Annotated in this window: 45 protein-coding genes, 1 tRNA gene and 1 pseudogene; 22 read left to right on the top strand and 25 right to left on the bottom strand. The window is 72.7% G+C overall.

Translation table 11 applies throughout. From position 1 onward, the window contains the following. Positions 1–40 precede the first annotated feature (40 nt). The 3 genes from OTB20_RS33700 to OTB20_RS33710 form a co-directional block, all read right to left on the bottom strand. Positions 41–826, bottom strand: a complete 786-nt coding sequence (locus OTB20_RS33700; protein ID WP_267823424.1) for a 2-keto-4-pentenoate hydratase — start codon at positions 824–826, stop codon at positions 41–43. A gap of 158 nt (positions 827–984) precedes the next feature. Then, positions 985–1893 (bottom strand): SDR family oxidoreductase, encoded by a 909-nt coding sequence (locus OTB20_RS33705; RefSeq protein WP_267823426.1) that lies wholly within the window; start codon positions 1891–1893, stop codon positions 985–987. Position 1894: 1 nt separating this feature from the next. Then, positions 1895–2722, bottom strand: coding sequence for an SDR family oxidoreductase (locus OTB20_RS33710; protein ID WP_267823427.1), 828 nt, complete (start codon positions 2720–2722; stop codon positions 1895–1897). A gap of 56 nt (positions 2723–2778) precedes the next feature. Here OTB20_RS33710 and OTB20_RS33715 point away from each other — a divergent pair, with 56 nt between their 5' ends. From OTB20_RS33715 to OTB20_RS33735, 5 genes are read left to right on the top strand one after another with little or no spacing between them, the layout of a single operon-like run. Continuing rightward, a complete protein-coding gene (locus tag OTB20_RS33715) occupies positions 2779–3549 on the top strand; it encodes an enoyl-CoA hydratase family protein (RefSeq protein WP_267823428.1) in 771 nt (256 codons plus the stop codon). Then, positions 3546–4397 carry a CoA transferase subunit A gene (locus tag OTB20_RS33720; protein ID WP_267823430.1) on the top strand — a complete coding sequence of 284 codons (852 nt, stop codon included), beginning with the start codon at positions 3546–3548 and terminating at the stop codon, positions 4395–4397. Before OTB20_RS33715 ends, OTB20_RS33720 begins: the two co-directional genes overlap by 4 nt. Further along, entirely contained in the window at positions 4394–5152 is a 759-nt protein-coding gene (locus OTB20_RS33725; RefSeq protein WP_267823431.1) for a CoA-transferase subunit beta, read from the top strand. The genes OTB20_RS33720 and OTB20_RS33725 overlap by 4 nt, the downstream gene beginning before the upstream one ends. Before the next feature lie 4 nt (positions 5153–5156). Next, positions 5157–6257 (top strand): NAD(P)H-dependent flavin oxidoreductase, encoded by a 1101-nt coding sequence (locus OTB20_RS33730; RefSeq protein ID WP_267823433.1) that lies wholly within the window; start codon positions 5157–5159, stop codon positions 6255–6257. Positions 6258–6288: 31 nt separating this feature from the next. Next, positions 6289–7221: a tyrosine-protein phosphatase gene (locus tag OTB20_RS33735; RefSeq protein WP_267823435.1), complete on the top strand. Its 933-nt coding sequence runs from the start codon at positions 6289–6291 to the stop codon at positions 7219–7221. Between the two features lie 119 nt (positions 7222–7340). Here the strand turns inward: OTB20_RS33735 and OTB20_RS33740 are convergent, their stop codons facing one another. From OTB20_RS33740 to OTB20_RS33755, 4 genes are all read right to left on the bottom strand, one after another. Then, entirely contained in the window at positions 7341–9044 is a 1704-nt protein-coding gene (locus OTB20_RS33740; protein WP_267823437.1) for a DEAD/DEAH box helicase, read from the bottom strand. 116 nt (positions 9045–9160) lie between these two features. After that, positions 9161–9364 carry a cold-shock protein gene (locus OTB20_RS33745; RefSeq protein ID WP_112447913.1) on the bottom strand — a complete coding sequence of 68 codons (204 nt, stop codon included), beginning with the start codon at positions 9362–9364 and terminating at the stop codon, positions 9161–9163. A gap of 127 nt (positions 9365–9491) precedes the next feature. Next, positions 9492–10739, bottom strand: coding sequence for a sensor histidine kinase (locus tag OTB20_RS33750; RefSeq protein ID WP_267823439.1), 1248 nt, complete (start codon positions 10737–10739; stop codon positions 9492–9494). Between the two features lie 80 nt (positions 10740–10819). Beyond that, positions 10820–11926, bottom strand: a complete 1107-nt coding sequence (locus OTB20_RS33755; protein ID WP_324290449.1) for a peptidoglycan DD-metalloendopeptidase family protein — start codon at positions 11924–11926, stop codon at positions 10820–10822. A gap of 269 nt (positions 11927–12195) precedes the next feature. Here OTB20_RS33755 and OTB20_RS33765 point away from each other — a divergent pair, with 269 nt between their 5' ends. Together OTB20_RS33765 and OTB20_RS33770 are read left to right on the top strand one after the other, a co-directional pair. After that, complete coding sequence (locus OTB20_RS33765; RefSeq protein ID WP_267823441.1) at positions 12196–12849, top strand: response regulator; 654 nt, start codon at positions 12196–12198, stop codon at positions 12847–12849. Between the two features lie 723 nt (positions 12850–13572). Next, positions 13573–13953 carry a YrdB family protein gene (locus OTB20_RS33770; RefSeq protein WP_267823443.1) on the top strand — a complete coding sequence of 127 codons (381 nt, stop codon included), beginning with the start codon at positions 13573–13575 and terminating at the stop codon, positions 13951–13953. Here OTB20_RS33770 and OTB20_RS33775 read toward each other — a convergent pair. Genes OTB20_RS33775 through OTB20_RS33785 form a run of 3 tightly spaced genes read right to left on the bottom strand, consistent with a single transcriptional unit; the run spans position 13935 to position 16941 of the window. After that, entirely contained in the window at positions 13935–14918 is a 984-nt protein-coding gene (locus OTB20_RS33775) for an acyl-CoA dehydrogenase family protein (RefSeq protein WP_267823444.1), read from the bottom strand. The two genes, OTB20_RS33770 and OTB20_RS33775, sit on opposite strands and share 19 nt — an antisense overlap. Then, positions 14918–16063, bottom strand: a complete 1146-nt coding sequence (locus OTB20_RS33780) for an acyl-CoA dehydrogenase family protein (RefSeq protein WP_267755092.1) — start codon at positions 16061–16063, stop codon at positions 14918–14920. The genes OTB20_RS33775 and OTB20_RS33780 overlap by 1 nt, the downstream gene beginning before the upstream one ends. After that, the gene (locus OTB20_RS33785) at positions 16063–16941 is read right to left on the bottom strand and encodes an enoyl-CoA hydratase (protein WP_267823446.1); all 879 of its coding nucleotides are present in this window, start codon (positions 16939–16941) and stop codon (positions 16063–16065) included. The genes OTB20_RS33780 and OTB20_RS33785 overlap by 1 nt, the downstream gene beginning before the upstream one ends. Before the next feature lie 76 nt (positions 16942–17017). Here OTB20_RS33785 and OTB20_RS33790 point away from each other — a divergent pair, with 76 nt between their 5' ends. The 4 genes from OTB20_RS33790 to OTB20_RS33805 are packed head-to-tail and all read left to right on the top strand — an operon-like array spanning position 17018 to position 20792. After that, on the top strand, positions 17018–18166 hold the full coding sequence (locus tag OTB20_RS33790) for an acyl-CoA dehydrogenase family protein (protein ID WP_267823448.1): 1149 nt from the start codon (positions 17018–17020) through the stop codon (positions 18164–18166). Beyond that, a complete protein-coding gene (locus OTB20_RS33795; RefSeq protein ID WP_267823450.1) occupies positions 18163–18957 on the top strand; it encodes an SDR family oxidoreductase in 795 nt (264 codons plus the stop codon). The genes OTB20_RS33790 and OTB20_RS33795 overlap by 4 nt, the downstream gene beginning before the upstream one ends. A gap of 25 nt (positions 18958–18982) precedes the next feature. Next, positions 18983–19609 carry a TetR/AcrR family transcriptional regulator gene (locus OTB20_RS33800; protein ID WP_267755099.1) on the top strand — a complete coding sequence of 209 codons (627 nt, stop codon included), beginning with the start codon at positions 18983–18985 and terminating at the stop codon, positions 19607–19609. Between the two features lie 25 nt (positions 19610–19634). Next, positions 19635–20792: an acetyl-CoA C-acetyltransferase gene (locus OTB20_RS33805; RefSeq protein WP_267755100.1), complete on the top strand. Its 1158-nt coding sequence runs from the start codon at positions 19635–19637 to the stop codon at positions 20790–20792. A gap of 274 nt (positions 20793–21066) precedes the next feature. Here OTB20_RS33805 and OTB20_RS33810 read toward each other — a convergent pair whose 3' ends face one another. Next, positions 21067–21576: a hypothetical protein gene (locus tag OTB20_RS33810; protein ID WP_267823452.1), complete on the bottom strand. Its 510-nt coding sequence runs from the start codon at positions 21574–21576 to the stop codon at positions 21067–21069. Positions 21577–21641: 65 nt separating this feature from the next. On the opposite strand from OTB20_RS33810, the gene OTB20_RS33815 reads away from it, so the two are divergent. Next, positions 21642–21718, top strand: a tRNA-Ala gene (locus OTB20_RS33815). 5 nt (positions 21719–21723) lie between these two features. Here OTB20_RS33815 and OTB20_RS33820 read toward each other — a convergent pair. The 3 genes from OTB20_RS33820 to OTB20_RS33830 are packed head-to-tail and all read right to left on the bottom strand — an operon-like array spanning position 21724 to position 24500. Next, entirely contained in the window at positions 21724–22620 is an 897-nt protein-coding gene (locus tag OTB20_RS33820; protein ID WP_267823454.1) for an alpha/beta hydrolase, read from the bottom strand. Continuing rightward, positions 22617–23366 (bottom strand): SDR family NAD(P)-dependent oxidoreductase, encoded by a 750-nt coding sequence (locus OTB20_RS33825; protein WP_267823455.1) that lies wholly within the window; start codon positions 23364–23366, stop codon positions 22617–22619. The genes OTB20_RS33820 and OTB20_RS33825 overlap by 4 nt, the downstream gene beginning before the upstream one ends. Before the next feature lie 3 nt (positions 23367–23369). Then, a complete protein-coding gene (locus tag OTB20_RS33830) occupies positions 23370–24500 on the bottom strand; it encodes an LLM class flavin-dependent oxidoreductase (RefSeq protein ID WP_267823456.1) in 1131 nt (376 codons plus the stop codon). Between the two features lie 116 nt (positions 24501–24616). On the opposite strand from OTB20_RS33830, the gene OTB20_RS33835 reads away from it, so the two are divergent. Beyond that, a complete protein-coding gene (locus OTB20_RS33835; RefSeq protein WP_267823492.1) occupies positions 24617–25264 on the top strand; it encodes a PadR family transcriptional regulator in 648 nt (215 codons plus the stop codon). 47 nt (positions 25265–25311) lie between these two features. Here the strand turns inward: OTB20_RS33835 and OTB20_RS33840 are convergent. After that, positions 25312–25710: pseudogene (locus tag OTB20_RS33840) on the bottom strand (flavin reductase family protein); the annotation flags it as partial. A gap of 95 nt (positions 25711–25805) precedes the next feature. On the opposite strand from OTB20_RS33840, the gene OTB20_RS33845 reads away from it, so the two are divergent. From OTB20_RS33845 to OTB20_RS33855, 3 genes are read left to right on the top strand one after another with little or no spacing between them, the layout of a single operon-like run. Continuing rightward, positions 25806–27461, top strand: a complete 1656-nt coding sequence (locus tag OTB20_RS33845) for a FadD3 family acyl-CoA ligase (protein ID WP_267823458.1) — start codon at positions 25806–25808, stop codon at positions 27459–27461. Beyond that, positions 27458–28561, top strand: a complete 1104-nt coding sequence (locus OTB20_RS33850; RefSeq protein ID WP_324290450.1) for an acyl-CoA dehydrogenase family protein — start codon at positions 27458–27460, stop codon at positions 28559–28561. The genes OTB20_RS33845 and OTB20_RS33850 overlap by 4 nt, the downstream gene beginning before the upstream one ends. A 52-nt stretch (positions 28562–28613) precedes the next feature. Continuing rightward, on the top strand, positions 28614–29342 hold the full coding sequence (locus OTB20_RS33855) for a VWA domain-containing protein (protein WP_267823461.1): 729 nt from the start codon (positions 28614–28616) through the stop codon (positions 29340–29342). A gap of 64 nt (positions 29343–29406) precedes the next feature. Here OTB20_RS33855 and OTB20_RS33860 read toward each other — a convergent pair whose 3' ends face one another. Further along, on the bottom strand, positions 29407–30621 hold the full coding sequence (locus OTB20_RS33860) for an RNA-guided endonuclease InsQ/TnpB family protein (protein ID WP_267823463.1): 1215 nt from the start codon (positions 30619–30621) through the stop codon (positions 29407–29409). A 153-nt stretch (positions 30622–30774) separates the two neighbouring features. On the opposite strand from OTB20_RS33860, the gene OTB20_RS33865 reads away from it, so the two are divergent. Further along, positions 30775–31287, top strand: coding sequence for a pyridoxamine 5'-phosphate oxidase family protein (locus OTB20_RS33865; protein WP_267823465.1), 513 nt, complete (start codon positions 30775–30777; stop codon positions 31285–31287). On the opposite strand, the gene OTB20_RS33870 is transcribed toward OTB20_RS33865, so the two are convergent. Further along, a complete protein-coding gene (locus OTB20_RS33870) occupies positions 31284–32699 on the bottom strand; it encodes a DUF1906 domain-containing protein (RefSeq protein WP_267823467.1) in 1416 nt (471 codons plus the stop codon). The two genes, OTB20_RS33865 and OTB20_RS33870, sit on opposite strands and share 4 nt — an antisense overlap. Positions 32700–32900: 201 nt before the next feature. Then, positions 32901–33392, bottom strand: a complete 492-nt coding sequence (locus tag OTB20_RS33875; protein ID WP_267823469.1) for a MarR family winged helix-turn-helix transcriptional regulator — start codon at positions 33390–33392, stop codon at positions 32901–32903. Between the two features lie 95 nt (positions 33393–33487). Here OTB20_RS33875 and OTB20_RS33880 point away from each other — a divergent pair, with 95 nt between their 5' ends. The 3 genes from OTB20_RS33880 to OTB20_RS33890 are packed head-to-tail and all read left to right on the top strand — an operon-like array spanning position 33488 to position 35485. Continuing rightward, positions 33488–33958, top strand: a complete 471-nt coding sequence (locus OTB20_RS33880) for an SgcJ/EcaC family oxidoreductase (RefSeq protein ID WP_267823471.1) — start codon at positions 33488–33490, stop codon at positions 33956–33958. A 58-nt stretch (positions 33959–34016) separates the two neighbouring features. Beyond that, a complete protein-coding gene (locus OTB20_RS33885) occupies positions 34017–34724 on the top strand; it encodes an SgcJ/EcaC family oxidoreductase (protein ID WP_267823474.1) in 708 nt (235 codons plus the stop codon). Further along, entirely contained in the window at positions 34721–35485 is a 765-nt protein-coding gene (locus OTB20_RS33890) for an SDR family NAD(P)-dependent oxidoreductase (RefSeq protein ID WP_267823476.1), read from the top strand. The genes OTB20_RS33885 and OTB20_RS33890 overlap by 4 nt, the downstream gene beginning before the upstream one ends. A gap of 15 nt (positions 35486–35500) precedes the next feature. On the opposite strand, the gene OTB20_RS33895 is transcribed toward OTB20_RS33890, so the two are convergent. The 7 genes from OTB20_RS33895 to OTB20_RS33925 form a co-directional block, all read right to left on the bottom strand. Then, complete coding sequence (locus OTB20_RS33895; RefSeq protein ID WP_267823478.1) at positions 35501–36589, bottom strand: hypothetical protein; 1089 nt, start codon at positions 36587–36589, stop codon at positions 35501–35503. Beyond that, positions 36586–36810, bottom strand: a complete 225-nt coding sequence (locus OTB20_RS33900; RefSeq protein ID WP_267823479.1) for a hypothetical protein — start codon at positions 36808–36810, stop codon at positions 36586–36588. The genes OTB20_RS33895 and OTB20_RS33900 overlap by 4 nt, the downstream gene beginning before the upstream one ends. 121 nt (positions 36811–36931) lie before the next feature. After that, a complete protein-coding gene (locus OTB20_RS33905; RefSeq protein ID WP_267823481.1) occupies positions 36932–37879 on the bottom strand; it encodes an FAD binding domain-containing protein in 948 nt (315 codons plus the stop codon). Beyond that, complete coding sequence (locus tag OTB20_RS33910; protein ID WP_267823483.1) at positions 37876–40446, bottom strand: molybdopterin-dependent oxidoreductase; 2571 nt, start codon at positions 40444–40446, stop codon at positions 37876–37878. Before OTB20_RS33910 ends, OTB20_RS33905 begins: the two co-directional genes overlap by 4 nt. Positions 40447–40793: 347 nt before the next feature. Then, the gene (locus tag OTB20_RS33915; RefSeq protein ID WP_267823485.1) at positions 40794–42254 is read right to left on the bottom strand and encodes a glutamate synthase subunit beta; all 1461 of its coding nucleotides are present in this window, start codon (positions 42252–42254) and stop codon (positions 40794–40796) included. Further along, the gene (gene gltB / locus OTB20_RS33920; RefSeq protein WP_267823487.1) at positions 42247–46881 is read right to left on the bottom strand and encodes a glutamate synthase large subunit; all 4635 of its coding nucleotides are present in this window, start codon (positions 46879–46881) and stop codon (positions 42247–42249) included. The genes OTB20_RS33915 and gltB overlap by 8 nt, the downstream gene beginning before the upstream one ends. Before the next feature lie 317 nt (positions 46882–47198). Continuing rightward, the gene (locus tag OTB20_RS33925; protein WP_267823489.1) at positions 47199–47930 is read right to left on the bottom strand and encodes a VIT1/CCC1 transporter family protein; all 732 of its coding nucleotides are present in this window, start codon (positions 47928–47930) and stop codon (positions 47199–47201) included. Between the two features lie 268 nt (positions 47931–48198). On the opposite strand from OTB20_RS33925, the gene OTB20_RS33930 reads away from it, so the two are divergent. Together OTB20_RS33930 and OTB20_RS33935 are read left to right on the top strand one after the other, a co-directional pair. Beyond that, positions 48199–49185, top strand: a complete 987-nt coding sequence (locus tag OTB20_RS33930; RefSeq protein WP_267758215.1) for an ADP-ribosylglycohydrolase family protein — start codon at positions 48199–48201, stop codon at positions 49183–49185. Positions 49186–50120: 935 nt separating this feature from the next. Next, positions 50121–51288, top strand: a 1168-nt coding sequence (locus OTB20_RS33935; protein WP_267823496.1) for an ADP-ribosylglycohydrolase family protein, incomplete at its 3' end; no start/stop codon positions are given.

Consider the following 51288-nt stretch of genomic DNA (forward strand, 5'->3'; position numbering starts at 1 on the left):
GGTACGGTCACGGGCACCTCAAGGGCTCAGGATTCAGCAGTCAGGAGAAGGAGAGGGACACCGAGCCGAGCCCGGTGAACTCGGCGGTGTAGGTCCGCCCGGCGGTCACGTCCACGGCGCGGGTGCAGGACCCGGGCAGGACCAGGTGGCCCTTGCGCAGCGGCACTCCGAAGCGGGCGACGGTCCGCGCCAGCCAGGCCACGGACTCGGCGGGATCCCCGAGCACGGCGTCGCTGCGTCCGCTCGCGAGGAGTTCGCCGCCGCTGGTCAGCGTGGCTTCGACGGCCTTCAGGTCCACCTCGCGCGGGTCGACGCCCGCTCCGATGACGTACCCGGCGGAGGAGGCGTTGTCGGCGATGGTGTCGGCGATGGTGATCCGCCAGTCGGCGATCCGGCTGTCGATGAGTTCCAGGGCCGGAACGACCCGCTCGGTGGCGGCCAGTACGTCGGCCACGGTGCAGCCCTCGCCCGGCAGGTCGGCGCCGAGCACGAAGCCGACCTCGACCTCGACGCGGGGCGCGCAGTAGGCGGCCGCGGGGACCGGGACGTCCTCGTGTAGCTCCATCGCGTCGAGCAGGTGCCCGTAGTCGGGTTCGTCGACGCCCATCATGGCCTGCATGACGGGGGACGAGAGCCCGACTTTGTGCCCGGTGACGCGGGCGCCGGCGCTGTGGACGCGGTGGCGGATGTTGAGGAGCTGGATCTCGTACGCGTCCTGCGCGCCGATCCCCTCGAACAGCTCGACCAGCGGCCGCACCGGCCTGCGTCGCGCCTCCGCCCCTCGCAGCACCTCGGCTGCCTCGCGCCGGAGCTGGTCGTTCAGCATGGGGTCCTCCCGGCTGCGGTGGTGTGGTGCGGCAGACGGTAGGCGGGGGCCGGGCGGCAGCGGGAGGGCGTGTTCCCGCTGAGCGGGAACGGGTGCGGGCCGGGACCCTTTGAGGTCCCGGCCCGCGTGTACGGCTGGGTGTCCGGCTGTGTCCAGGCCTACCGCGCCCCGTACACCGGCTGCGGGCGCTGCGACTCCGCGAGGAGTTTCGCCGCGGCCTCTCCCGCCTCCGACGGAGTCCACCGCGCGCCCCGGTCCGTCGTCGGGCCCGGCCGCCAGCCCTCCATCACCGTGATGCGGCCGCCCTCCGTCTCGAAGACGCGGCCGGTGACCCCGGCCGAGGCGTCGGAGCCGAGCCACACCACCAGGGGGGACACGTTTTCGGGGGCCATCGCGTCGAAGTCCCCCTCCCCCGGGGCGGCCATGGTGTCCGCGAAGGCCTGTTCCGTCATCCGGGTCCGCGCGGCCGGGGCGATCGCGTTGACCTGGACCCCGTAGCGGCCCATCTCCGCCGCCGACACCAGGGTCAAGCCGAGGATCCCGGCCTTGGCGGCGCTGTAGTTGCCCTGGCCGACCGAGCCGAGCAGGCCGGCGCCCGAGGAGGTGTTGATCACCCGGGCCGCCACCTGGCGGCCCTCCTTCGCCTGTGCCCGCCAGTACGCGGCCGCGTGCTTCAGCGGCAGGAAGTGCCCCTTCAGGTGCACCCGCATGACCGCGTCCCAGTCGTCCTCGTCCAGGTTGACGAGCATCCGGTCGCGCAGGAACCCGGCGTTGTTGACGAGGGTGTCCAGCCGTCCGAACGTCGAGACGGCCGTCTCGACCAGCGAAGCGGCCCCTTCCGAGGTGGCGATGTCACCGCCGTGCGCGACCGCTTCCCCGCCCATCGCCCGGATCTCGGCGACCACCTGCGCGGCCGGACCGTCCGGTCCCGGCAGCCCGTCCAGCCCGACGCCCAGGTCGTTGACCACGATCCGCGCCCCTTCCGCGGCGAAGGCCAGCGCGTGGGCCCGGCCCAGCCCGCGCCCGGCGCCCGTCACGATGACCACACGGCCTTCGGCAAGTCCCATGTCAGCTCTCCTTCTCGAGGTTGTTCGCATCGTTCGCATCGTTCGGACCGCCGGCCTTGTCCGGACCGTCCGCCTTGTTCGCGGTCGCCGCGTCCAGGAACGCCGGCCGCTCACCGCCCCCGTGGACGAGCAGGCTCGCCCCGCTCACGTATCCCGCCCGGTCGGAGGCCAGGAACACGGCCGCCTCGCCCACGTCCGAGGGCTCCGCCAGCCGCCCCAGCGGTACGGTCGCGCCGACCGCGGCGATCCCGCTCTCGTCGCCGTAGTGCAGGTGTGAGAGCTCGGTCCGCACCATGCCCAGGACCAGCGAGTTGACCCGTACCTCGGGCGCCCATTCCACGGCCATGGAGCGGGCCAGGTTCTCCAGCCCCGCCTTCGCCGCCCCGTAGGCAGCCGTGCCCGGCGAGGGGCGGGTTCCGCTGACGCTGCCGATCATCACGATCGAGCCCCGCGTCTCCCGGAGCCAGGGGTAGGCGGCGACCGAGGCGGTCATCGGGGCGATCAGGTTGAGCTCGACGACCCGCGCGTGGCGCTGCGCCTCGCCCTCCCCCAGGAGCCGGTACGGGGTTCCGCCGGCGTTGTTGACCAGGCAGTCGAGCCGCCCGTGGCAGCCGGCGACCGCGCCGATGAACTCCTGTACGGCCGCCGGATCGCGCAGGTCCACCGAGGCGAAGGAGGCCTTGCGGCCGGCCTCCTCCACCGGTTGTTCCGGCGGCCGGCGTGCGCAGACGACGACTTCGGCCCCCGCCGCAAGGAACGACCGCGCGATCCCGGCGCCGACGCCCCGGGTTCCGCCGGTGACGACGACAACCCTCCCGTTGAGCTCCATCGGCTGCTACCTTCCTCACCTAACAAATGTTTGGTGGAAAGGTAGCTGATCCGCTCATGGGTGTCTCCACCTCAAGCCCCGACAAGGGCATCGCACTCGTCACAGTCGACTTCCCGCCCGTCAACGCACTGCCCGTGCAGGGCTGGTACGACCTGGCCGACGCCCTGCGCGCGGCCGGCCGCGACCCGGAGGTCCGGTGCGTGGTCCTCGCCGCCGAGGGCCGCGGCTTCAACGCCGGCGTCGACATCAAGGAGATGCAGCGCGATACCGGCCACGCCTCGCTCATCGGCGCCAACCGCGGCTGCTACGAGGCCTTCGCCGCCGTCTACGAGTGCGAGGTACCGGTCGTGGCGGCCGTGAACGGCTTCTGCCTCGGCGGCGGGATCGGCCTGGTCGGCAACGCCGACGCCGTCGTCGCCTCCGAGGACGCCACCTTCGGGCTGCCGGAGCTGGACCGGGGCGCCCTCGGGGCCGCCACCCATCTGGCCCGGCTCGTCCCGCAGCACCTGATGCGGACCCTGTACTACACCTCGCGCACCGCGACCGCCGCCGAACTGCACGCGCACGGCTCCGTGTGGAAGGTGGTCCCGCCGGGCGAACTGCGGGCGGCCGCCCTGGAGCTGGCCGCCGAGATCGCGAAGAAGGACGGGTACCTCATCCGGCTCGCCAAGGCGGCCATCAACGGCATCGACCCCGTGGACGTGCGCCGCAGCTACCGCTTCGAGCAGGGCTTCACCTTCGAGGCCAACCTCAGCGGCGTGGCCGACCGGGTCCGCGACACCTTCAAAAGCAGCGGGGCGAGCGAAGCAGAGGCGGAATCGGCATGACCGACAAGAGCATGACCCCCGACGAGGTGGTCGGCCGGCTGCGCAGCGGGATGACCGTCGGCATCGGCGGCTGGGGTTCGCGGCGCAAGCCCATGGCCCTGGTGCGCGCACTGCTCCGCTCCGAGATCACCGATCTCACCGTGATCTCCTACGGCGGCCCCGACGTCGGCCTGCTCGCCGCGGCCGGCCGGATCCGCAGGCTGGTCACCCCCTTCGTCACCCTCGACTCCATTCCCTTGGAGCCGCACTACCGGGCCGCCCGCGAGCGCGGCGCCTTCGCCCTCACCGAGCTCGACGAGGCCATGTTCATGTGGGGCCTGCACGCGGCCGTCAACCGGATGCCCTTCCTCCCCGTCCGCGCCGGCCTCGGCTCGGACGTCATGCGGGTCAACCCCGAGCTGCGCACCGTCACCTCCCCGTACGCCGACGGAGAGGAGTTCGTGGCGGTCCCCGCCCTGCGCATGGACGCCGCCCTGGTCCACCTCAACCGCGCCGACCGGCTCGGCAACGCCCAGTACCTGGGCCCCGACCCGTACTTCGACGACCTCTTCTGCGAGGCCGCCGACGCCGCCTACGTCTCCTGCGAGCAGCTCGTCGAGACCGCCGAACTCTCCAAGTCCGGCCCCCCGCAGTCCCTGCTCGTCAGCCGGCACTCGGTCACCGGGGTCGTGGAGACCCCGAACGGCGCGCACTTCACCTCCTGCGCCCCCGACTACGGCCGCGACGAGGCCTTCCAGAAGCTGTACGCGACCACCCCCTGGACCGAGTTCGCCGAGCGTTTCCTCTCCGGCGGCAGCGAGCACGCCTACCAGTCCGCCGTCCAGGCCTGGCACGAGGAGCAGAAGTGAGCAGCCCGACCACCACCCCCTCCGCCACCGCCGCCGTCACCCGCGCCGAGTACTGCGTGATCGCCTGCGCCGAGGCCTGGCGGGACAACGGCGAGGTACTGGCCAGCCCGATGGGCCTGGTTCCCTCCTTCGGGGCCCGGCTGGCGAAGCGGACCTTCTCCCCCGACCTGCTGCTGACCGACGGCGAGGCGATGCTGGTCGGGCTCGACGGCTCGGCCGAGGGCTGGCTCCCGTACCGCCGCCACCTGACGATGGTCACCGGTGGCCGTCGGCACGTGATGATGGGCGCCAGCCAGATCGACCGGTTCGGCAACCAGAACATCTCCTGCATCGGGGACTGGGCGCAGCCGGCCCGCCAGCTCCTCGGGGTGCGCGGCGCTCCGGTGAACACCTTGAACAATCCGGTGAGCTACTGGATCCCCAAGCACTCCACCCGGGTGTTCGTCGAGCGCGTCGACATGGTGAGCGGCGTGGGCTACGACCGTGCCGAGGCGGCCGGGGTGACCCGCTTCCACCGGCTGCCCCGGGTGGTCAGCGATCTCGGCGTATTCGATTTCAGCGGCCCGGACCACGCCATGCACCTGGTCTCCCTGCACCCCGGGGTCACGGTGGAACAGCTCCGGGCGGCCACCGGATTCGAGCTCGACATCCCCCAGGAGGTCCCGTACACCCGGGAGCCGACGCCGCAGGAGCTGCGGCTGATCCGTGAGGTCATCGACCCCAAGGGCCTGCGCGACCGGGAAGTGCGGGTCTGAGCTGATGGAGACGGCATTCACCAAGCTGGTCGGGGTCGAGCATCCGATCGTGCAGACGGGCATGGGCTGGGTGGCGGGTCCGCGCCTGGTGTCGGGGGCGGCGGGCGCGGGCGCGCTCGGCATCCTGGCCTCGGCGACCATGACGATGGAGCAGCTGCGGGCGGCGGTCCACGAGGTCAAGTCCCGTACGGACGCCCCCTTCGGGGTCAATCTGCGCGCGGACGCCGGGGACGCGGCCGAACGGGCGCAGCTGATCATCGACGAGGGCGTCCGGGTGGCCTCCTTCGCGCTGGCCCCGTCCAAGGAGCTGATCGCCCGGCTCAAGGACGCGGGCGTGGTCGTGATCCCCTCGATCGGGGCCCGCCGGCACGCCGAGAAGGTCGCGGCGTGGGGCGCCGACGCGGTGATCGTGCAGGGCGGCGAGGGCGGCGGGCACACCGGGGACGTGGCCACGACCGTGCTGCTGCCACAGGTGGTCGACGCGGTGGACATCCCGGTGATCGCGGCGGGCGGGTTCAGCGACGGCCGCGGCCTGGTCGCGGCGCTCTCCTACGGGGCCGCGGGCATCGCCATGGGCACCCGGTTCCTGCTGACCTCGGATTCGACCGTGCCGGACGCGGTGAAGGCCGAGTACCTGAAGGCGGGCGTCAAGGACGTCACCGTCACCACGGCCGTGGACGGGCTCCCGCACCGGATGCTGCGCAGCGAGCTGGTTGCCTCCCTGGAACGGTCCGGGCGGACCAAGGCCCTGGCCAAGGCGGTGCGGCACGCGGCCGGTTTCAAGAAGCTGTCGGGTCTGACCTGGGCGGAGATGATCCGCGACGGCCTCGCGATGAAACACGGCAAGGACCTGTCCTGGAGCCAGGTGCTGCTCGCCGCGAACACCCCCATGCTCCTCAAGGCGTCCATGGTCGAGGGCCGTACGGACCTCGGCGTCATGGCATCGGGCCAGGTCGCGGGCGTGATCGAGGATCTGCCGTCCTGTGCGGAGCTCGTCACCCGCGTCATGGCCGAGGCGCACGCCGTCCTGGAACGGCTGCACGGCCTCACTCCCCCACACCACATCCCCCCTCACCTGCTCGGCACCCTGCCACCACCAGGGTGATCCCCCTTCTCCGCTACAGGAGTTGCCCCAGATGAGCCGTCCCAGAATCCGCCTGGCGACCGCGGTGCTCGCTTCCGCCCTCGCCATCGGGACCCTGCCCGCCGCCGCGTACGCCGCGCCCTCGGACAGTGCCTTCTCCTCGCGTCACCACGCGCACACGCAGTCGGCGGACACGATCCGCCAGATCCCCCTCCAGGGCGCCGTCAACGTCCGCGACCTCGGCGGCTACCGCACCTGGACCGGAGGCCGGGTCCGTCAGGGACTCGTCTACCGCTCCGACGCACTGGGCAAGCTGACCGCCGCCGACACCACCGCCGTCGCCGGTCTGGGCCTGGGGAAGGTCGTCGATTTCCGCATCCCGCTGGAGGTCCAGTACGACGGGGCCGACAAGCTGCCCGCCGGTCTGGCCTCCACCGCCCGCCCGGTCAGCGACCTCGGCCTGTTCGGGACGCTGATGACCGCGATAGGCAGCGGTGATCCCGTGAAGCAGGAGCAGATGCTCGGCGGCGGCCGCGCCGAGGCGTACATGCGCGACATCTACCGCGCCTTCGTGACCAACCCCGAGAACAGGGCGCAGTTCGCGACCACCCTCCGCGAGATCGCCGACGGCAACCAGGGCCCGCTGCTCTACCACTGCACCTCGGGCAAGGACCGGACGGGCTGGATGAGCTACCTGCTGCTGAGCGCCCTGGCGGTTCCGCAGGACACGGCCGAGGGCGACTACCTGGCCTCGAACACCTTCCGCGCGACGTACGACGCCCAGGTGCGGGCGGGCCTGAAGGCATCCGGCCGGATGCAGAACCCCGATCTGCTGATCCCGCTCCAGGAGGTCCGCCAGGACTACCTGGACGCGGCGACCACGCAGATGGAGGCCGACTACGGCAGCCTCTACGGCTACCTCACCGACGGCCTCGGCCTGGACCTGCGGACCCTGGCGAAGCTCCAGGCGAAGATGGTCCGCTAGGCACCTGGAAACGGCACCGCACCTGAACACAGCACCGCACCTGAAAACGGCACTGCGCCGGGCGGCAAAGGCCGCCCGGCGCAGTGTTCGATCTTAGATTTTCGGTACGTCGTCGCAGGTCAGGCGGACCGGCGACGGCCCTGGCCGGCGCCACCCACCCGGCTGCGCGCCGAGGCGGCGGCCGCACCACCGGAGGCGGCGCCCCCGGTACGACGGCTGCGCTCGCCGGAACCGCCCGCGGAGCCGCCCTGTCCACCCTGGCCGCCCTGGCCACGGCGGGCCTGACCGGACCCGGAGGCCGGAGCCTGCCCGCCGCCGGCGCCACCGCCGCTGCGACGGCCGCGGCCGCCACCGGCGGCCGGAGCCGCGCCCGTGCCGGAGCCGGTACGCGGTGCGCCCGAGCGACGGCGTGCGCCGGAGCCCGAGCCGCCGCCGGCCTGGCCGGTGGGACGCTGGCGCGGCGGGGTCGCCTGCGGCACATCCAGCACGACCGGGATGCCCGAGGGCTCCTTGGCGCCGGTGAGGCGTGCGAGCTCCGCGTCGGAGGACTTGATCTGCGCGGTGCGCGGGGAGATCCCGGCGTCCGACATCAGGCGGGTCATGTCGCGCTTCTGGTCCGGCAGGACCAGGGTGACGACGCTGCCGGACTCACCGGCGCGGGCGGTACGGCCGCCGCGGTGCAGGTAGTCCTTGTGGTCGACCGGCGGGTCCACGTTCACGACGAGGTCGAGGTCGTCGATGTGGATGCCGCGCGCGGCCACGTTGGTGGCGACCAGCGCGGTGACCTCGCCCGTCTTGAACCAGTCGAGGGTCCGGTTGCGCTGCGGCTGCGAGCGGCCGCCGTGCAGGCCGGAAGCACGGACGCCGTCGGCGAGGAGCTTCTTGACCATGCGGTCGACCCCGCGCTTGGTGTCGACGAACATGATCACCCGACCGTCACGAGCAGCTATACGCGTGGCCACGGCCTTCTTGTCGGTCTCGTCCATGACGTACAGGACGTGGTGCTCCATCGTGCTGACCGCACCGGCGGACGGGTCGACGGAGAAGGCGACCGGGTCGTGCAGGAACATCTTGACGAGCTTGTCGATGTTCTTGTCGAGGGTCGCCGAGAACAGCATGGTCTGGCCCTCGGGCTCGACCTGCTTGAGCAGGGCGGTGACCTGCGGCATGAAGCCCATGTCGGTCATCTGGTCGGCCTCGTCGAGGACCGTGATGGAGACCTGCGAGAGGTCGGCGTCACCGCGGTCGATGAGGTCCTTCAGACGGCCGGGGGTGGCGACGAGCACCTCGCAGCCGCGACGCAGGAGGCCGACCTGCCGGTTGATCGACATGCCGCCGACGACGGTCGCGATGCGCAGGTTGACGGCCGTGGCGTACGGGGCCAGGGCGTCGGTGACCTGCTGCGCGAGCTCACGGGTCGGTACGAGGACCAGCGCGAGCGGCTGCTTCGGCTGCGCGCGGCGGCCGGCGGTACGGGCGAGCATCGCCAGGCCGAAGGCCAGCGTCTTGCCGGAGCCGGTGCGGCCGCGGCCGAGCAGGTCACGGCCGACGAGGCTGTTCGGGATGGTCGCGGACTGGATCGGGAACGGCGAGGTGACGCCCTGGGCGGCGAGGGTCTTCAGCAGCGCCTCGGGCATGTCCATGTCCTCGAACGCGTCCACCGGCGGCAGGGCCGGGGTCAGCGGGTCGGGCATGGTGAATTCTTGGGGCCTGGCTACGGGGGCGAACTTCTGCCGTCCCGCGCCAGCCTTCGGACGTCCCTGGGCCGCACCTCGACCCCGGGTGGGGCGGCGGCTGGGTCGTGCGGAGCTGGAGCTGGTCATGCGAGAAAGCCCTCCTGAAACCGGCAGGTACTACTGAGAAATCTACAAACGGGTCGAAACAGCAGACAAGCCGGGGCCCGCACCGACTCGGTGCGGACCCCGGCGTGCTGACTGCCTTAGGCGGGGAGGATGTTCTCCGCCTGGGGGCCCTTCTGGCCCTGGGTGACGTCGAAGGACACGCGCTGGCCCTCGTTGAGCTCACGGAAGCCCTGGGTGGCGATGTTCGAGTAGTGGGCGAAGACGTCCGGGCCGCCACCGTCCTGCTCGATGAAGCCGAAGCCCTTTTCCGAGTTGAACCACTTCACGGTGCCAAGTGCCATTTTTGAATCTCCTGAATAGGCGGCAAAGGGCCCCATCCGGAGATTCCGGCAAAACAATAAAAGCGCCTGTCGGAGCATTCCCGTCAGGCGCACATAAAGTTCATGGGTACCACAACTGCAACGAGCTCTAAGCTAGCACACGTCGGTCGGGGAGTGTCGCGGAGAGCATGTGACCTCCGTCCCGCACGCTCCCGGCGCGGAGATTCCCGCCCACCTCGGCGAGGGCCCGGCGGAGCCCCGGGATGCCCATCCCGCCCGAGTCGAGGACGATCCTCTCCTCCTGCGGGGCGGTGTTGAGCACGTCGAGGCGGACCGCCCCGTCCTCGGTGTACAGATCCATCCGGACCGCGGAGCCGGGGGCGTACTTGGCGGCGTTGGTGAGCCCTTCGCGGGCGATCCTCAGCAGCAGCCGACCGTCGGCCGCCGGGAAGGAGCCCAGGCCCGGCTGGGTGTGATGGGTGATCTCCATACCGGTGGCCCGCATGTTCCTGGCCAGGGAGCCGAGGAAGCGGCCCACGTCCACGGGGGAGGTGTACGCACGGCTGCCGGCGGGGTCGGTCAGCATGTCCAGACCCTCCCTGACCTCGGCCATCGCGGCCCGGGCCGATTCCTCCACGGCGCCGGCGGCCTCCTGGACGCGGGGGTCCGCCCCGGCGTCCAGGCGCAGCGCGGCGGCCTGCAGCGTGAGGGCGGTGAGGCGGTGGCCCAGGCCGTCGTGGGTGCGCTGGGCCAAACGGGTGCGCTCCTGGACCACGGCCAGGTCCGCCGCCTGGTCCACGGCGGCGTGGGCCTGGCGGGCCCGCTCCCGCAGCGCGGCCATGACGTGCCGGTTGCGGCGCACGGTCTCCCCGTACAGCGCGGGCACGAGGACGGAGCCGAGCACGAAGGAGGCGGGATCGCGCCCCGCGTACCCCGCCGGCAGGAAGAGGTCGCGGGTGGCCACGTAGAAGACGGCCATCAGCAGGACCCCGCCCCAGCGGTGGGCCCGGCCGTACGCGGCCAGGGCGTAGGCGGCGAAGACGAGGGGGCCCCGGTCGTCGGAGACCACGGTCGCGGCGGTGGCCACGAGGGCGGGGATCCAGGGGTGGGACCGGCGCCAGAGCAGGGCGGCCGCCGCGGCCCAGCCGGCGGCGAGGCTGGTGGGGTAATCGGAGGAGAGGCCGAAGCGGTGGACGTCGTGGAGGTTGAGGGAGGTGAGCAGTCCGCAGGCGAGGGCGAGCCCGATGTCGGTGCGGCGGGCACGCACCGGGTCGGGCTCCCCGCCCCTCTCCCCGGTCAGGGTGCGCAGGCCCCGTTCCAGTAGCTGTCCGACGCGACCGGGCACGGCCTGCATGACTCCACCACCCCCGTCGGCGCACATAAGTGCGCAGAACATGCCAAAACGTCCCCTCAGGTTGCCCTCCTTCCGCCGAAGGGGCATCCCGGGGGGACGCGTTGCTCGCGCCGGCTCTCCGTTTACAGGGAGACGCCGCGGCCGTTCAGCCAGGTGACCGGGTTGATGTCGGCGCCGTAGCTGTTGCTGGAGCGGACCTCGAAGTGCAGGTGCGGTCCGGTGGAGTTGCCGGTGTCGCCGGAGCGGCCGATCCGCTCGCCCGCCGAGACGCGCTCGCCTTCGGAGGCGGTCGCCGAGGAGAGGTGGGCGTAGAGGGTGTAGCGGCCGTCGCCGTGCTTGATGACCACGGCGTTGCCGTAGGCGCCCTGCCGGCCGGAGGAGACGACGGTGCCCGCGGCGGCGGCACGGACCTGGGTGCCGGTGGACACCGCGAAGTCGATACCGGTGTGGTAGCCCGCTGCCCAGCCGCCGGCCTGGTGGTAGCGCGCGGAGACGGCGCCGCCGGAGACGGGCAGGGCGCCGTCGGCGTTGCCGCTGGAGCTGCTGGAGCTGCTCTTCGAAGAACTGGAGGAGCTTGAGGAGCTGGACGACTTCGGCGCGGCCGGGGAGCTGTCGGCGGAGCCGCCGGAGCCGGAGCCGTACGCGAGGCGCCGGCCCGGGAGGATCATGTTCGGGTCGGACCCGATGACCGAGCGGTTGTCGGAGTAGAGGGTCTGCCAGCTGACGCCGAGTTCGGAACCGATGGTGCCGAGGGTGTCGCCGCTGACGACCGTGTAGCCGTTCGCGCCCTTGGCCTTCTTCGGGGCGGCCGGGGCCCCGGCGCTCTTCGCCGCGGCGGAGGTGCCGGCGCCCTTGGCGGGGGCCTCGGGGGCCGGACCGCCGCGCTGCAGGCCGGCGAGCTTTCCACAGGAGGGCCAGGCGCCGGGGCCCTGGGTCGCCAGGACCTTCTCGGCGATGGCGATCTGCTGCGCCTTGGTGGCCCGGTTGGCCTGGGGGGCGTACTGCCGGCCGCCGAACTCCGCCCACGTGCCGGAGGAGAACTGGAGGCCGCCGTAGTAGCCGTTGCCGGTGTCGATGCTCCAGTCGTCGGTCGACTCGCACCGGGCGACCTTGTCCCACGTGCCGACCGACGCGGCGGACGCGGGCTGTGCCACCAGACCCACGGCGGCGGGTGCGGCGATACCGGCGACAACGAGACCGGCGAGGCTACGGGCAGACGGGAAAGACATGCGGAGTTCCTGACTTCGGGGACATTGCCAAGGCCGTGCGGTGCGGCGGATAAAGCGGGTGAAGCGAATGAAGTGAATGAAGCGGGTGAAACGAACGCGGCGTTCGGCCTCGGTAACCACCGTCCGGGAAGACAGGGGTTCTCCGAAGTCCCCGAAAGAGGACAAGCGGGAGAGCAAAAGGGGACTGCGGAGGGAGGGTTACCAGGACTTAAGTCCATCTATGCCGGTAATGTCCGCAATAAGACGGGGATTCAGGGGAGGTGGGTCACATGACGATCCGCGTGATGGTGGTCGACGACCAGAGCCTCATACGGTCGGGACTGGTGACCCTGCTCGCGAGCGCGCCCGACATCGAGGTGGTCGCGGAAGCAGCCGACGGGGCCGAGGCCGTGCCGCTGGCCCGCACGTACCGGCCGGACGTGGTGCTGATGGACCTGGTCATGCCGAAGGTCGACGGCACGGATGCCACCTTGCGGTTGCTGCGGCTCCCGGAGCCGCCCCGCGTGCTCGTCCTCACCGGCTACACGGCGGACGACCTGGTCCTGGACGCGCTGCGGGCCGGAGCGGCCGGGTTCCTGCTGAAGGACCTGCGCCCCGAGGAGCTCTTCGCCGGCATCCGCACGGTCGCGGCGGGCGGCAGCGCGCTGGCTCCCGGGGTGATGCGGGTCCTGCTGGAACGGGCGGACTCCCGCACGCGGGCCCCCGACCACACGGAGCAGCTCTCCACCCTGTCCCCCGGCGAGCGGGACGTCCTCGCGCTGGTCGGCGAGGGCCGGACGAACCTGCAGATAGCGCAGGCGCTGCACCTGTCACCGGCGAGCGTGAAGACGTACGTCTCGCGGATCCTGACGCGGCTGGACCTCTCGAACCGGACCCAGGCCGCGATCCTCGCCTACGAAGCGGGGCTGGTCCGGGCCGCCTGACCGCCTGCCAGGGGCAGGGGCTCGCCCTGCGGCAGGGGCTGGCCCGGACGCGTGGAAGCGAAAACAATGACGTCATGACGACGACTCCCCGCTCCCGGGCCCGGTCCTTCGACGGCGCCGCCGCGCTCTACGGGCAGCACCGGCCCGGCTATCCCGAAGCGCTGTACGACACCGTCGAGGAGCTGGCCGGGCGCCGGTTCGCGGGGGCCCGGTGGCCGACGTGGGCGCGGGGACCGGGATCGGGACGGCGCCGATGCGCGCCCGCGGAGCCCGAGTGGTGGCCGTGGAGCCCGGGGACGGAGTTCCGGCGGACCCGGCTGGGTCGCGGAGCAGGGCGAGCGGATCCGTGCCTTCTTCGAGGCCGACGGCCCGGGCGGCAGGGTCGCCGGCGGCGCCGGTGCGGTCGGCGGGACCGCCGCGGCCCTGGGCTTCCGTACCCTCCCGCAGGACCTCGACTCCGGATTCGCCACCGGCCGCGTCCCCTGGTCCCGGCGGATCCCGCTGGCGGCGCACCTGGCGAACCTCGCCAGTCACTCCGCCTTCCTGCTGCTGGGCGAGGCCGGAACAGGTGAGTTCCTCGACGCCGAGCGGGAGCGGCTGAAGCCTGTCTTTCCGGACGGAGTGGTGGAAGAGCCCTACGTGGTGAGCGTCAGCGTGGCCACGATGTGAGACGGCGCGGTGTGGAGTGGCTGCGTCCGCCCCGGTCGCGTGAGGCTGCCGGGCATGTCGTCTTCTCCGCTGTCTCCTGGCGCCCGCGCCTTCTTCCTGGTCAACGAGGGCATCGCGTTCCTCGTGGAGCTCCTGGTCCTGGTCCTGCTGGCCTGGTGGGGTTTCACCCGTGACATCGGATGGGTGGGGTCCATTGCCCTGGCGGTGGCCGCGCCGGCCGCCGCCGCCGTGCTCTGGGGGTTCTTCGCGGCGCCCAAGGCCCGCTTCGCGGTCCCGTACGCCGCCCAGATCGGAGTGAAGGCCGTGGTGTTCGGCGCCGCCGCCCTCGCGCTGTTCGCGCTCGGGCACCGGGTGCCGTCCCTGTGGTTCACGGGGGTCGTCGTCGTGAACACCGCCCTGGCCTCCTACTACCGCCACTACCGCACCCGCCCCTGAAGCACCGCCGCCCGGCACTGTGCGGGGCTCCCCCAGGCGCCCCGCAGCGGGCGGGCCTTGCGCAGCCACAGGGAGAGGTCCAGCTCCTCGGTGTAGCCGACGGCCCCGTGCAGCTGGAGCGCGGTCATGGCGGCCGCGTACGCCGCTTCGCCTGCGGTCAGCTTCGCCGCCGCGATCTCCTCGGGGGCCAGGGAGAGCGCCGCCGCCCAGAGCAGCGGCCGGGCGAACTCCAGGCCCAGCAGGGTGTCGGCGAGCCGGTGCTTCACCGCCTGGAATCCGCCGATGGGGGCGCCGAACTGGGTGCGCTGCTTGGCGTACTCCACCGTGCGCGCGAGGAGGGCCTCTCCGACTCCGATGCACTGGGCGGCGGTCAGCAGCCGGGCCCAGTCGGCGGCGTCCCGGGCCGCCGCGGTGACCGCCGGGCCGGTGGAGAGGAGTTCGCCGCCGCCGTCCGGGAGGGCCAGGCGCCGGGCGGGGTCGGTGGAGGTGCGCAGGGCTCCGGCGCCGGCGGCCAGGCGGAGTTCCCCGGCCGGGGAGACCGTGAAGAGGTGGGTCGCCGCGTCCGCGTCCAGGGCGTACGGGCCCGCGCCGGGCAGGGTGAGGGTGGCCGAGGTCTCCCCCGCCACCAGCCCGGGGAGGAAGCGCTTGGCCAGTGCCTCGTCGCCGAGCCGCGTGAGGAGTACGGCGGCGGCGGCCGTCTCCACCACCGGGCCGGGGACTCCGGCGCGGCCCAGCTCCACGAAGCCGACGGCCAGCTCCAGCGGCATGAGGCCCATGCCCTCGTGGGCCTCGTCGGCCGCGAGGGCGAACAGACCGGTCCCGGCGAGCCGCGCCCACAGGGCCCGGCCGGGCGTGTGGTCGCCCGCGCCCCAGGCCCGTACCGCCGCCGGGACGTCCGAGGCGGCGAGCAGGCCGTGCAGGGTGCGGGCGAAGTCCGACTGCTCTTCGGTCGGCAGGAAGCGCATCAGCGGCGGCCCTTCGGAAGGCCGAGCAGCCGCTCGGCGATGATGTCGCGCTGGATCTCGTTGGTCCCGGCGTAGATGGGCCCGGCGAGGGAGAAGATCCACGGCTCGGCCCATTCCCCGTCGGCGAGTTCCGCGTCGGGGCCCAGCAGGTCGAGGGCGCTCTCGTGCAGGGCGATGTCGTACTGCGACCAGAACACCTTGTTCAGGCTGGACTCGGCGCCGATCGTCTCGCCTGCGGCGAAGCGGGAGGCGTTGGCCCAGGTGAACAGCTGGTAGGCGCGGGCTCCGACCACCGCGTCGGCGACCCGGTCGCGCAGCGCCGTATCGGCCGGGTCCCCCTGGGTCCGCCACAACTCCACGAGGCGGTCGGCGGCGGCGAGGAAGCGGCCCGGGGCGCGCAGGGTGAGTCCGCGCTCGTTGCCGGTGGTCGACATGGCGATCCGCCAGCCCTGTCCGGGTTCCCCGATGACGTCCGCGTCGGGTACGAAGACCTCGTCGAGGAAGAGTTCCGCGAAGGCGGGCTTGCCGTCGAGGCGGCGAAGAGGCCGCACGGTGACCCCGGGGGCGTGCAGGTCGAACATCAGGTAGGTGAGCCCCTGGTGGGGTTTGGGGGCGCCGGGGTCGGTGCGGAAGATACCGAAGGCGCGGTCGGCGAAGGCGGCCCGCGATGACCAGGTCTTCTGGCCGGACAGCAGCCAGCCGCCTTCGGTGCGCACCGCCCGGGACTTGAGGGAGGCGAGGTCGGAGCCGGATTCGGGCTCGGACCAGGCCTGGGCCCAGATGGTCTCCCCACTGGCCATGGAGGGCAGGACGCGGGCGCGCTGTTCGTCCGTGGCGTGGTCGAAGAGGGTGGGGGCGAGCAGGTTGATGCCGTTCTGCGAGACCCGGCCGGGTGCGCCGGCGGCCCAGTACTCCTCCTCGAAGACCAGCCAGTGTTCGATGTCGACGCCGCGGCCGCCGTACTCCTCGGGCCAGGACACCACCGCCCAGCGCGCGGAGTGCAGGAGCTCCTCCCAGGCCCGGTGGGCGGCGAAGCCCTCGCGGGTCTCCAGGGAGGGGAGGGGGGTGGCGGGCACGTGGGCGGCCAGCCAGTCGCGCGCCTCGGCCCGGAAGGCCTCCACGTCCGCCGAATGGTTCAGGTCCATCAGCTGTTCGCCTCCTTCATCGCGGAGCCCTTCATAGTGGATACGTCCATTCCGCCGAGCGAGTCCGCCGCCGTCTCGGCGTTGTGGGCGTGCGCGAGGTGGTGCAGGCCGAAGACGGAGTCCATGCCGGTGTGCAGGCCCTGGAGGTCCTCGGCCTGGTTGACGGCCCGCTTGGTGAGGGCGAGTCCGAATCCGGGCATCTCGGCGATCCGCAGGGCGAGCCGCTCGGTGGCGTCGGCCAGTTCGGCCCGCTCGACGACCCGGTTGACCATGCCGACCTCGTAGGCGCGGCGGGCGGTCATGCGGTCGCCGGTGTAGAGGAATTCCTTGGCGATGCGCGGGGGCATCGCCCAGGGGTGGGCGAAGTACTCGACGCCCGGGATGCCCATGCGGACGACGGGGTCCGCGAAGAAGGCGTCCTCGCTGGCCACGATCAGGTCGCAGACCCAGGCGAGCATCAGCCCGCCGGCCACGCACGCGCCGTGGACGGAGGCGATGACGGGCTTGGGCAGTTCGCGCCAGCGCCGGCACATGCCGAGGTAGACCTCGGATTCGCGGGCGAAGCGGGATTCTGCGCCGGAGCGCTGGGAGTGGTCCCACCAGAGGCCGGCCCGGCGTTCGAAGGGCAGGTGCGCGTCGCGGTCCGGGGTGCCGATGTCGTGGCCCGCCGAGAAGTGCTCGCCCGCCCCGGCCAGGACGACGGCCTTGACCCCGGGATCATCGGCGGCGCGGTAGAAGGCGTCGTCGAGGGCGTAGGTCATCGCGCTGTTCTGGGCGTTGCGGTACCGGGGACGGTTCATGGTCACGTACGCGACCGGGCCGCGGCGCTCGTAGAGCACCGGCGCCTCGGCGGCGGTGCCGTCGGGGGCGTCGGGCATCCGGCTTCCATCCTTCACGGGGCTTCCCACCTTCACGAGCTTCCCTAACAAGTGTTTGGTAGGTTAACGTACGGCCATGAGCAGCGTCGAGGAGTTCCGCACCGAGGTTCGGAGTTGGCTGAGGGACCACCTCACCGGCGAGTTCGCCGCCCTCAAGGGCCGCGGCGGACCGGGCCGGGAACACGAGGCCTTCGCCGAACGCCTCGCCTGGGAACGGCACATGGCCGACCACGGCTGGACCTGCGTGGGCTGGCCCGTCGAGTACGGCGGCCGCGGCGCGAGCACCGGGCAGCAGATCGCCTTCCACGAGGAGTACGCCCTCGCCGACGCCCCCGCGCGCGTGAACCACATCGGCGAGCAGCTGCTCGGCCCGACCCTCATCGCACACGGCACCGAGGAGCAGCGGCGCCGCTTCCTGCCGCCCATCCGGGCCGTGGAGGAACTGTGGTGCCAGGGCTACAGCGAGCCCGACGCCGGCTCGGACCTGGCGAACATCCGCACCCGGGCCGCCCTGGTGGACGGCGCGTGGGTGGTGGACGGCCAGAAGATCTGGACCTCCCTGGCCCACGAATCGCAGTGGTGCTTCGTCGTCGCCCGCACCGAGCCGGGCTCCCGCCGGCACGCGGGACTGTCCTACCTCCTGGTCCCGATGGACCAGCCCGGGGTCGAGGTCCGGCCCATCGTCCAGCTGACCGGCACCTCCGAGTTCAACGAGGTCTTCTTCGACGGGGCCCGCGCCGACGCCGCCCACGTCGTCGGCGCGCCCGGCGAGGGCTGGGCCGTCGCCATGGCCACCCTCGGCTTCGAGCGCGGCGTCTCCACCCTCGGCCAGCAGGTCGGCTTCCGCCGCGAGCTCGAAGACCTGGCCGCCCTGGCCCGGCGGAGCGGCCGGGCGGCCGATCCGCTGATCCGCGACCGGCTGGTCCGGGCCTGGATCGGCCTGGAGACCATGCGCGCCTCCGCGCTGCGGCCCGGCGTCGCCCCGTCCACGGCCAAGCTGTACTGGTCCCGCTGGCACCGGGAGCTCGGCGAACTCGCCATGGAGGTGTGCGGAGCCTCCTCGCTCCTCGCGGCCGGGACGCACGGGGACCCGTACGACCTCGACGACTGGCAGCGGCTCTTCCTCTTCTCCCGCTCCGACACCATCTACGCGGGCTCCGACGAGATCCAGCGCACCATCGTCGCCGAGCGGATCCTCGGCCTTCCCAAGGAGGTACGGGCGTGAACGCTCCCCGCAACGCACCCGAGTACGTGGCCGGGCACGGGCTGCTGGCGGGCCGGACCGCCGTCATCACCGCCGCCGCCGGGGCCGGCATCGGCGGGGCCACCGCCCGCCGCTTCCTGGAGGAGGGAGCCCGCATCCTCATCGGGGACGCGCACGCGCGGCGCCTGAAGGAGAGCGAGGAGGCGCTGGCCGCGGAGTTCGGCGCGGACCGCGTCGCCTCCCTGCCCTGCGACGTCACCGACGAGGAGCAGGTCAACGCCCTCTTCGCGCTCGCCGAACACATCCACGGCCGCCTCGACGTGGTCGTCAACAACGCCGGGCTCGGCGGCACCGCGAACCTCGTCGACATGACCGACGACCAGTGGTCCCGCGTCCTCGACGTGACACTGAACGGCACCTTCCGCTGCACCCGCGCCGCGATGCGCTCGATGCGGGACTCCACCGTCGGCGGGGTGATCGTCAACAACGCCTCCGTCATCGGCTGGCGCGCCCAGACCGGGCAGGCCCACTACGCCGCCGCCAAGGCCGGGGTGATGGCACTGACCCGCTGCGCGGCGCTGGAGGCGGCGGAGTTCGGCGTACGGATCAACGCGGTCGCGCCGAGCCTGGCCATGCATCCGCACCTGGTGAAGGTCACCAGTGCGGAGCTGCTCGCCGAACTCACCGCCCGCGAGGCCTTCGGCCGCTACGCCGAGCCCTGGGAGGTCGCCAACGTCATCGTGTTCCTGGCCAGCGGCTACTCGTCGTACATGACGGGCGAGACCGTGTCGGTCAGCAGTCAGCACGCGTAGGCCGGCGTATGACCAGAATGGGCGCGTGCCAACGAACAAGCCGACAGCCCAGAAGAAGTCCCCGGTGACGGCGTCTCCCGAACGCCGCCGCGAACTCCTCGACACCGCCGCCGAGGTCTTCGCCGCCCAGGGATACAACGCCACCACGGTCCGCAAGATCGCCGACGCCGCCGGAATGCTCGCCGGCAGCCTCTACTACCACTTCGATTCCAAGGAATCGATGCTCGACGAGATCCTCTCCGCCTTCCTGACCGAGCTGTGGGAGGGGTACGACACCGTCCTCGCCGCCGGTCTCGGACCCAGGGAGACCATCGAGGCCCTCGTCACCGAATCGTTCCGGGAGATCGACCGGCACCGCGCCGCGGTCGCCATCTACCAGAAGGAATCCCGGCACCTGTCGGTCCAGCCCCGCTTCCACTACCTCTCCGACTCGCAGGTCAAGTTCGAGAAGGCGTGGCTGGGGACGCTGGAGCGCGGGGTCGCGGCCGAGGTCTTCCGCGCCGACCTGGACATCCGCCTCACCTACCGCTTCGTGCGCGACACGGTGTGGGTGGCGGCGTCCTGGTACCGGCCGGGCGGCCAGCACAGCCCCGAGGAGATCGCCCGCCAGTACCTGTCGATGGTCCTGGACGGCATCGCCACACGTACGTAACCCCACACATCCCTGAGGAGTCCCGATGCCCGAGGCCTACATAGTCGAAGCGGTACGCACCCCCGTGGGCCGGCGCAAGGGGGGCCTGTCCGAGGTCCACCCCGCCGACCTGGGGGCGCACGTCCTCAAGGCCCTCGTCGAACGGTCCGGGATCGACCCGTCGGCCGTGGAGGACGTGGTGTTCGGCTGCCTCGACACGGTGGGGCCGCAGGCCGGCGACATCGCCCGGACCGCCTGGCTGGCGGCAGGACTCCCCGAGGAGGTCCCGGGCGTCACCATCGACCGGCAGTGCGGATCCTCGCAGCAGGCCGTCCACTTCGCGGCGCAGGGCGTCATGTCCGGCACCCAGGACCTGGTGGTCGCGGGCGGCACCCAGAACATGTCGATGATCCCGATCGCCTTCGCCTCCCGGCAGGCGGCGGAGCCGCTGGGCTTCACCGAGGGCCCCTACCTGGGGTCGGCGGGGTGGCGGGCCCGGTACGGGGACTCGCCCGTCAACCAGTTCTACGGCGCCCAGCTGATCGCGGAGAAATGGGGCATCTCCCGGCGGGACATGGAGGAGTTCGCCCTGCGCTCCCACGAGCGGGCGCTGCGCGCCATCGACGAGGGCCGCTTCGAGCGGGAGATCGTGCCGTACGGCTCGGTGGCGGTGGACGAGGGCCCGCGGCGGGACACGAGCCTGGAGAAGATGGCGGGACTCAAGCCCGTCATGGAGGGCGGCACGATCACGGCAGCGGTCTCCTCCCAGGTCTCGGACGGCGCGGCGGCGATGCTGCTGGCCTCCGAACGGGCCGTACGGGAACACGGGCTGCGCCCGCGGGCCCGCATCCACCACCTGTCGGTCCGCGGCGAGGACCCGATCCGCATGCTGTCGGCGCCGATCCCGGCGACGGCGTACGCACTGAAGAAGACCGGCATGTCCCTCTCGGACATCGACCTGGTCGAGATCAACGAGGCCTTCGCCCCGGTGGCCCTGGCCTGGCTGAAGGAAACGGGCGCGGACCCCGCGCGGGTCAACGTCAACGGCGGCGCGATCGCGCTGGGCCATCCGCTGGGCGCGACGGGCGTCAAGCTGATGACGACCCTCCTGCACGAACTGGAGCGCACGGGCGGCCGCTTCGGCCTCCAGACCATGTGCGAGGGCGGCGGCCAGGCCAACGTGACAATCATCGAGCGGCTCTAGCCCGCGCGCCAGCCCGCCGGGGGCTCGCCGGCACCGGGCCTGCCCGGAGTACGCGAGCCCGGAGCCCGCGAGTCGGCGAGCCGCAGTTGGCTGATGCTCGCCCTGGGCACCGGCGGCCAGACCGCCAGCACGACGGTGCTCTACGGGCTGCCCTACCAGCACGGCGGTCGCCGAGTACGCCGGCGGCGACTGGGCGGGCCGCGCCGACGGCGGACCGGGTCAAGACCTGAGGTCCGGCCCGGCGGGCCGCCGGCCCACCCCTGGAACGCACGCTTCAGGTGGTGGGGCGGCGGCGCGACAGCCGGGTCAGGGAGACCGTCTGGATCAGGACCGGGACGCCGGTCGCGGCCTCCCAGAACACCGGTTCCGCCGGAGGTGTGCGGCTCCACTGCCAGGCCGGGCCGCGCGGGTCCACGAGGACCGGCAGGCCGTCGTTGCCGCCCGCGCCGCCGCCCGCCGGGAGGGGGCCCAGGTCCCGGCCCGATTCCGTACGCAGGTGTCCGCCGGCCTCCACCACCCGTTCCACCCGGCCGTTCGCGCGCAGCGCGTGGTCGTCCCAGGCGTAGCTTCCGCACAGGGCGATCAGCACCGCGCCCGTCGCGAGCAGCGTCCGGTGGACGAAGCCGGTTTCGGTGCCGTTCGGTACCCCTGACACGAACGCGAACAGTGCCAGCAGTACCGGCAGCCAGTGCGGTTCGGGTCCGCGCATCATCATGACGGCGGTGAACTCCGCCGCGAGTGCGAGGGAGTTGCGTACCACAGCGCCGCGGACCGATATCGACATGCGCACATCATGCCGGGGACATCCGGGTGCGTACCGGCCGGGGCGGGGCCAACGATCCTCTCAAGGGCTGGGCCCCAGCACAGAGGTAGTGCGCCTACACGGCATGGAGGAGGACGCCGGTTCGAACCCGGCCGCCCAGCCCCCTTCTTACGTCGCGGCCGTCGCCGCCAGCCACGCCCCGGCCGCCCCGATCGCCGCCGCCGAGGCCGGGAGCGGCAGGCCCAGGAACCCGTGGAAGACCCCGGGGACCAGGTGGACGGCGCAGTCCACGCCCGCACCGCCCAGCCGGCGCCCGTAGGCGAGGCCCTCGTCGCGCAGGATGTCGCAGTCCGCCAGGACGAGCAGCGTGCGGGGCAGTCCCGACAGGTCGGGGGCCCGCAGCGGGGAGACGTGGGGGTGGTCCGGGTCGCCGCCGTACTGGTCCCAGTACCAGGCCATGTGGGCCGCGGTGTGGAAGTGGCCCTCCGCGAACTCGGACACCGAGGGGGAGCCCGTCGACGAGGCGGAGGCGTCCAGGGGCGGGTAGAACAGCAGCTGGCCGGCGACGAGTCCGGGGGCCCTCAGGGCCGTCACGGCCGCGAGGTTGCCTCCGCTGGAGTCCCCGGCGACGACCAGCCGTGCGGGGTCGCAGCCCAGTTCGGCGGCCCGTGCCCGGGCCCACAGCAGCACCGTCAGCGCGTCGTCGGGCGCCGCCGGCCACGGGTGTTCGGGGGCGAGGCGGTAGTCCGCGGAGACCACCACCGTGCCCGAGGCCGCGGCCAGCGACCGGCACAGCGCGTCGTGGCTGTCCAGCCCGCACATCACCCAGCCCCCGCCGTGGAAGAACACCGTCAGCGGGCGGCCCTCGGCGCCCGGCGCCGGATCGTAGACGCGGACCGGGACTCCGTCCGCGACCGCGTCCCGTACGGAGGCCACCGCCGCGCCCCCCGGGGAACCGGCCGCGGCGGCCCTGAGGGCCGCCGCGTCGCCCGGTCCGGGGAAGGCCGCCGCCATCGCGTCGCACAGCCGGCGCGCCGCCGGGGACAGGGAATCGGCGCCGCTCATCGCGCGGTCATCCCCCCGTCGACCGTGAACTCCGAGCCCGTGATGTAGGAGGAGGCGTCCGAGCAGAGGAAGAGGACCAGCTCCCCGACCTCCTCGGGCCGTCCGATCCGCCCCAGCGGCACGTGCGACCAGTCCCGCCCCGCGACCGCCTCGCTGACCATCGGGGTGTCGATCGCCCCCGGATGCACGGAGTTGATCCTGATCCGGTCCCCCGCCAGGTCCAGCGCCGCCGACTTCGTCAGCCCGCGCAGCCCGAACTTGGTCGATCCGTACGCCGCGTGGCCCGGGATGCCGACCAGTCCGGCGGTGGAGGAGACGTTGACGATCGAGCCGCCTCCCTGGTCGCGCAGGACGGGGGCCACCGCCTGGATGCCGAGGAACGGGCCGAGCAGGTTGACCCGTAGCAGTGCTTCGAACTCCTCGAGGCCCTGGCGTTCGACGTGGGCCGTGCGCCACAGTGCGGCGTTGTTGACCAGGGCCGAGACCGTGCCGAAGGCGCGTAGGGCCTCGCGGACCACCTCCGCCCAGCTGTCGGCGTCGGCCACGTCGTGGCGTACGTAGATCCCCTGGTCGCCGAGCGAGGCGGCGACCTCGCGGCCCTCCTCCTCCCGGACGTCGGTGACCACGACCCGCGCTCCGGCCTCGGCGCACAGCCGGGCCTCGGCCGCGCCCTGGCCGCGGCCGGCGCCGGTGATGACGACGACCTTGCCGTCGAGACGGACGGATCCGCCGGAACCCTCGCCCACGGGTCAGCCCTCCACTGCGCGGAAGTGCGGGATGACGCTCTCGCCCCACTGGCGGATGGTCTCCATACACGCCTCCTGCGGGACGGTACCCATCTGGATCAGGCACATGACCTCGTCCACGCCGATCTCGCGCAGCTGCTCCACGTAGGCGATGGCGGTCTGGGCGTTGCCGTAGGCGTGCTCGGCGTTGTAGGTGCCCGTGTCGACGGGGCGGGCCGGGATGTTCGCCTCGTGGAGCTTGGCGACGAGCTCCTCGCGGCCCTTGTCCAGCGCGGCCATGTGCTCCTCGGCGGTCTCGTCCTCGGAGTAGCCCGTCGGCTCGGGGGCGTTCCCGTACCAGTGCGCGATGGACTCGGCGAAGAAGCGCTGGCCGCGGGTGCCCAGGCGCAGTGCGCGCTCGGCGTCGTCGAGGACGATGGTGGGGCAGAGCGCGGAGAGGTGGTCGTTGACCTCGGTGGAGACGAAGCGGTCCCCGCTGCGGGTGGCGATCGCCTCGTCGTAGACCTTGCGCATCACGCGGACGTCGTCGGCGCCGGCGAAGCCCATCACGAGTGCTCCGATGCCCAGTTCGGCGGCGAGTTTGAGGGTGTCGTGCTTGGAGCAGGCCATGAAGAGCGGCGGGTGCGGGTCCTGGACCGGGCGGGGCAGGATCGCGCCGGGGCCGATGTCGATGGAGCCGTGCCACTCGAACTTCTCCTCGCGCCACGCGGAGGAGAAGATCCGCAGCGCTTCTTCCATCTGCGGGTAGGTGTCCTCGGGGTGCACCCCGTACATGGACATCTCCTGGCGGGTGGCGCCGCGTCCGGCGCCGATGTCCACGCGGCCGCCGGAGAGCACGTCGAGCATGGCGGCGCGTTCGGCGACGCGGACGGGGTGCTGGTAGCCGAAGGGCATGGTGACGACGCCGTGGCCGATGCGGATCTTCTCGGTCCGGGCGGCGACCCAGGTCAGGAAGATCTCGGAGGCGCTCATGTGGGCGTACTGGGTCAGGGAGTGGTGCTCGACGGCCCAGATCCGGTCGAAGCCCATCTCCTCGGCGAACACGGCCTGTTCGACGCAGTCGTGGATGACCTGGCGTTCACGTTCGGGGGTCGGGTCGACGAGCTGCGCCTCGAAGATCATCGAGAACTTCACGGGGAACCTCCCAGCCGTGCGGCATGCACGGCATATCAGCGATGTATTTCTAATAGGAATACTTCTAGCAGCCATGTCCTGCCGGGGGAAGGGCCGCCGCGAAGACCGGTCGTAGACTGCGCTGCGTGACGAACGAGGCTGCAGACGAGACGAACGGGCGCACGCTCCCCGCGACCAGCTGGGCGGTGCTCGGGCTGCTCTCCTTCGGAGAGGAGCTCTCCGGTTACGACCTGAAGAAGTGGTCGGACTGGTCGCTGCGCTTCTTCTACTGGAGCCCGTCCTTCAGCCAGATCTACAGCGAGCTCAAGCGGCTGGAGAAGGCCGGCTACGCCTCTTCGCGGATGGTCGCCCAGGAGACCGGCACCCGCGACAAGCGGGTGTACCGGATCACCGACGAGGGCATGACGGCCGTACGCCGCTGGGCGCGCGAGGCGCCCGTCGACCCGCCGGTGCTCAAGCACGGGCCGATGCTGCGGCTGTGGCTCGGCCACCTGCTGGAGCCGGAGCAGATGCGCGAAGTCCTCGTCCAGCACCAGGAGTTCGCGGAGAAGATGCGGCGGCGCGCGGTGGCGGACGCGGACGGGGCCAGGAAAGAGGCCGCGTGGGCGTATCCGACGCTCACCCTCAAGTGGGCGGAGCGGTACTACGCCTCGGAGCGCGACCTCGCGGCCGCCATGCTCGACGACATCGCGGCGCTGGAGAGCGGGCGCGGCGCGGCCGGTTCGCCGGGCGCGGCGCCGGGCAAGCCCGGCAAGCGCCCGTAGGTGCGCCGGAAGTAGAGCAGCGGCGCACCTTCGCGGTGCGCCGTCAGAGCGGTGACCCGGCCGAGCGCGATGGCGTGGTCGCCGCCGTCCAGGACTGCCTCCAGATCGCACTCGACGGTGGCGAGCACCCCGTCCAGCAGGGGCGCGCCGTTGCCGCCGGCCCGCCAGGGGACGCCGGCGAACTTGTCGCCCCCGGTGACCGCGAACCGGCGGCACAGCTCCTGCTGGTCGGCGGCCAGGATGTTGACGGCGAAGGCCGCCGCCGCCTGGATCCGGGGCCAGGTGGTGGACGTGCGCGCCGGACAGAAGCAGACCAGCGGCGGATCCAGGGACACGGACGAGAAGGACTGAACGGCCATCCCGACGGGACGGCCGGCGGCTCCGCGCGCCGTGATGACGGCGACGCCGGTGCAGAAGTTGGACAGGACCGACTTCATGCCGGACATGAAAACCTCCTGATTATTCCTACTAGGTATATGCCTAACCGAAACACCTGTGATTGGATACCGCCCACGCTCGCTCGTCAAGTAGGGAGGGTCCGATGCCACCAACGCCCCCGCCGCAGCCACCCGCCACGCTCGCCCGGCTCCCCGAGTACGCCGCCACCGCCTACGGGGAGCGCGAGGCGCTCGCCGACGGAGAGGTCCGCTGGACCTTCGCCCGCCTCGCCGCCGAGATCTCCGCTGCCGCCCGCGCCGCCATCGCCCACGGCATCCGCCCCGGCGACCGGGTCGCGATCTGGGCCCCCAACAGCCGCCGGTGGATCACCGGCGCCCTCGGCGCGGTCGGCGCCGGGGCGGTCCTCGTACCGGTCAACACCCGCTACAAGCCCGCCGAGGCCGCCGACATCATCCGGCGCAGCGGCGCCCGCGCCCTGCTCACCGAACGCGGGTTCCTCGGTACCGACTACGCCCGTGACCTGCACGCCTCCGGCGAGGACCTCGGGGCGCTCGCCTCCACCGTGATCCTGCGGGACGGAGGCGGAGGCGGGGACGGGGACGGGGGCGGATACGAGGGCCGGGACGGCAGCGGGGACGGCAGCGCCCCCTCCGGGACCGTCTCCTGGGAGGCGTACCTGAGCGCCGGCGAGGCCGTCCCCGACGCGGAGCGGGCCGCGCGCGCGGCGGCCGTACGCCCCGAGGACCTCAGCGACATCCTCTACACCTCCGGCACCACCGGCCGCTCCAAGGGCGTCATGACCACCCACGGCCAGACCCTGCGGCTCTACGCCTCCTGGTCCGCCCTCGTCGGCCTGCGCCCCGGCGACCGGTACCTGCTGGTCAACCCCTTCTTCCACACCTTCGGCTACAAGGCCGGGGTGCTCGCCTGCCTGCTGCGCGGGGTCACCATGCTGCCCGAGGCGGTCTACGACACCGACCGCATCCTGCGGCGCATGGCCGCCGAGCGCGTCACCTGCCTGATGGGCCCGCCGACCGTCTTCCACGGCCTGATCCGCCATCCGGACCGGGCCGCCCACGACCTGTCCGCGCTGCGGCTGGCCGGCACCGGAGCCGCCTCGGTGCCCACCTCCCTCGTCGAGGAGATCCGCGGCGAACTGGGGGCGCCCGACGTGTTCACCGCCTACGGGCTCACCGAGTCCGGCGGGGTCGTGTCCGTCTGCCCCACCGACGCCGACGCCTGGACCCTCGCCCACACCGTCGGCCTGCCGCTGCCGGACACCGAGGTACGGATCGCCGACCCGCTCGGCACGGTGCTGCCCGCCGGGGAGCCCGGCGAGGTGCAGGTCCGCGGCTACCACGTCACCCCCGGCTACCTGGACGACCCGGCGAGCACCGCCGAGACCGTGCTGCCCGGCGGCTGGCTGCGCACCGGGGACATCGGCGTGCTCGACGAGCGCGGCTATCTCGCCATCACCGACCGGCTGAAGGACATGTACGTGGTCGGCGGGTTCAACGCCTACCCGGCGGAGGTGGAGAACGTACTGCTGACCCACCCCGCCATCACCGACGCGGCGGTCGTCGGCGCCCCCGACGAGCGGCTCGGCGAGGTCGGGGTGGCCTACGTCGTCACCACCGGGCCGGTCACCGCCGACGAGCTGACCGCCTGGACCCGGGAACGGCTCGCCAACTTCAAGGTGCCGCGGCGGTTCACCCGGCTGGAGGAGCTCCCGCGCAACGCGGGCGGCAAGCTGCTGAAGACGGAGCTGCGCCGCACGGCGCGAGGGGAGTCGGCGTGAGGCCGCTGGAGCCGACGAGGGAGCAGGAGGAACTCCGGGACGCGGTACGGGCGGTCCTCACCCGGCACCCCGGCCACGCGGCCTGGGCTCCGCTGACCGCCCGGATCGGCGTGGCCGCGCTGGCGGTCCCCGACGAGTACGGCGGGCTGGGCTGCGGACCGGCCGAAGTCGGGGTGGTCATGGCGGAGCTGGGGCGCACGCTGAGCCCCGTACCGTACCTGGGCTCGGCGGTGCTGACCGTGGAGGCCCTGCTCGCGTCCGGCGACCGGGAGGCCTGCGCGAAACACCTGCCGGACTTGGCGCAGGGCACGACCGTGGGCGCCCTCGCCTGGGCGGAGGGTCCGGGCGCGGCATCCGCCCCCGGCGGAGGCTGGGAGGCGGGCGATCTGTCGGCCCGGGCCGAGCCGGCCGGGCCGGACTGGCTGCTCACGGGCACCAAGCGGTACGTCCTGGCCGGCCCGGCCGAGCCGGCCCTGATCCTGGCCTTCGCCACGATGGACCCGGTCACGGCCACGACCCCCCGCCGGCTCGGGCTGTTCGAGCTCACCGCCCCGCCGGCGGCCTTCACCGTACGGTCCACCATGGACCGCACCCGGCCCCTCGCGGAACTGACCCTGGGCCGGACCCCGGCCCGGCTGCTCTCGGCCGACGGCGGCGGGGTCCTCGCCCGGGTCCGGGACCTGGCGTGTACGGCGCTCGCCGCCGAACAGACGGGGGCGGCGGCGCGGGCACTGGAGGTGACGGTCCGCTACGCGAAGGAGCGGGTGCAGTTCGGCCGGCCCATCGGCTCCTTCCAGGCGGTCAAGCACCGCCTCGCCGACCTGCACACCGCGGTGGAGGGCGCCCGCTCGCTCGCCCTCGCGGCGGCCGCCTCCGACGCGGCCCCGGCCCTGGCGGCTGCCGCCGCATCGGCCTGCTCGGAGGCCTACGCGTACGTGGCGGCCGAGATGATCCAGCTGCACGGGGGCATCGGCATCACCTGGGAACACGAGGCGCACGAGTACTTCAAGCGGGCCCACGGCTCGGCCTTGCTCTTCGGTTCCCCGGCCGCGCACCGCGAACGCCTCGCGGCCCGGCTGGGGTTCCTCCCGACCGGGTGACGCCCGGGCCACCGGAGGTCCGGCGGCCGCGGGCTGCCGTACGCTCGACCCCATGACGGGCAGCGCGATAAACCTCCGGAAGATCGAAGAGACCGCGCCGGCGCTGGTGAGCCTCTACAAGAGCGCCGGGACCGCGCTCCGCGCACACGGACTGGAAGGCGGCCGCGCCTCGGTCTACCTGGTCCTCGACTACTCCGGCTCGATGCGCCCGTACTACGAGGACGGCAGCGTGCAGGCCCTCGCCGACCGAGTGCTGGGGCTCTGCGCCCACCTGGACGAAGACGCCCGCGTGCCGGTCGTGTTCTTCTCCACGGAGGTCGACGCGGTCGAGGAGATCTCCCTGGCCGGCCACGAGGGACGGGTCACCGCGATCGCCGCCGGCCTCGGCCACATGGGCAAGACGTCCTACGACGCGGCGATGGACGCGGTGATCGACCACTACCTGGACTCGGGGTCCGCCTCCCCCGCCCTCGTCGTCTTCCAGACCGACGGCGGGCCCATCAACAAGCTCGCCGCCGAGAGGTACCTGTGCAAGGCGGCCCGGCTGCCACTCTTCTGGCAGTTCGTCGGCTTCGGCAACACCCGCAGCTCACAGTTCGACTTCCTGCGGCGACTGGACGAACTGCCGGTCCCACAGGCGCGGGTGGTGGACAACGCGGGCTACTTCCACGCCGGCGCCGACCCGCGGAAGGTCGCGGACTCGGAGCTGTACGACCGGCTGGTCTGGGAGTTCCCGCACTGGCTGGCGGCAGCCCGTGCGGCGGGAATCGTGCGCGCCTGAAGGGCGACTGTCGGCGCCTCACGCTTTGGTGACTCCTCCCCCTCATGGGTGAGGGGGCTTCTCGCTATGCCGTGTTGGCGTCACGACGGACCAGCCCGGCCCGTAGAACGTTGACGGCGCCCACTGTGTCGGCGTGCGCCTGGTGGCCGCACGCTATGCAGTGGAACGTGTCCTGTGTGGGCCGGTTCTCCTTGGCGGTGTGCCCGCATCCGGGGCACCGCCGGGAAGTATTGCGGGGGTCCACGGCCATCACTTCCCGCCCGGCACCCTCAGCCTTCGCGTTCAGGATCGCGAGGAACACCCCCCATCCGGCATCAGAGACCGAGCGGCTCAGCCCAGTCTTCGCGGCGGCCCCGTTGGGCAGGAAGCTACCCGGGATCTCAGTGTCGGGCTTCGGCCGGGCGGTCTTGACCATGTTGCGGATCTTGAGGTCTTCGTGCGCGATGAAGTCATGCTCACGGACCAGGGCGTACGCGGTCTTGTGGGCGTGGTCCAGGCGCTGGCGGCGGACCTTGCCGTGCAGCTTCGCGACCTTGTCTACTGCCCGGCGGTGGTTGGCGGTGCGCTTGTCGCGGCGGACCCGGGGAAACCGGCTCAGGGCCTGCTGTGCGGCGGCGAGACGGCCCGCGTTGCTACGGCCGTGGCGCGGGTTGGGGACGAAGGCACCATTCGAGTCGGCGAGGAAGTTCACGATGCCCATGTCGATGCCGACCACGCTGCCGGTCGCAGGGAGCGGATCGGGCTGCTCCTGCTCGGCAGTCAGGACGACGAACCACTTACGGCCCTCACGCTTGACCGACACCGTCTTGACCCTGCCGACCACGGGCCGGTACTGGTGCACCTTGACGTGCCCGACACCTTGGAGGCGGACGCGGGTGACCGGATCGTGCGGGGTCGCATCCCAGCGGCAGCCGTCCCCGTCCTTCGGGAAGTCGACCGTGTCGAACCAGTTCACCCCACGGAACCGGGGGTAGCCGGGGGCGTCGCCGGACTTGACCCGGCGGAAGAACGCGGTGAATGCCTTGTCCAAACGGCGGAGCGTGGCCTGCTGCGAGGAGAACGACCACCGGCCCTGCCGCTCCGGGTCGAACGCCCGGATCTCCTTGAGCTGCGCCGACTGCTGCCCGTACTTGACGCTCGTCTTCGACACATGCCGGTAGGCTTCACGCCGTTCCTGCAACGCCCCGTTGTACAGCGAGCAGTGGTCGCGCAGCATCTCGCCGAGCGCGATCGACTGACCCACGGTGGGCCGCATGAGGAACTTGTACGCACGGATCACCCGGCCCACCCCCTTCCAACTCCTGTGAATCAACATAGCCAGGGCCGCTGACAACGCAGCGAACTCCGGCGCTCCGCGCCTCCGGGCCAAGGACGCGTCTCCCTCCCCAGCTAAAACAGGGGATACCCACGCAAGATCAGGTATAGAGGTCTGATGACGAACAACTGGGCCGTATTCGAAAAGGCGGAACCCGACTTCGCGGCGGCCGTGCAGGCCCGCTTCGCACAGTTCCCGCACCACGTCCTCGCGACCTTGCGCAAGGACGGCTCCCCCCGCGCGACCGGATTGAACGTCGACGTCCGCGGCGGCGAGCTGTGGCTGGGCATGATGCCGGGTTCGATGAAGGGCAAGGACCTCCGGCGCGATCCGCGCTTCGCCCTGCACACCAACCCCGGCGCGGGCGAGACCATGCCCGACGGTGACGTAAGGATCTCCGGGCGGGCGGTGGAGATCGTGGAGCAGCCCGAGCTGCACCGGTACGCGGAGGAGACCGAGTCCCCGCACCCCTTCGACCTCTTCCGCACCGAGCTGACGGAGGTGGTCCACGTGGGCGTCGAGGGCGACGACCTCGTGGTCCGCTCGTGGACCCCGGCCCACGGACTGCGCACCCTGCGCCGGGGCAATGACGACGAGCCGGTCCGCGAGGAGGACCAGGGCGCCTCCTAGGTCCGGCCCACGGCCGCGTCCAGGGCCTTCAGAAGGCCACCCGGGGCCTTGCCCGAGGCCTTCGGGGTCTTCCCCGGGGCCTTGGGGGCCGCGCCCTTGCGGGCCGGGACCTTCGGGGCCTTGGCCGGGGTCGGGACGGTCCAGGCGCCGACGTCCACCCAGCTCCGGTCGATGTTGAGCTTCACGTCTCCGTACGTGGCGTCGTGGTCTCCCCGGAACTGATGGGCCCGGCGCCCTCCCGTCCACTGTCCGGTGCCGCCCGGCAGCCCCAGGTCGGCGTCGGTGACCGAGGCCGAGCCGTTCCAGCGGGCCACCCACAGCACGTCGGGCATGGCGTCCGGAGCCTGGGCGTAGTGGGCGCTCAGCGCCTTGGCCCCGGAGCTCGCCGATACGTAGGCGGCCGCCCCGTAGCCCAGTTCGTGCAGCCGGACCGTCCAGGCCGTGAGGTAGGCGACGACCGGGGCGTCCCAGGTGGCCCGGTCCGTGTAGTTCTCCAGGTCGTTGTAGAGGACCGTGTGCTCGGCCAAACCCAGTGCCGCGGCCGCGTGGGCCGCGCCCTCGGCCTCGGCCCGGCCCTGCTCGTTGGCCTCCGAGGGGTCGGTGGAGAGCCCCGTGGAGGAGCTGTTCCAGGGCTGGGGGCCGACCCAGATCGGCATCAGGTGCCAGCCCGCCTCGGCCTGCCGGCTCACCCATCGGGCGGTCAGCTGCGGCTGGGCGCAGGCGCGGGCGCGACCGCCGATGTAGACGCCGACGGCGCCGAAGGGCGAGTCGGCCCGCCAGGCGTTCATGGTCCGCTGGGTGGGGGCCGTGCAGGCGTCGAAGCCCTCGCCGGTGAAGGGGCCCTGGACGCGGGTACGGGGACCCGCGCCGACGACGCCGACCGGCTCGGCCGGGACCGGGCCGGGGGCGGCCGGGGGTACCAGGGCTCGGGCCCGGGTGAGTACCGCGCGCACGGCCTCGGGGGTGGACGCGTAGGAGACGGTGGCCATCACCCCGGCACGGCGCAGGGTGTAGCGGATCTCGTTGCTGTCGCCCCGGACCTTCGGCAGGGGGTCGCCCTCGTCGCCGCCGACGGTGGGGACGTCGGCGCGCGGCGGGGCTCCGTCGAGCGGCTCCAGGTGCAGGGTGTCCGCGCGGGGGGCGGCGGCGCGGGCGGCCCCGCATTCGCCCTGGGCCCCGGCGTGCCCGAGGTAGAGGGTGGGCAGGTCCAGGCGCAGGCAGGCGTCGGGGTTCCGGTCGAGGTCGACGACCCGCCAGTCGGCGGGGAGGGTGAGGCGCAGCCCGCGGTAGTCGACGGTGCGGCCGTCGGCGGTGCGGCCGTCGTTGCTGCGGCCGTCGACGGCTCCGAGGGGGACGGGAGCGAGCAGCGCGGCGCCCAGCAGGCAGCTCAACGTGATCTGGGAGGGGAGCATGTGACCCACTGTTACCAGAAGGCCCGGGGGTTGCCGCAGAGGCACGAGAGCCCGCGGTCACCTGTTGACGGGACGGCCGCACCGCACCACGCCCCCACGCCCGGGACCCAGGGCGTGCCTTCTCGGATCAGGCCGGGCCCGCGGCGCCCGGCTTGATCCGGCCTGATCCGGCCTGATCCGACCGGATCCCAAAAGCACGCCCTAGCCCGTCACCGGCCGGCTCTTGCTCCGGCGGGGTGCGGTGGCGCCGCGGATCTCCTCCGTGGCCGCGCGGAACGCGGGCGCGGCGCGGGCGAAGTAGTCGAACAGCACGGCCTGGTGCTCGGGCGGGTAGGAGCCGATCACCGCCGCGATGTGCCGGCGGGCCGGGCCGACCACGTCCTCGATGCGGTCCAGCGCGTCCGCGACGGGCTCCACGATGACCCGGCGCCGGTCGCCCGGATCGGCTGCCCGGCGGGCATAGCCGGCCCGTTCGAGGCGGTCGATGAGCCGAGTGGTCGCGCCCGTGGTCAGCCCGGTGCGCGTGGCGAGCTCACCGGAGGACAGGCCCCCCTCCAGGGTGATGAGGCTGAGGGCGTACCACTCGGAGGTGTGCAAGCCGGCCGCCTCCGCACTGGCCACACCCTGGAGTCCGACGGCGTCCAGGTACTGCCGGAAGACCGTGTGCGCGTCCGCGCCGCCACCTGTTGCCATTTTCGGGATCGCCTCCTACCTTTATATCTGCACGCATGCAGATACTGTGTTCGATCAGTATCTGCATCAGTCTAACCAATTGGGAGTGGTCCGTCATGCAGTCCACCAGCGAGTCCGGCGCCGTCGCCGCCGTCCAGGCCGTGCTGAACCGCCTCGTGTCCGCCTGGGAGCACCACGACGCCGAGGCCTACGGCGAGCTGTTCACCGAGGACGCCACCTACATCACCTACGTCGGCACCTTCTACCAGGGGCGCCGCGACATCGTGGAGAGCCACCGCACCCTCTTCGCCGGCTTCCTCAAGGGCACCCGACTGGCGGACGAGATCCTCGACGTCCGCTTCTACGGGCCCGGCGTGGCCGTGGTGAACGGCCGCGGGGACACCTACAAGGGCAAACACCCGGAGAAGCTCGGCAAGATCCAGACGTACACCCTCGTCCGCGACACGGACACCGGCGCGGACGGGCAGTGGCGCATCGCCGCATTCCAGAACACCAAGCGCAAGCCGCTGATGGAGGCCGTGTCCTACCGGTTCGCCCCGGGCCTGGTCCCGGCCGCCGAGCACTGACGTGCAGAGCCGCCGGCCTTCACCCCCCACCGACCCGACGACCTTACGGAGAGCCCGCATGACCACCGATCTCGCCACCGACCCCACCACGGACCCCACCACCGGCCCGGGGGCGGCCCCTCGCGGCGGGGCCGGCACCCCGGCCGCCCCGCCCGCGTCACCCCGCCGACGCCGACGCACCCTCAAGCGCGCCCTGATCACCACCGCGCTCGCCCTCGGCGTGACGGCCGGCGGGGGCTACCTGTGGCTCGACTCCACCTTGGAGCTCAAGGTCACCGGCGCCGCGGAGTGCACCGCCGTCGCCCCGGCCGGGACCGGCTCCGGGACCGGAGACCGCGACGCCGTCTGCGGGGTGCTGTCCTCGCTGACCTCGGCCTGGGGCGCCGCCGACGCCGACGCGTACGGAGCCCTCTTCACGCAGGACGCCACGTACACGACCTACGTCGGCACCCACTACCAGGGCCGCGGCGACATCACCGAAGCCCACCGTGCCCTCTTCGGCGGCTTCGTCAAGGGGACGAAGCTGGCCGACTCGGTGCTGGGCATCCGCTTCCTCGGCCCCGACGCGGCCGTCGTCACCAGCCGCGGCGACACCTATACGGGCGGGCGGCCGCAAGAGCTGTCGAAGGTACAGACGTACACGCTGGCCCGCGAGGGCGACGGGCGGTGGCGGATCGCCGCCTTCCAGAACACCCAGCGCCGGCCGGTCATGGAGAAGGCCTCCTTCCTGCTGTCTCCCGGCACGGTGCCCGGGGCCGAGAAATGACCGCACGCGCCGCCCTGGTCACCGGGGCCAGCTCGGGCATCGGCCTGGCCTTCGCCCGCGAACTCGCCGCGACCGGCTGGACCGTGACGGCCGTGGCCCGGGGCGAGGACCGGTTGCGCGCCCTCGTCGGGGAACTCGGCCCCGGCCACCGCTACCTGGCCGCCGACCTCTCGACCCCCGGGGGGCAGGAGCTGGTCGCCGCCGAGCTGGTCCGCCACCCCGTCGAACTGCTGGTCAACAACGCCGGCGCCGCCCACCACGGCCCCTTCACCGGGACCGGCCCGCAGGAGGCACTGGCCGCCATGCACCTGGGCGGCGACGCCGTCGTCGTACTGGCGCACGCCTTCCTCTCGGGGGCCCGGCGCGGGGACGCCCTCATCAACGTCTCCTCCACCCTCGCGCACGCCCCGGCCCCGGGCCTCGCCGTCTACAGCGCCGGCAAGGCCTTCGTGACCGCGCTCTCCGAAGCCCTCTGGTACGAGCAACGCCCTCTCGGCGTCCACGTCATGGCCCTCTGCCCCGGCCCGACGTCCACGGAGTCGCTGTCGCAGCCGGAGGCGGACGCGGCGGCCGGCTCCCCCCGCCACCAGGACGCCCCGGCCGCCATGGTCCAGAGCGCGCGGGCCGTCGTACGCACCGCCCTGCGCGCCCTGGACCGCCGCACCGGCCCCACCGTCGTCCCCGGGCGGGCGAACTCCTTCTTCGTCCTCGCCGCCCGCCTGCTGCCGCGCCGCACGCTCCTGGCGATGCTCAGCCGCTAGGACGGGAGGCGGTGGCTACTCCTGCTGGTCCTGGAAGGCGGGCAGGGCGAAGATCCGTTCCTTCCCCGTCTCCTCCATGAGCTCGACGAGCGGCAGCACCAGCTCCCACAGGTCCTGCTTGTCGACCTCCTGTACGAGTCCTTGGAGCTCCGCGTCGCCGAGCCCGGCGGCGGCGTCGGCCACCACCTTGCGCGCCTCCTCGGGCAGTACGCCGACCAGTGGCAGGAAGGCGCCCCACCGTTCGGTCGCCACGACGGCCCGTACCACTGCGGCCAGTACCTGTGGATCCCGCAGGGAGTCCAGCCGGGCCACGGCGAGCCGGTCCTCCTCACCGAGCAGCGCCACGAGCGGGAGCAGGGACCCCCACAGCCCCTCGGCGTGCGCCACCCGCACGAGCGAATCGAGCTCGGCCCCGCCGAGGCGGGCGGTGAGCTCGGCGATCCGCAGCCGCTGGTCGCCGCCGACCATCGCCGCGACACCGAGGGCCTCCTCCCAGAGCCCCTCGGCGGCCGCGGCCCGTACCAGTGCGCCGAGCCGGTCGTCGCCCATGAGCTCCAGGATCCTGGGCAGCCGCTCGGGCAGGTCGACGTAGAAGCCGGCCCGCAGTACCGCCGCGTCGTCCACCTGGTCCAGGATCCGGCGGAGCACCTGGTCCCGCATGTGCCCGACGAACCGGCCCATGGTGAGGTGGTCGCGGTTCTCGGCGAGGGTGGTGGCGATGCGTACGACGAGTCCCTCGTCGAGCCGGTCCACGATCCCGGCGATCTTCCGGGGGTCCAGGTGCCCGCAGGCCTCGGCGGTGAAGGAGACGGGCAGCTTCTCGATGATGGCGGCGGCCCGGCCCGACTCCAGCCGGCCGGCCACCCCGGCGGCCAGCCGGGGCCCGAGCGCCTTCTGCGAGATGGCGGCCGCCACCCCGGCCGGCACCAGCTTGGTGGCGGCGGCGATCCGGTCGAGCATGTCGGGCGCGCCGTCGTTGAGCACGCCGCTGACCTGCTCCCGGAACGCCCGTACGTCCTCGTCGGGCAGCCCGCGCAGGAAGCCGAGCCCTCCGGCGTCCGCGCCCACCAGCCGGGCGATCTTCTCCACTTCGGCGCGGCTCACCGGAACAGCACCTTGCGCACGGCGCCGCGCGCGAGGGCCGGAACCAGCCCGAGCGCTTCCTCGGCGGCCTGGTTCAGGCCTTCGGCCTGCCGCGCCCGCTCCGCTTTGAGCGCCGCGGCGAGCCGCGCGAGCTCCCCCGCGTCCAGTTCCGCGAACGACGCGGGGGGCTGGGCGCCCCCCAACTCCCCACTCAACCGGCCCATTTCCTCATCGGTACGCACGGGACGACCTCCCACACCCAAGACGACACGACCGCTCGCGTCGAGCGTGACGCTGCATTGACTATTAGTCAATACTCGTGGGTAGCCGGGAGTTCCACTGTTGTGCGCGCCCCTCTCGGCGCTACCCGAGGGCCTGTTCCAGGGCTTCCAGGACCGTGTCCCGGAAGAGCGTCGCCTTGTAGCCGGTCTGCGGCAGCGGGCGGCAGCGGGCGAGTACCGTCGCGGCCGCCTCCGCGAGGACCTCGGGGGTGGCCTCCCGGCCGATCAGGGCGGCCTCCACCTCCGGCAGCCGCAGCGGAACCCGCGCCACCCCGCCCGCCGCCACGGCGGCGTGCGTGACGGTGGCGCCGTCCAGCGCGAGCCTGGCCGCGGCCTCGACCAGGGGCCATTCGGCGTGCGCCCGGCTGGTGGCGCGGTGGCAGGCGGCGCGCTCGCCCGGCAGGGCCGGCGGCAACAGCACCGCGGTGAGGATGCGGCCCGGCGCCAGCAGGTGGTCGGACTGGTGGAGCCGGTCGCCGTCCCCGTACAACTCGGCTACCGTGCGCGGCGGTTCCCCGTCGATATCGGCCTCGGCGTCGTAGGTGAGCAGGGCCATCGCGAGGGTCGACGGATGCGGCGCGACGCAGGGTCCGTCGCCGCTGACCACACCGAAGTGGTGGTCGCCCGCGCGCGCGGGGCAGCCGTCGCCGCCCTTCTGGAGGCAGCTGAAGTGCGGATTGCGGTAGTACCAGCAGCGGTTGCGCTGGAGCAGGTTGCCGCCCAGGGTGCCGGCGGCGCGGATCTGCGGGGTCGCCGCGGTCCCGGCCGACACGGCCAGGGCCGGCCAGCCGGAGCGCACCCGCGGATCGGCGGCCAGCGCGGCGAGCGTGGTCAGCGCGCCGATCCGCAGCCCGCCGCCGGGCAGCGGTGTGCAGCCGCGCAGGGCTTCGGCGCCGTCGAGGTCGGTGAACGGGCCCGGGGTGATGCCGGCGCGATGGCGGGCGGTGGTGTCGGTGCCACCGGCGCGCAGTTCTCCACCGCGGGCCAGGACGGCGGCGGAGAGGTCGGTGAGGGTGGGCTCGGTGCTCACGTACCCAGTCCTTCCAGGAGCCGGTCGGGGCGGATGGGCATGTCGTACGGGCGCCAGCCGGTCGCGTCGTGGACGGCGTTGGCCAGGCAGGCCGCGGTGGGCAGGGTGGCGATCTCGCCGAGGCCGACACCGCCGCCGGGGACGTGTTCGAAGCCCTCCTGATGGAAGTGGACGGTGATCTCGGGGGTGTCTCCGATGCCGGGGATGCGGTAGTCCTCGAGGTTGTCGGTCAGCACCCGGCCGGTGGCCGGGTCGGTGCGCCGCTCCTCGAACAGGGCGTAGCCCACGCCCTGGATGACGGCGCCCTCGCACTGGCTGCGGGCCAGCCGGTCCTCGTGGATGCGGCCTGCGGCGATACCGCTCCACACGCGCAGCGGGCGGATCCGGCCGAGCCGTGTGTCCACTTCGACCTCGGCGACCTGCACCGATCCGGTGAATCCGCGGCCGATCGCCACGCCTCCCATGGTCAGGTTGAGGGGGGTCACGAAGCCCCGGCGGTCGCGGGGTCGCCGGCCGGTCACCCGTACGCCGTTCGCACCGTCCAGCCGGAGGGTCACGTCACCGCCGCCGAGCGCTTCGCGCAGCCGGTGGGCGGCGTCCGCGGCGGCGGGTGCGAGGGAGGGGGTGGTGCGGCTGCCGCCGGAGGTGGGTCCGTGGACGGTGTCACTGTGGCCGACCTCGGCGCGCACCCTGCCCTCCGGTACGCCGAGTCCTTCGGCGACGGCCCGGCCCAGCACGGTGCGCGAGCCCGTACCCATGTCCTGCACGGCGCAGCGGGCGACGACGGTCCCGTCCTCGACGGTGAGCTCGACCTCGGTGACGGGATCGAGGAAGTACAGCCAGTTGGCCGCCGCGACGCCGACACCGCGGCGGAAGCGCCCGGTGCCGCCGCGGGGGCCCGACCAGACCGGCAGGGCCGCCGCCAGGTCGTACAGCGCGTGGCGTTTGGAGTTGCCGTCCCAGCGGCGGCGCAGGGCGATGGGGTCCTGGCCGAGCCGGTGGGCCATCTCGTCGACCGCCTGCTCCAGGGCCCAGCACATCGTGGGGCCGCCCGGGCCGCGGAACGGTGCACCCGCGGGCCGGTGGGTGACGTCGTCGAAGTCACGGAGCCGGCGCGGGGCCTTGCCGTACATGAACCGGGCCAGCGCCGCCACGGTGCCGCCCACCGCGACTCCGCCGTCGGTGTCCGCGTCCATGGCCAGCGCACTCAGGCCGCCGGCGGCGTCCGCGGCCATCGCGAGCCGGATCCGGGCGCCGGGCCGGTATCCGCCGTCGATGAGCTCCTCGTCCCGGTCGAGCACCACCCGCACCGGGGCGTCGTGCAGCCGGGCCAGCTCGACCGCGGCGACGACGTCGGAGGTCAGCCCCATCTTGCAGCCGAACCCGCCGCCCACGTGGACGGCCCGCGCCACCACCCGTTCGACGGGCACGCCGAAGCGTTCGGCGGCGAGCACGGCCACCTGTTTGACCGACTGCGTGGACACCTCCAGGTGGAGGGTGCCGTCGTCCCACCGGGCCAGGCAGGCGTGTGGTTCGAGCGGGGTGTGGGTCTGCGCGGCGGTGGTGAACACGCCCTCGACCACCCGCTCGGGGCTGCGTTCCCGGGCTTCGGTGATACGGCGCACGGCCGTGGCCGGGCGCCTGCTCATGGCGGACGGGCCCCGCCGGTTGCCGCGCCAGCGGGCGGGCACGAGCTGGGGGGTCTCGCCGGACCCGGGCGCACGCTTGCGGGCCGCCTTGTCCTCGTAGACCAGCGGCCCCTCGCCGGCCCGCGACCGGCTCGCGTCGAGGGCGGCCGGCAGCACCTCGTACTCCACCCTGACCCGCTCAGCGGCCGCCCGTGCGGAGGCCCGGTCCGGCGCCGCGACCGCGGCAACCGGCTGCCCGACGTACCGCACCACTCCGTCGGGGGGCAGCAGCGGCACCAGCGGAAGGTCTCCGGCCTCCAGGGACCGTACGTGCGCATGCGCGTGCGGCGAGCGGATGATCACCCCCTCCAGCATGCCCTCGGGCCGCAGGTCGGTGGTGTACCGGGCCGATCCGTCGATCTTCTCCGGGGCCTCGGTGCGAGGTGCGGCCTGCCCCTGGCCGTCGGCCGGAGCCGTGTCGTAGTCGCCCGCGCAGGCCGCGGCCACCGCGCTGAAGATCCCCTCGTAGGCGCCGCAGCGGCACAGGTGGCCCGCCAGCGCGTCCGCGATCTGCTCCCGCCCCGGCCTGGCCCGGCCGTGCGCGGCCCGCCACCGCTCGAAGAACGCCGCCGCCTCGACCACGAACCCGGGAGTGCAGTAGCCGCACTGGAGGGCGTCCTCCCCGGCGAACGCGCGCCCGACCGGGTGACCGGCCAGGCCCTCCACGGTCGTCACCCGCCGCCCGGCCAGCCGCACCGCCGGCGTCAGGCACGCCACCCGGGGCTCACCGTCGACCTGAATGGTGCACGCCCCGCACACCCCGCCGGCGCACACCAGTTTGGTGCCCGTCAGCCCCAGCCGGTCGCGCACCACTTCCACGGCGGCCGGATCACCGTCCACGTCCACCGCGCACGGGGCGCCATTGACCTCGAACTCCACGAGAAGCACTCCTCAGCCACGGGGCAGCGACCGCCTGCCCTCGCGCGCTCGCCTTCACGCTCCTTGATATCCCGCCCCCGCCCACCCCGCAGTTCGACACCCGCCGAACACCGCCCCGGACCCACCACCCGGCCCCGCGAACGCCACAGCGCCCGCCACCCCTGGTCGGGGACGTGGCGGGCGCTGTGTCGGAGTGCCGTACTTCGTTGTACGGACCGATGAGGGGTCCCGGCAAGGCCGGGGGTACTGCCAGACCTCAACCACCACCCGACGGCCGGAGGCCGGCGCAGCCGGGCGAAGCCCGGGAGGCCGCCTGCGGCCGAGAGGTGCGAGCGTGGCGTAGGAGATCAGACAGTGATGGAGCGGTCCGTCGGCTTGACCGGGTACGGGAGGGCGCTGGTGCCGGTCAGGAAGCGGTCCACGCCGCGGGCGGCCGAGCGGCCTTCCGCGATGGCCCAGACGATCAGCGACTGGCCGCGGCCGGCGTCGCCGGCGACGAAGACGCCGTCGACGTTGGTCACGTAGGAGGCGTCGCGCTCGATGTTGCCGCGGGCGTCCATCGCCAGGCCGAACTGCTGGACCAGGCCGTTCTCCTGGTCGGTGCCGGTGAAGCCCATCGCCAGGGTGACCAGCTGCGCGGGGAGGACGCGCTCGGTGCCGGTCTTCTGGACGAGCTTGCCGTCCTCGAAGGCGACCTCGATCAGGTGCAGGGCCTGGACGTTGCCGTCCTCGTCGCCCTCGAAGTGGGTGGTGGAGACGGAGTAGATCCGCTCGCCGCCCTCCTCGTGGGCCGAGGTGACCTTGTACAGCATGGGGAAGGTCGGCCAGGGCTGACCCGTGGGCCGGTCCTCCGACGGGCGGGGCATGATCTCCAGCTGCGTGACCGAGGCCGCGCCCTGGCGGTGGGCGGTGCCCACGCAGTCCGCGCCGGTGTCGCCGCCGCCGATGACGACCACGTGCTTGCCCTCGGCCGTGATGGGGGGCGCCATGAAGTCGCCCTCCTGGACCTTGTTCGCGAGGGGCAGGTACTCCATCGCGAAGTGGATGCCCTTGAGTTCGCGGCCCGGGACCGGCAGGTCGCGGGAGACGGTGGCGCCCGCCGCGATGACCACCGCGTCGAACCGCTTGCGCAGGCTGGTGGCGGTGATGTCGCGGCCGACCTCGACGCCGGTACGGAACTTGGTGCCCTCCGCGCGCATCTGCTCGATGCGGCGGTTGATGTGCACCTTCTCCATCTTGAACTCGGGGATGCCGTAGCGCAGCAGCCCGCCGATGCGGTCGGCGCGCTCGTACACGACCACGGTGTGTCCGGCCCGGGTCAGCTGCTGGGCCGCGGCGAGACCCGCCGGGCCGGAGCCGATGACCGCGGCCGTCTTGCCCGACAGGCGCTCGGGCGCCTGCGGGGTGACGTCGCCGTTGTCCCAGGCCTTGTCGATGATCGAGACTTCGACGTTCTTGATGGTGACGGCCGGCTGGTTGATGCCGAGCACGCAGGCGGACTCGCACGGCGCCGGGCACAGCCGCCCGGTGAACTCCGGGAAGTTGTTCGTCGCGTGCAGGCGCTCGGAGGCGGCGGTCCAGTCCTCGCGGTACGCGAAGTCGTTCCACTCCGGGATCAGGTTCCCGAGCGGGCAGCCGTTGTGGCAGAACGGGATGCCGCAGTCCATGCAGCGGCCGGCCTGCTTGCTGATGATCGGGAGCAGCGAGCCCGGGACGTAGACCTCGTTCCAGTCCTTCAGCCTCTCGGCCACGGGACGGGTGCAGGCGGTCTCGCGCGGGGTGGTGAGGAAGCCCTTCGGGTCAGCCATTGGTCGCCGCCTCCATCATCTTCTCGGTGGTCTCGGACTCCGAGAGTCCGGCCAGCTCGGCGGCGTCCTTGGCGGCGAGCACTGCCTTGTACGTGGTCGGGATGATCTTGCTGAAGCGGGCCACCGTGGCGGGCCAGTCAGCCAGGAGCTTCGCGGCGACGGTCGAGCCGGTCTCCTCCTCGTGGCGGCGCACGACATCGTGCAGCCACAGGCCATCCGCGTCGGAGAGGGTTTCGACCGCACCCGTGTTGCCGACGTTGACGTTGTCCGGGTCCAGGTCGATGACGTACGCGACGCCGCCCGACATGCCCGCCGCGAAGTTGCGGCCCGTCTCGCCGAGGACGACCGCCGTGCCGCCGGTCATGTACTCGCAGCCGTGGTCGCCCACACCTTCCGAGACGACCAGGGCGCCGGAGTTGCGGACGCAGAAGCGTTCGCCGGTGCGGCCGCGCAGGAACAGCTCGCCGCCGGTGGCGCCGTAGCCGATCGTGTTGCCCGCGATGGTCGAGTACTCGGCCAGGTGGTCGGCGCCGCGGTCCGGACGGACGACGACGCGGCCGCCGGAGAGGCCCTTGCCGACGTAGTCGTTGGCGTCGCCCTCGAGGCGCAGGGTGACCCCCTTCGGCAGGAAGGCGCCGAAGGACTGGCCGGCCGAGCCGGTGAAGGTCAGGTCGATGGTGTTGTCGGGCAGGCCCGCGCCACCGAACTTCTTCGTGACCTCGTGGCCGAGCATGGTGCCGACGGTCCGGTTGATGTTGCGGATCGCGACCTGGGCGCGGACCGGCTGGGCACTCTCGGCGGAGTCGGCGCTCAGTGCCTCCGCGGCGAGCTCGATGAGCTCGTTGTCGAGGGCCTTCTCCAGACCGTGGTCCTGCTCGATCAGGGCGTGGCGGACCGCGCCCTCGGGCAGCTCGGGCACGTAGAAGAGCGGCTCCAGGTCGAGACCCTGCGCCTTCCAGTGCGTGACGGCCTTGCTGGTGTCGAGGAGCTCGGCGTGGCCGACGGCCTCCTCGATCGTGCGGAAGCCCAGCTCGGCGAGGAGCTCGCGCACCTCCTCCGCGATGAACTCGAAGAAGTTGACGATGAACTCGGGCTTGCCGGAGAAGCGGTCGCGCAGGACCGGGTTCTGGGTGGCGATGCCGACCGGGCAGGTGTCCAGGTGGCAGACGCGCATCATGACGCAGCCGGAGACGACGAGCGGCGCGGTCGCGAAACCGAACTCCTCGGCGCCGAGCAGCGCGGCGATGACGACGTCGCGGCCGGTCTTGAGCTGGCCGTCCGTCTGGACCACGATGCGGTCGCGCAGCCCGTTGAGCAGCAGGGTCTGCTGGGTCTCGGCGAGGCCGAGCTCCCAGGGACCGCCCGCGTGCTTCAGCGAGGTGAGCGGGGAGGCACCCGTACCGCCGTCGTGGCCGGAGATGAGGACGACGTCCGCGTGGGCCTTGGAGACACCTGCGGCGACCGTACCCACGCCGACCTCGGAAACCAGCTTGACGTGGATGCGGGCGACCGGGTTGGCGTTCTTGAGGTCGTGGATCAGCTGAGCCAGGTCCTCGATGGAGTAGATGTCGTGGTGCGGCGGCGGGGAGATCAGGCCGACACCCGGGGTGGAGTGCCGGGTCTTGGCGACCCACGGGTACACCTTGTGGCCGGGCAGCTGGCCGCCCTCGCCGGGCTTGGCACCCTGCGCCATCTTGATCTGGATGTCGTCCGCGTTGACCAGGTACTCGCTCGTGACACCGAAGCGGCCGGAGGCGACCTGCTTGATGGAGGAGCGGCGCGCCGGGTCGTACAGGCGGTCCGGGTCCTCGCCGCCCTCACCGGTGTTGGACTTGGCGCCCAACTGGTTCATGGCGATGGCGAGGGTCTCGTGCGCCTCCTTGGAGATGGAGCCGTACGACATGGCGCCGGTGGAGAAGCGCTTGACGATGTCGGCGACCGACTCGACCTCGTCGATGGACAGGGCCGGACGGCCCCCGTCCTCGGTGGCCTTGAAGCCGAAGAGTCCGCGCAGCGTCATGAGGCGCTCGGACTGCTCGTTCACCCGTTCCGTGTACTGCTTGAAGATGTCGTACCGGCGGTTGCGGGTGGCGTGCTGCAGGCGGAAGACCGTGTCCGGGTCGAACAGGTGCGGCTCGCCCTCGCGGCGCCACTGGTACTCGCCGCCGATCTCCAGCGCGCGGTGCGTGGCCGCGATGCCGGAGGCCGGGTACGCCTTGGTGTGGCGCGCGGCCACCTCCTTGGCGATGACGTCCAGGCCGGCGCCGCCGATCTTGGTGGCGGTGCCCTGGAAGTACGCCGCGACGAACTCCTCGTTCAGGCCGACGGCCTCGAAGACCTGCGCGCCGCGGTAGGAGGCGACGGTGGAGATGCCCATCTTGGACATGACCTTCAGAACGCCCTTGCCGAGCGCGTAGATCAGGTTCTTGATGGCCTGCTCCGGCTCCAGGCCGGACAGGAAGGTACCGGCGCTCAGCAGGTCCTCGACGGACTCCATCGCGAGGTACGGGTTGACCGCGGCCGCGCCGTAGCCGATGAGCAGCGCGACGTGGTGGACCTCGCGGACGTCGCCGGCCTCGACCAGCAGACCCACCTGGGTGCGCTGCTTGGTGGCGATGAGGTGGTGGTGCACGGCGGAGGTGAGCAGCAGCGACGGGATCGGCGCGTGCTCGGCGTCGGAGTGACGGTCCGACAGGACGATCAGGTGCGCGCCGCTCTCGATGGCCGCGTCGACCTCGCCGCGGATCTCCTCGAGGCGGGCGGCAAGCGCCTCGCCGCCGCCCGAGACCCGGTAGAGGCCCGAGAGGGTGGCGGCCTTCATGCCGGGCATGTCGCCGTCTGCGTTGACGTGTATCAGCTTGGCGAGCTCATCGTTGTCGATCACCGGGAACGGCAGCGTGACGCTGCGGCAGGACGCGGCGGTCGGCTCCAGCAGGTTGCCCTGCGGGCCGAGCGAGGACAGCAGCGAGGTGACGAGCTCCTCGCGGATGGCGTCCAGCGGCGGGTTGGTGACCTGCGCGAAGAGCTGGGTGAAGTAGTCGAAGAGCAGCCGGGGGCGCTCGGACAGGGCCGCGATCGGGGAGTCCGTACCCATGGAGCCCAGCGGCTCGCCGGAGGTACGGGCCATCGGCGCGAGGATGACGCGCAGCTCTTCCTCGGTGTAGCCGAAGGTCTGCTGGCGGCGGGTGACCGAGGCGTGGGTGTGGACGATGTGCTCGCGCTCGGGGAGGTCCTCGAGCTCGATCTCGCCGGTTTCCAGCCATTCGGCGTAGGGGTGCTCGGCGGCCAGCGAGTCCTTGATCTCGTCGTCTTCGATGATCCGCTTCTGGGCGGTGTCGACGAGGAACATCTTGCCGGGCTGCAGGCGGCCCTTGCGGACGACCTTGGCCGGGTCGATGTCCAGGACGCCGACCTCGGAGGAGAGCACGACGAAGTCGTCGTCGGTGACCCAGTAGCGGCCGGGGCGCAGGCCGTTGCGGTCGAGGACCGCGCCGACCTGGGTGCCGTCGGTGAAGGTGACGCAGGCGGGGCCGTCCCACGGCTCCATCTGCGTGGAGTGGTACTTGTAGAACGCGCGGCGGGCCGGCGACATCGAGGTGTGGTTCTCCCACGCCTCCGGGATCATCATCAGCACGCTGTGCGGGAGGGACCTGCCGCCGAGGTGGAGCAGCTCCAGGACCTCGTCGAAGGAGGCCGAGTCGGAGGCGTCCGGGGTGCAGATCGGGAAGATCCGGTCCAGCGCGCCCTCGCCGAAGAGGCCGGACGCCAGCTGGGACTCGCGGGCCTTCATCCAGTTCCGGTTGCCCTTGACCGTGTTGATCTCGCCGTTGTGCGCGACGAAGCGGTACGGGTGGGCGAGCGGCCAGGACGGGAAGGTGTTCGTCGAGAACCGGGAGTGGACCAGGGCGATCGCGGAGGCGAAGCGGCGGTCCGAGAGGTCCGGGAAGAAGGGCTCGAGCTGGCCGGTGGTCAGCATGCCCTTGTAGACGATGGTGCGGGCGGAGAGCGACGGGAAGTAGACCCCGGTCTCGCGCTCGGCACGCTTGCGCAGCACGAAGGCCTTGCGGTCCAGCTCGATGCCGCTCGTCCCGCCCCCGGACTCCGTCTGGGAGGTGCCCCCGCTCACGAAGAGATGGGAGAAGGCCGGCATGGTGGCGCGGGCGCCGTTGCCGAGCAGGTCCGGGGTGACCGGCACCTCGCGCCAGCCGAGGACCGTGAGGTTCTCTTCGGCGGCGATGGCCTCGATCTGCTCCACGGCGACGGCCTGTGCGGTGCCGTCGGCGGGGAGGAAGGCGATGCCGACGGCGTAGGCGCCGGCCTCGGGAAGGTCGAATCCGGCCACCTCGCGCAGGAACGCGTCGGGGACCTGGGAGAGGATGCCGGCGCCGTCGCCCGAGTCGGGCTCGGATCCGGTGGCGCCTCGGTGCTCGAGGTTCCGCAATACGGTCAGCGCCTGCTCGACCAGCGTGTGGCTGGCCTCGCCGGTGAGGTTGGCCACAAAGCCGACGCCACAGGCGTCGTGCTCGTTGCGCGGGTCGTACATGCCCTGCTGGGCGGGGCGACCGTCCATGGGCGACCAGGCGTTGGTGCTGAGGCCGGTCGCGGAGTGCGTGGATGCGGAACGCATCGGCTCTCCCGTCGTCGTCGTGGCATATGTGCATAGCCGAGGGACGACGTTGGCCCTCTGCGAAATTTCGTGCAGATTACATGATGACGACAATCCCGAGAAGCGGATATGCCATTCCAGCATGCGGACACTGCCCGGAGCAGACAAGAGGGGACTTCGCAGGTGTCCGGAGATCGGGACACGGGACGAAGGTCCCGGAACGGGGCGGGCCTCATTGCCCGGCGCCCAGATCTGATGCCCGGCGGACACAGGTTCGAAACCGCCGAGTAACTGACTACTTATGTTGTCTACTGCATAGTGTCTCACTCCCTGCAGGGTCAGCCTACGGCCCCACCGATCCAGGTTCCCAGGATGTACGTCACACCCGCGGCGGCGCCACCCAGGACGAGCTGGCGCAGCCCGCTGTACCACCAGGACCGGGCCGTGACCCGGGAGACCACCGCACCGCAGGCGAAGAGACCCAGCAGCGCCAGCATGACCGCCGGCCACAGGGTGGCCGCGCCGAGCAGGTACGGCAGCAGCGGGATCAGCGCGCCCAGCGAGAACGCCCCGAAGGAGGACACGGCGGCGACCATCGGCGACGGCAGGTCGTCCGGGTCGATCCCGAGCTCCTCGCGGGCGTGGATCTCCAGCGCCTGCTCCGGGTCGCGGGACAGCTGCATGGCCACCTCGCGGGCCAGCGCCGGCTCGACGCCGCGCGACACGTAGAGCTCGGCCAGCTCCTCCATCTCGTCGATGGGGTGCTTGCGCAACTGCTGGCGCTCTATCTCCAGTTCGGCGAGCACGAGCTCGCGCTGCGAGGCGACCGAGGTGTACTCCCCCGCAGCCATGGAGAAGGCGCCGGCGGCGAGGCCGGCCAGGCCGGTGATCACGATGGTGTGCGGAGAGACGGCGCCGCCGGCCACACCGGTCATCAGGGCCAGGTTGGAGACGAGCCCGTCCATCGCACCGAAGACCGCCGGACGCAGCCATCCGCCGTTGACGTCGCGGTGGGTGTGGTTGTCGCGGTGGGCGGTGTGGAGCGGTGCTTCGATATCGATGATGGACATGCCGACTATCTCCCCTTTTGTACGAGTGGGTACGCGACGGCGCGCCACGCACGACGCGCGGGCACCCACTCCCCCTGAACACCTCGAAACTACGCACGATTTTTGCCGCCCGCCAGCAAGGAAGGCCGTACTTACCTGGGGTTTTGGGGATCGGCGACCGGGTGACGGCGACCCGGACCGGGTGTTTCGTGACGAGCGACAAACCACATGCCATGGCACAAATCCCCCAAGGGCTCAATATGAGTCCCATCAAGTGGAGAGGCGCGCCATGGAGCTGATTGCATGCAATCCGCAGGTCCTCCTCGAACGGGCCCGGGGCGCTCTTCTCGGGCTCGCGGTGGGTGACGCGCTGGGCGCCCCCGCGGAGAACATGAAGCCGTCGCAGATCCGGGCGAAGTGGGGCCGGATCGAGGGCTTCGTCTCGGACGACCCGGCGGGCACGGACGATACGGAGTACGCGATCTTCTCCGGCCTGCTCCTGGCCCGCCACGGGTCGGCGCTGACGGTCGCCCACGTCGAACGGGCGTGGCACCACTGGATCGCGGACCTGGACGAAGGCCCGTTCCGCGGCGCGGGCTTCTCGGAGCGCGGCACGCTGGAGAACCTCCGCCGGGGGCTGGCGGCGCCGATCTCGGCGCAGCACCGGCACGCGTGGTCGGACGGCCTGGCCATGCGGGCGGCCCCCTTCGGGGTCTTCGCGGCGGGCCGCCCCGCCGAAGCCGCCCGGCTCGTCGCCATCGACGGCTGCGTCAGCCACGACGGCGAGGGCATCTACGGCGGCCAGGCCGTCGCCGCGGGGGTCGCGGCGGCGATGGCCGGGGGCTCCGCGGCCTCGGTGATCTCGGCGGCCCTCTCCGTCATCCCCTCGGACTCCTGGACGGCCCGCTCGCTACGCCGGGCCGTGACGGCGGCACCGCGCGGCGAGCGGGCGGTCCGCTCGGCGGTGGTCATCGGCGGCTACCCCTGGACGGACCTGGCCCCGGAAGCGGTCGGCCTGGCCTTCGGCGCGTTCGCCGCGTGCGGCGGCGACTTCGCGTCCTCCGTCCTGATGGCGGTCAACATGGGCCGCGACGCGGACACCACTGCGGCGGTGGCGGGCGCGCTCGCCGGAGCGATGTCCGGCGCCCCCGCCATCCCGGCCGCCTGGTCCGCGGCGATCGGCCCGGTCCGCGGAAGCTGCCTCCCCTCGATGCGCGGCTACCACGTCCTGGACATCGCGGACCTCCTCACCCCGGAAACCGAGACCCCCCGATGACCCTGACCCCAACCCCCCCCTCCCCTCACTCCGAAGACCCCCACCCCGACCTGCCCCCGGACGACCGGTCCCCGGCATCCCGGCCGGTCGACCGGCTCACGGAACCGAGCCCGGCATCCCACCCGGGTGACACGCTCACGGAGCCGAGGCCGGACGTGACCCTCGCCGCGCCCGCCCCGGCATCGGAGGCGGGCACCCTCCGCACGAACCCGCCCCCGGCATCGCGGCCGGGCACCACGCTCACGGACCCGAACCCGAACGGCCAGGCCCCCACCCCGCCGCCCCGCCCGGGTGACCCGCTCGCGGAGCCGAGCCCGGCGGGCCGTGATCCGGCCGGGCCGGTTCCGGGGATCGCCGGTATGGCGGGGGCCGGGTTCCTTCCGGCCGCCTCCGGGACGGAGTACGCCTGTATGCGGGGCACCGCCCCGCCCGGCGCAGCCGTGCGGTCCGCCCCGGCCGCGCCGGTCCGGGGGCCCAGGGGCCTGCCCCCGGTTTCGGGAAGGGGCGGGTCCGGGGAGAGTCCCCCCGCCGCACCCGACGCCCCGCCGCGCACGCAGAGCCGTACCGCCCCGGTGACGGCCGCGCCCGGCCCGCTCCCCGGCCCTCCCGGGCCCGGGAGCACCACCGTGCTCGACGCCCCGCCCCGCCCAGCCGACCCGGCATCCGGGCCCGGGGCCGGGCCCGGGGCCGGAGCCGGGGCCGGAGCCGGAGCCGGAGCCGCGCCCGTGTCCGGGGCTGGAGCCGGGGCCGCGCCCGTGCTCGTATCCGCGGCCAGGGCCGGGGCCACGTCCGTGTTCGTATCCGAGGCCGAGGCCGACACCGCGCCCTTGTACGCATCTACGTCCGGATCCGGGGCCGTGCTCGTATCCGCGTCCAAGTCCGGGGCCAAGCCCGGGGCCACCTCCGGATCCGGATCCGCGCCCCCGCAGACCCTCGTGCCGGACCACGGGCCGCAGCCCCGCCCCGCCGAGCCCCCGGCCGGGATCCGCCGGATCGAGGGGCTGCTCCTCGGGCTCGCCGCAGGCGATGCCGCCGGGTGGCCCGCGGCACGCCACCGTGCCAGCCGCATGCCCGAGTGGACCCGCCGCCTCACCCGCGAGCTCGACACCTTCGCCGAGCAGAACGCCACCACCACCCTCCCCGTCCCCATCGCCCTCAACCAGCCCCCGGAGCCCCTGCGCCTCGGCCCGTCCGACGACGCCGAGTGGGCCGCCTTCGCCGCCGAGTCCGTCCTCACCGCCGCCGGTGTGCTGCTCAGCGACCTCTCCCGGTCCCGCAGGATGCGCGCCGCCATCGACCTCGCCTGGAACGCCCTGGCCAGCGAGGTCGCGGCGGCGGCCGAACGCGCGCCCGAGGTCGAATCCGCCGTCCTGCCCCTCCGCGCCCGGATCTCCGTCCGCGCCGGCCTCGGCAACCTCGCCGCCGGCCTGCGCCCGCCCGCCACCGGCCACGACAACCCGCACTACTTCGACGACGCCGCCTGCATCCGGGCCTGCGTCCTCGCCGTCGTACATCCGGGGGACCCGCACGCGGCGGCGGACCTCGCGGAGTTCGACGCCCGCTACACCCAGGACGGCGACGGGGTGCACGGCGCCCGTGCCATGGCCGCAGCCATCGCCACCGCCCTCGCCGGCACCGGAAGGTGCACGGCCGAGGACACCGACGCCGCCGTGGACGCGGCCCTGGCACAGCTCCCGGAGTCCACCGAGATCGGCCGCAACGCCCGGCACGCGGTGAAACTCGCCCGCGCCGAGGCGACCGGTGGGGCCTTCGCCATCGTCCCGCTCCTGGAGCACCAGATCGTCGACCACGTCTACAGCTACGGGATCGCCGCCGCCGAAACCGTCCCCGTGGCCCTCGCCCTCGCCACCGCCGCCCGCGGCCGGGTCGGTGAGGCGGTGCCGGCCGCCGCCTGCCTGTCGCGCGTCGCGGACTCCGCCCCGGCCCTCGCCGGCGCACTGACCGGCGCCCTCGGCGGCGGCGACTCGCTCCCCGCCGCCTGGCGCGAAGCGTGCCGCACCCTCTCCGGCTGCGCCCTCCCCCGGCTGGCGGGCACCGACCTCGTCGAACTGGCCGCGCTGCTCACCCGTACCGAACTCACCT

This window comes from Streptomyces sp. H27-H1 (genome assembly GCF_026627445.1).
Classification (GTDB): Bacteria; Actinomycetota; Actinomycetes; order Streptomycetales; family Streptomycetaceae; genus Streptomyces.

Coding starts and splice junctions, on each gene's coding strand:
- OTB20_RS33700 (WP_267823424.1), bottom strand. CDS start 826: ATGCTGAACGACCAGCTCCGGCGCGAGGCAGCCGAGGTGCTGCGAGGG.
- OTB20_RS33705 (WP_267823426.1), bottom strand. CDS start 1,893: ATGGGACTTGCCGAAGGCCGTGTGGTCATCGTGACGGGCGCCGGGCGC.
- OTB20_RS33710 (WP_267823427.1), bottom strand. CDS start 2,722: ATGGAGCTCAACGGGAGGGTTGTCGTCGTCACCGGCGGAACCCGGGGC.
- OTB20_RS33715 (WP_267823428.1), top strand. CDS start 2,779: ATGGGTGTCTCCACCTCAAGCCCCGACAAGGGCATCGCACTCGTCACA.
- OTB20_RS33720 (WP_267823430.1), top strand. CDS start 3,546: ATGACCGACAAGAGCATGACCCCCGACGAGGTGGTCGGCCGGCTGCGC.
- OTB20_RS33730 (WP_267823433.1), top strand. CDS start 5,157: ATGGAGACGGCATTCACCAAGCTGGTCGGGGTCGAGCATCCGATCGTG.
- OTB20_RS33735 (WP_267823435.1), top strand. CDS start 6,289: ATGAGCCGTCCCAGAATCCGCCTGGCGACCGCGGTGCTCGCTTCCGCC.
- OTB20_RS33740 (WP_267823437.1), bottom strand. CDS start 9,044: ATGACCAGCTCCAGCTCCGCACGACCCAGCCGCCGCCCCACCCGGGGT.
- OTB20_RS33745 (WP_112447913.1), bottom strand. CDS start 9,364: ATGGCACTTGGCACCGTGAAGTGGTTCAACTCGGAAAAGGGCTTCGGC.
- OTB20_RS33750 (WP_267823439.1), bottom strand. CDS start 10,739: ATGTTCTGCGCACTTATGTGCGCCGACGGGGGTGGTGGAGTCATGCAG.
- OTB20_RS33755 (WP_324290449.1), bottom strand. CDS start 11,926: ATGTCTTTCCCGTCTGCCCGTAGCCTCGCCGGTCTCGTTGTCGCCGGT.
- OTB20_RS33765 (WP_267823441.1), top strand. CDS start 12,196: ATGACGATCCGCGTGATGGTGGTCGACGACCAGAGCCTCATACGGTCG.
- OTB20_RS33770 (WP_267823443.1), top strand. CDS start 13,573: ATGTCGTCTTCTCCGCTGTCTCCTGGCGCCCGCGCCTTCTTCCTGGTC.
- OTB20_RS33775 (WP_267823444.1), bottom strand. CDS start 14,918: ATGCGCTTCCTGCCGACCGAAGAGCAGTCGGACTTCGCCCGCACCCTG.
- OTB20_RS33780 (WP_267755092.1), bottom strand. CDS start 16,063: ATGGACCTGAACCATTCGGCGGACGTGGAGGCCTTCCGGGCCGAGGCG.
- OTB20_RS33785 (WP_267823446.1), bottom strand. CDS start 16,941: ATGCCCGACGCCCCCGACGGCACCGCCGCCGAGGCGCCGGTGCTCTAC.
- OTB20_RS33790 (WP_267823448.1), top strand. CDS start 17,018: ATGAGCAGCGTCGAGGAGTTCCGCACCGAGGTTCGGAGTTGGCTGAGG.
- OTB20_RS33805 (WP_267755100.1), top strand. CDS start 19,635: ATGCCCGAGGCCTACATAGTCGAAGCGGTACGCACCCCCGTGGGCCGG.
- OTB20_RS33810 (WP_267823452.1), bottom strand. CDS start 21,576: ATGTCGATATCGGTCCGCGGCGCTGTGGTACGCAACTCCCTCGCACTC.
- OTB20_RS33820 (WP_267823454.1), bottom strand. CDS start 22,620: ATGAGCGGCGCCGATTCCCTGTCCCCGGCGGCGCGCCGGCTGTGCGAC.
- OTB20_RS33845 (WP_267823458.1), top strand. CDS start 25,806: ATGCCACCAACGCCCCCGCCGCAGCCACCCGCCACGCTCGCCCGGCTC.
- OTB20_RS33855 (WP_267823461.1), top strand. CDS start 28,614: ATGACGGGCAGCGCGATAAACCTCCGGAAGATCGAAGAGACCGCGCCG.
- OTB20_RS33865 (WP_267823465.1), top strand. CDS start 30,775: ATGACGAACAACTGGGCCGTATTCGAAAAGGCGGAACCCGACTTCGCG.
- OTB20_RS33870 (WP_267823467.1), bottom strand. CDS start 32,699: ATGCTCCCCTCCCAGATCACGTTGAGCTGCCTGCTGGGCGCCGCGCTG.
- OTB20_RS33875 (WP_267823469.1), bottom strand. CDS start 33,392: ATGGCAACAGGTGGCGGCGCGGACGCGCACACGGTCTTCCGGCAGTAC.
- OTB20_RS33880 (WP_267823471.1), top strand. CDS start 33,488: ATGCAGTCCACCAGCGAGTCCGGCGCCGTCGCCGCCGTCCAGGCCGTG.
- OTB20_RS33885 (WP_267823474.1), top strand. CDS start 34,017: ATGACCACCGATCTCGCCACCGACCCCACCACGGACCCCACCACCGGC.
- OTB20_RS33890 (WP_267823476.1), top strand. CDS start 34,721: ATGACCGCACGCGCCGCCCTGGTCACCGGGGCCAGCTCGGGCATCGGC.
- OTB20_RS33915 (WP_267823485.1), bottom strand. CDS start 42,254: ATGGCTGACCCGAAGGGCTTCCTCACCACCCCGCGCGAGACCGCCTGC.
- gltB (WP_267823487.1), bottom strand. CDS start 46,881: ATGCGTTCCGCATCCACGCACTCCGCGACCGGCCTCAGCACCAACGCC.
- OTB20_RS33925 (WP_267823489.1), bottom strand. CDS start 47,930: ATGTCCATCATCGATATCGAAGCACCGCTCCACACCGCCCACCGCGAC.
- OTB20_RS33930 (WP_267758215.1), top strand. CDS start 48,199: ATGGAGCTGATTGCATGCAATCCGCAGGTCCTCCTCGAACGGGCCCGG.